The sequence below is a fragment of the Nonomuraea sp. NPDC004186 genome, assembly GCF_053603495.1.
On record NZ_JBSGFQ010000099.1, the window covers coordinates 1 to 46,366 of the forward strand.

Genomic DNA, 46,366 nt, shown 5'->3' on the forward strand with positions numbered 1-46,366 from the left:
GGAGAGCTCGGACGAGGAGTGGGACCAGCGCTACGACGGCCTGTCCGAGCATGGCATCGCGCGGATGTTCGCGATGGCGGCCCGCCTCACCGGCGTGAGGTTCACCGCCGACCTGCTGAACGGACCACTCCTGGTGGGCGCGATCGCCGATCCGCCGCAGGAAGACCTTCAGCGCGAGACACCCTGATACGGCGAACGGCGCACCTTCCGGGGTACTGGTCTCTCGCCTATTCAACTATTGCGAGCTGTCGGCTCCATGGAGCTCGATGGTGACCGTCCGTGTTGCCCGGCGGCCTAGCGGTTCCATGCGCCGCCACCTTCGTTGAGGAGGTGAGTGGTGGTCTTGTGTGGTGACCAAGAACCTTCACCGGGGCCGACCGAGGGCTGATGTTCGCCTTCGTCGGAGCCCATCTCGGGCGGCAGTTCGAGTTCGTCCAGACCGAATGGATGAACGACGGCGTCTTCTTCGGCGCGGGCCAGGCCAGGGATCCCATCGCCGGCTCAGCCGACGGCTCCGGCGATTTCACCATTCCCCGGCGTCCCGTACGGCGGCGCCTGTGCTTCCTGCCCCGATTCGTCGTCACGCGTGGCGGCGAATACTGCTTCATGCCGAGCCTGAGCGCACTGCGCTGGCTCGGCGACCTCACGGGCTGAGTGTGATGGCGCCACTCCGGCTCGACGACCGGAGGTGTTCATGAACACCCTGCACCTGCTGTTCAACGCCGTCACCGTCCTCTTCATCGCGGCCACCATGTTCGCCGCCGGCCTCGGCACGACATTGCCGGACTTGCGCGCCGTCCTCACCAACGGTCTACTGCTCGCGCTGGTGCTCCTGGTCAACCTGGTCGCCCTGCCGCTGCTCGGCTGGGGCGTCGCCGCGCTCTTCGGCCTGCCCGCGCCGGCCTTCGTCGCGCTGCTGCTGATCGCGTCCTCACCCGGCGGGCCATTCGGCGCCAAGCTCGGCATGGTGCAGCACGGTGACGTGGCCGCAGGAGCGGCGATGCAGGTCCTGCTGGCCGCCATCGGCAGCATCACCTTCAGCCCGACGGCGAACGTTCTCCTCAGTGCGGCGAACGTGGGTGGGGGGTCTCGCTGGACGTTGCGACCCTGATGCTGACCGTGGCGGTCCTGCAGCTCGTTCCGTTCGCCGTCGGCTTGATCGTGCGCCATCACGCGCCGCCCACAGCACGAGCGTGGCATCCTGTGGCCGCGACCGTGTCGAACGTGACATTCCTCGCCGTGCTGGCGGGCATGCTGGTGGGCAACTGGCGCGAGGTCGTCGCGCTGATCGCCTCACTCAGCCTGCTGGCGGGTTTCCTCTTCGCCACCGCCGCCTTCGTGCTCGGCACAGTCCTGGCCACTGGGCCATGGCCACGCCGCACCACCATGGGCGGCGTCGCGGCCGTGCGCAACGCCGGCCCGACGCTCGCCGCCGTCGGCATCGCCTTCGGCAACGAGCCGGCCGTTCTGGGCGCGCTCGCAGCCGTCCTGCTGAGCGGCCTGGCCGCGGCCCTGCCGATTGCAGCGGTGCTGAGCCGTCGCCGGGGCGGCTCCACGACATGAAGGCCCGCAGCCCAAGTACGGTTCGAAGGGGCAGCGGGTTGGCGTGAAGCGCGGCGCCCGGGACCGGGCTGAGCCGCAGAGAGTGAACCGTACGGGCTCCCGCAGGCGCGGAGTCGCCACCCCGTTGGTGCTTTGCGTGCTCGGCCCCGAGAGGCTGGCCTCTGTGGCGGGGTGCGGTGGCCAGACGTCATCTTCGAGAAGGCACGGATCGGCGTGCATTGGCACGTGGGCTGCGGCGTGGCGAGGTTACGCCGGCTGCCGGGGGAGGGGTGGTCACCGGCCAGCCCGATCTTCACCTTGGGGAGCGGAGCGCCGGTGCAGCCGAGCTATCTCACGCACCGTTTCCACAAGGTGGTGGCGGCCAGCGGGTTGGCGCCGGTGCGGTTGCACGACTTGCGGCACGGAGCTGCGACGTTGGCGCTGGCGTCGGGGACGGAGTTGAAGGTGGTGCAGGGCACGCTGGGGCATGCCGGCATCGTGTTGACCGCCGACACCTACGTCTCGGTGTTGCCGCAGCTGTATCACGACAGCGCCAAGGCGACCGCGCGGCTGGTGCTGAGTGCGGTGCGGGCGACCAACTGGGAGATCGGCAAGACCCGGGAGATGATGTGACTCACATGTGGCTCACTGTGACTCACGATCAGACGACGTGACTACAGATCCGCGTAAAGCCGCAGGTCGGCGTGGTAGGGCGGGTGGGACTTGAACCCACGACCCACGGATTATGAGCCGCGCACCAGGCGGCGACCCTGCGCAGCGCTCGGGCGACCACAGCTCTCTTGGACACGTCACGGATCTAGGGACGCGATCGCCCTGCCACCCCATCCTCCAGGACGAACCGCCTGCGGGAGCGGACGCCAGAGAACCTCATCCATCAGGATGAGACTCTCCTCTTTCGCCACTGCGCCCACCCGGTGACGGCGAGGTGGGGTCACGGGAGGTCGACGCGGGTGACGGAGAGGGTGCCATCCGCGCCGAGATCGTTGAACAGGACTGCTGAGCCGTCCGGGGCGAAGACCGGGTGGGGGTGGGCGGGGTGGCGGGTCGCACGGGTGCGGGCGAGCGGCGTCGTATGGGCCTCCACCAGGTCCACCAGCAGCACGTCGGCGATACCGTCTGCGCCGTCCCAGCCCTTGCCGGGCCGGTCCGCAGGTCCGGTCGTGTCGACCACCGCGAGCGTGCCGTCCCGGCTGACGTCGCAATGCCAGTAGCGGTCGCCGCGCGACAGCAGGCGTCCTGAGGGGTCGTCCGGCGACGTCCAGTACAGGCCGCGCGGCTCGGCCGGGCTGACCCCGTATGCCACGACCACCGCACCCACCGCGTGATGCGCCCACCGCTCGTGCCCGAAGTGCAGCCCCTCCGGCTGCTCGAGCACGCACCGGCCCTCGGGCATCTCGACGGCGTGCCGCGCCCACACGCGATCGGGCACGGTCTCGGTGGGTCCTTCGTGGGAGAAGCCGATCCACTCCTCGTCGGCAGGGCAGTAGTGGGCGTGGTTCGCCCACCAGTCGCGGGTGTGCAGCTCGCGAACGCCTCCCGTGTCGACGTCCATCTCGAGCAGCGTGTACGCCCCCGGCGACTCCTCGGAGAACAGCACCCGCTCGCCGGACGCGCTGATGCTGACCAGCCCCTGCAGGGTACGGCCCGCCGGGGCGCGATACACGGTCTCGGGCTTGGCGGCGTGATCGGCGAGGTCCACGAGGTGCAGCGCGTCGTCCCACATCGCGGCCAGCCGTTCCGTCGCACGCGCGACGTCGAACCAGACAGTCCCCTCCTTCGCGCTCCCGTCCGGCAGCCCGCACACCTCTCGCACGTCCGCTTCGCCGGGGTTCCGCCACGCCACGCTGGCGACCCCGGTCGCCAGCCGGTCGGGATTCCAGCGGGTGACAACCAGCCTCTCTCCGCCGGCATGGAAGCCGTTGGCGTGGGGGTACGTCAGGTGCGCGCCCGTCGATACGTTCATCCCTGAATCCTTCCTTCGTGGGTGTTCACTAAGCTGCGTGGATGGATCGTCAGCCGGTCATGACAGCGCGGCGGGCTGCCGGCTGGGCCAGATATCTGACGCCGGCGCCGGAGTCCTTCCGTCTCGGCCTCGTGTGCCTCGGTGTCGGCGCCATCGAGGGAAAGATCGTGTCGCAGCCCGACCGTGCCCTGGAGTCGTACGCCGCCGTGCTGGTGACCGGGGGGCGCGGCTGGTTGCGGTGGGACGGCCACCACCACGACATTGTCGCGCCGGCCATGTTCTGGCTCCCGCCGGGCGTACGGCATGCCTACGCCCCGGACCCGCAAGGATGGAGCGAGTGGTGGGCGCTCTTCGACGGTGACGCGACCCAGGTGTACGAGCGATTCGGTTACATCGATCTGGACCAGCCAGTGCAGCGCCTGTACGACACAGGTGCGCTCGAGACCGCCTTTCGCACGCTGGCCAGGACGAGCCGGCCGGACGATCCGCGCAGCGACGTGGAGGCGGCCGGCGCGATGCACCAGCTGATCAGCGTCGCCTACAAGTCGATCTCCGCGGCGGGGCCGGCCCAGAGCCCGATGCTGCGTTCCCTGCAGAGCGATGCGTACCGGCCGGTGTCCGTGGAGGCTCAAGCCGGCCGCCTCGGCATGTCGGTGACCGCGTTCAGGAACGCCGTATGGCGCGCCGCCGGCTGCAGCCCCAAGGAGTACGTGCTCCGGCTGCGGCTCAACCGCGCGAAGGAACTGCTGGTGAGCACGGACCTGCCGGTCGCCGCGGTCGGCAGGCGCGTCGGGTACGACGACGCCGGTTACTTCAGCCGCCTCTTCACGCGCAGGACCGGGACCGCGCCGAGCCGGTTCCGCGAGAGCCAGCGTCAGATGGGTGGAGCCCCGCAACCCTAGCCGCCGGAAAGTCCATCCGACATGTCGATCCGTGCATGGCGGATCCGATCGGCGGTTGGCAAGGTCGTCTCCATGCTCACCTCCAACGGCTACACCCTCGACGAGTCCCGGCTGGGCGAGCTCGAGGCCGTACCCGGCGCCGAACGTCACGATCGCGATGCCCTGCTGACGCGGATCCGCCGCGACGGCTACCTCTTCCTCAGGCAGGCTCTCGATCCGGCCGCCGTGCTCGGGTTCCGCCGGTACTACTTCGAGCGGATCAGCGCGGCCGGCGCCGGTCTCACGGCACCGGGAACGGCGGCCGGGGACGGGATCGCGGCCGGGCGGGTGGATCCCGCAGCGCTCCGCCGGGTCCTGTTCACCGACATCGTTCCGGGCTCCACCTACCATGCTTTCTGCACGCAGCCCGCGATCAGGGACTGGTTCGCCTGGTTCCTCGGCGGGACGACCCACCTGCACCGTCGTAAGATCATCCGGCACACGGCGCCCGGCGAGTCCGGGATCGGCACCGCCACCCAGGCGCACTACGACCTCGTCTACATCCGCGAGGGAACGGACCGCGTGCTGTCCGCGTGGATCCCGCTCGGCGACTGCCCGGTCTCCCGCGGCGGCCTGACGTACCTGGAAGGCAGCCACCGGCGGGTCATGCGCGCGGAAGCCGAGGGCACCCTCAAGCGTCCCGCGGCATCGATCACCGCCGACCTCCCGGCGCTGGCGGCGGAGTACGGCGCTCGCTGGCTGGTGTCCGACTACCGGGCCGGCGACATGGTCATCCACACGGCTCACATCGTTCACGCCGCACTCGACAACGTCGATCCGGACGGGGTCATGCGGCTGTCCACCGACATCCGCTACCAACGCGCCGACCAGCCCATCGACCTTCGCTGGCAGGATGACTGGCACGATCGCGACGGGCTGTGAGCCCGCGGGGACGCCGCCCGGCGGCTCGCTCGGCTCCGGCCGTACTCGCACGGTTTCAGCCCTTGATCCCGTCGGCCAGCCCCGCACCGCGGATGAAGTAGCGCTGGAAGAGCAGGAAGATGACGATCGGCAGCACCACGGAGATCAGCAGTCCCGCCATGAACAGGTTGATCTGCACGTTGTCGCGGATCGCCGGAAGCATCACCGACAACGGCTGTTTGGCGCGGTCGGGGAGGACCAGCTTCGGCCACAGGTACTCGCGCCAGGCCGCGATGACGGACAGCAGCGACACGACGCCGATGATCGGCCCGGACAGCGGCAGCACCAGCGACGTGAACATCCGGAAGTTGCCGACGCCGTCGATCTTGGCCGCCTCGAACAGCTCGGCCGGCAGTTGCGCGAAGAACCGGCCGGTGATGATCACGTTGAAGGCGCTGGCGCCGGCGGGCAGCCAGATCGCCCAGTAGCTGTTGATCAGCGACCCGCCGACGATCGGAACGTCCAGCACGGTCAGGTAGAGCGGCACGAGCGAGATCACGGCGGGGATGAACATCGTCGCCAATAGCGCGCCGTTGATGATCTTGGCGTACCTCGGTCGCAGGATCGCCAGCGCGTAGCCTCCGGTCGTCGCCACCAGCACCGACACGGCCCAGTTGCCGAGGGCGATCAGGACCGTGTTGATCAGCGCCGGACCGACCCGGAGCCTGGACCAGGCGGTCTCGATGTTCTGCCACTGCGGCGGCCCGGACCACAGAGCGAGTGGGTTGGAGGCGATGTCGTGCGGTTGCGAGATCGCCGCCTTGGCCAGCCACAGGATGGGCCCGAGGCCGGCCAGGGCGAGCAGGATCAGGATCAGCGCCTGGCCGCTGCCGAGGGTCCAGCGCACCACCGGTCGCCGTCGATCCGCCGTGGAGATGAGGCCGCGGTCCTCGGACCGGGCGCTCACGTCGTGCTCCAGCGCCGCGTGAGCCGGAAGTACAGCAGCGACAGCAGGCCGAGGAAGATGGCGAGCAGCACCGACAGCGCGGTCGCCCCGCCGTAGTCGCCGTTGATGAAGGCGTAGTTGTAGAGCAGCATCAGGATCGTGGTGGTCGCGTTCGCCGGGCCGCCGCCGGTGAACAGGAACGGTTCGGTGAACACCTGGAAGGTGCCGATGATCTGCAGCAGCAGGGTGATGAGCAGGATCGTCCGCATCTGCGGCAGCGTCACGTGCACGATCCGCCGCCAGATCGAGGCTCCGTCGATCTCGGCCGCCTCGTAGAGATCCGTGCGGACGCCGGACAGCGCGGCCAGGTAGATGATCATCGTCGAGCCGGCGTTGGCCCAGGTCGCCTCAAGGACGATGCTCGGCATCGCGGACTGCGCGTCCTGCAGCCACTGGAACGGGCCGAGGCCGATGCCCCGGGCAAGGGTGTTGAACAGGCCGGAGTCACTCGCGTCGTAGAAGACCCGCCACAGCAGGATCGCCACCACCGGCGGCAGCACCACCGGCAGATACGCCAGCACCGAGAACAATGCCCGGCCACGGCGCAGCTCGCGGACGAAGACCGCGAGCGCCAGCGGCGCCGGATACCCGAACACCAAGGCCAGCAACGCGAACCACGCGGTGTTGCGCGCCGCGGTGACGAGCAGCGGATCGGCCAGGACCTTGCGGAAGTTGTCCAGCCCGACCCACTCCGCCGCGGTGACGAGGTTCGTCTGCTGGAACGCCAGGACCAGCCCGCGCGCGATCGGCCACCACGAGAACAGCCCGAAGACCACCAGCGTCGGGATCAGGAACACCAGCGTGCTGATCCCGCCGCGCCGGACCCACCGGGCCACGCGCCGCAGGACGCGCGTGGCCCGGCCGTCCTCGGGCGAGAGCGGGAGACTCACCGCCTTCGACGCCATCACGAGTTCGCCAGCAGCCCGTCGACCGCCTTCGACGCGTCCGCGAGCAGCTTGCCGACGTCGGCGTCCTTCTGGGTCAGTACGGTCTGGACGACCGAGTCGAGGTTCGCGTACACCTTCTGCCCGGCGACCGGCGGTTCGATCATGAGCTTCAGCGACGCGGCCTTGGACGTGTACGGCGTGAAGTTCGCCTGGACCGTGTTCACATACGGCTTGATCCACTCGTCGTACTGCTTCTTCGACGCCTCGTCGAACAACCACAGCATCGGAAGTCCGACGGAGTACTGCTTGTCCGCGTTCGCGGCCTTGGCGTCGGTGACCGCATGGTCCTGGTCGGTGAACTTCTCCAGCCAGAAGAACTCGGCCCACTTGACCGCGGCCTCGATCTGCTGCTTCGACGCCTTCGGGTTGAACATCTGCACGGCGCCGCCGGTCAGCGTGCCGCCGTCCGGCGAGCCGAGCGGCAGCGGCGCGACGCCGAAATCCTCACCCTTGGCGCCCATCGTGGTGACCGCGTCGCGGTAGTCGCCCGGGGTACCGATGTACATCCCGACCTTGCCGCCGGCGAACTCCTGCTGCAGCTGCTTCTGGTTGAACAGGAAGTTGCTGCCCATCGCGTTGTCGGTCCAGCGCATCTGCTGGAGCGTGGTGAGCGCGCCGTTCATCGGGGTGTCGGCGAAGGCGGCCGAGGCCTTGCCGCCGTTCACCTTCTCGATGGATCCGCCGTACGTGTAGGTCATGGCCGTGAGGACCCAGCCGCCGGTGTTGTTGGTGGTCATCATCGCGTAGCCGGCCTTGCCGGTCTTGTCCGCGATCGCTTTGGCATCCTGCCGGACCTCCTCCCACGTGGCCGGCGGCTTGTCCGGGTCGAGCCCGGCCTGCTGGAAAAGCGCGCGGTTGTAGTTGAGGCTCATCGTGTACGCCTGCACCGGCAGGCCGAAGATGTGGCCGCTGGAGTCCTGGACGGTCTTCAGCACCTCTGGGTTGATCTTCCTTCCCGCCGACGACGCCTTCACCACGTCGGTGATGTCGGCGAGTTGCTTGCGCTCGATCAGCCCCTGAACGTCGGTGTACGGGATCGCGACCACGGTCGGCAGCGTCCCGGCGGCCAGGTCGGCCTGGAACGTCTGGACGTCGTACCCGTATTCCGAGCCCTCGATCTTGATCTTCGGGTTCGCCTTCTCGAACTGCGCGACCCGGTCGGTCCAGGTCTTCAGCGCCGCCGCCTGGTCCGGCGTGGGCTTCTGCCCGACCGTGATCGTCACGGTGCCGTCGTCGCTGACTGCCGTTCCGGATCCTGACGAGCAGGCTGTGGCCGTCAGGATCGCCAGCGCGGTGACGGCCCCCGCCCTCCATCGTGTGGTCAGCACTCTTCGCTCCTTCTTTCAGCGGGTGAACGTTCCTGGCAGGAACAAGGTGGTGGTCTTCCCCGTGACGATCCCGCTCGCCCACTGCAGGGCGCCGGCACGCCCGGCGCCGTCGTCCTCGTTCAGGGCGAGGGCGATCGCGACCGGTCCGGCCGGCTGGGACTGGAACCCGAGCGCCGCCCAGGGCACCTTGACCTGGTACGACGTGACACCGTCAGCGCGCGCGATCGCGGCGGTGGCGCCGGGCGTGGTCCCGGCAGGGCTGCCGTCCGAGGTGCCGAAGGTGTATACGGCCGGCCCGGCCGGCAGAAGGGCGGCACCGATCTCGGTGGCGGACGGACTCTCACCCGGCAGCCCGTCGCTGATCGCGAACTGCAGGCTGTCGCCCCGCCACAGGGTGGCAGCGGTCCCGGTCTGGGAGAACACGTCGTCGGTGACGGCCGCGTTGATGGTCAGGCCGGTCGCGTCGTACTGGAGGCTCGCCGCACCCGAGAGGTCGGCGGGCCCGCCCCAGGGGCGGGTGAAGGCGATCCAGCCCGCGTCGGTGGTGAGGTTGATCGAGCTGCTCGGGGTCGTCGCCGAGGGCACGATCGGGTTGAAGGCGGTGGTGCCCTTCGCGGAGACCTTGTTGCCGTCGGAGGTGGTGAGGTCGACCGTGTAGGCGTAGGCCTTCCAGGGCTGGAGGCCACTGACCGGGACGCTGATCGTCGCCTTCTGTCCCGGTGCGATCGACTGGCCGGCGCCGGCTGTGCCCTTCTGCCCCGCGATGGTCCAGGTCAGGTCCTGGATCGTCGCTGCCGCGGTCGCTCTGGTGTTGGTGAGCTCGACACCGAGGCCGGCCTGCAGCGGTGAGACCTGGGCGATCTGGGGGATGATGCGGATCTTGGTCGCCGGTTCGACGCTGGTCCACGCGACCAGGCGGGCGGTCGGCCTCCCGTTGCGGGCGACGGTCGCCACCAGGTGGCGCGACCCGAGGGTGTCGCTCGCGGGGACCGGGATGGTGACCGTGGCGTCCTTGCCCGGGGTGACCAGAACCTGCTTGGTCCGGCCCGCGATCGTCACCGCGCGCGGCCCGAGGTTGCGGGCCGTGCCTTTGAGCGTCACCGTGACCGCGGTCGGCTCTATCGAGTTGGACGGATCCGCGGCCGCGACCTTCAACTCCGGCTTCGACTGCTGGGAGACCGCGGTGGCGGGTCCCTTGACGAAGAGCGGATCCTGGTCGACGGTCAGATTCACGACGCCGCCCACCGGGGTCAGGGTGGTCTTGTGGCCGTACATGTCGGTCACTTCGAGCGGGCTGCTGGTGGTGAGGTTGACGGATGAGGTGCCGGTGCCGGTCGACCAGAGCACGCGGGTGGTCGAGGCGCCCGAGCCGAAGCGGTAGGAGTACAGCGGGGACGGCAGGGTGTCGCGGCCGCTGTAGGCGAGGCCGGTGAGGGCGCGGATCGTGGTTGCCTTCGCGACCAGGCCCGGCTTCGGGGCCATGCCGGCGATCGGCCCGGCCGGGGCCTGCAGGAGGCCGAAGGTGCTCTCCTTGTCGTCCAGGTTGGTGCCGTCGTTCAGAGCGTCGTACCAGTAGAACTGGCTGACGCCGTTCGCAATCATGATCACGTCGTTGCGGATCGATTTGCGCGCCTGATCGAGCATCGAGCCGCCGAAGCTCGGCGCGGTCGGGTAGCCCTCCTCGCTGATCCAGATCGGCTTGCCGGCGCCGCCGTGCGCGTCGGCCGCGGTGCGCAGGCTCTGGATCTGGGTGTCCAGGTCTCCTTCCGGGCCGGGGAACGTGTAGATGTGCGCGTTGATCGAGTCCACGTAGGCCAGCCCACCGAGGGACAGCAGCTGGTCGCGGAAGGTGGTGTCGCCTTTGTTCGGGCCGACGTCGGCGATGACGTTCGCGTTCGGGTTGTCCTTGTGGGTCTGCTCGTACGCGGCCTTGATCAGCTGGAGGAAGCACGCGCCGGTGATGCCGCAGGCGCTGTCGTTGAAGCCGGCCATGTAGTACTCGTTGTAGGTCTCGATGTCGTTGGTGGTGCCGGCGAAGTGCTTGAGCCACCAGCTCTGGTAGCGGCCGTACGCCGCCAGGCCGTCGGGCGTGCTCGGGGTCCGGCCGCCGTCGTACAGCGGGTTGCGGTATCCGGTGACCAGCAGCGGGATGATGCGGTTCGCTTTCGCGTCCGCGATCATCGCGTCGAACCGCGGGTCGACCGCGTAGTTGCCGGGCGAGCCCGACTCGACGCGCGGCCACTCGAGGCTGTCGCGGATGTGCGAGAAGCCGGCCAGGGCGAGGGTGCGGATCAGGGCGCCGCTGAGGTCGTAGTAGTGGGACATGTGCGTGTTCACGCCCCACTTGCCCGCTGGGGATTGGATCCCTGCCGGGAGCGGCGGGATGACGGCGAGCGTCGTACCGACGACGGTCTGGCCGGCGGTGAGGCGGAGGTTGTAGAAGCCGGGCTTCAGGCCGCTGGTGCTGATCGAGCCCGCCCCGGCTGCGATCGCAGCGTTACCCGAGGCCACGGGAAGGTACTGGTCATCGGTGATGCTCCAGGCGACCGAGGACGCGGTCGAGGTGAGCGTGACGCTGCCCGCGCCCTGAGTGAAGACCAGGCTCTGGTTGGTCACCGTGATGCCGGTGGTGTCGGCGAACGAGACACTGACCGAGGAGACGCAGACCGAGCTGATGACACCGCCGGTCGCGTTCGCCATCAGGCGGATGTCGGCGCCGTTCGCGCGGTTCTGGAAGTTGACGTTGGACATCCGTAACTGCGTGGTCGCCCAGGCTCCGGAGCCGGGGAAGGAGAACCACGGCAGCGGGGTGAAGGGCGCGCTGACGCTGTCGTACTGCGCGGTGAGCTGCTGGCCCGGGCTGTCGAAGTAATTCACCGTGAGCACCGCGTCGGTGGCGCCGGCCGGGATCCGGGCCGCGTCGATGTTCAGGTAGATGTACTGGTTCTTCAGGTCGTCGCTGGTCTGCCAGCACGGCACCCCGAGCCGGCTCGACGCCGCGTGCTCGGGTGTCTTGTCCCGGTCTCCCGGCCAGGCGGTGATCCCGTCCGCGGCCACCGGGTTCGTGAAGACGATCTCGGGGTCAGCCGCGGCTGATGCCGGTGCCACCAGCTGGGTGACGGTCAGCACCACGGTCGCGACGAAGGTGAGAAGCCTGCGACGTCCGCTGCTGACTCTGCAATGGTGCATGGCGAACCTCCGGATCGACAGCGCGTTGGGTCGTCATACTGCCCGGCTAGCGCTTTCCCGACAAGAGCATCAGATTGGTTTTTTTGCTGCTATAGCTGGGCAAAGCTCGGAATGTAGCGTCGGACAGCGCTGTCCCGCTCCAGGTGGTTATCATGACAATCGTGTCGAAGGAACCGAATGGGACTCCCCGGTTGGCCGATGTCGCGCGCGCGGCGGGTGTGTCGCCGTCCACGGCCTCCCGCGTGCTCAACGGCAGTGTCCGGCAGGTCGCCGACGAGTACCGGGAGCGGGTGCTGGCCGCGGCGGAGCAGGTTGGATACACCACCAACCTCGCCGCGCAGGCGATGGTGCGCGGTCGCTATCCCGCGGTCGCGTTGGTGGTCGGCGACATTCGCGACCAGTTTTTCGCCCGGATCGCCTTCGGGGCGATGGGGGAGGCGTCCAGGCGCGGGTACATCCTGAACCTGCTCTCGACCGACGGCGACGAGTCACGGGAGCGCGATCTGGTGCAGGATCTGCGCCGGCAGCGCCCCCAGGCGCTGGTGCTGGCCAGGAAGCGGGACACGACCGCGAAGGCCGGTTCCAGGCTGATGGAGCAACTGCTCGGCTTCCAGCGCGAGAGCGGCCGGGTCGTGATCGTCGGCGAGGCCTCCGAGCCGGTCCTGGCGATCAGGCCGCCGGACTTCGACGGTGGCAAGGCGCTCGCCGGCGCCCTGCTCGGCCTCGGCTACCGGCGTTTCGTCGTCTTCCTCGCCGACGAGGCGGTCCCCTCGGAGCGCGATCGGCTCGACGGTTTCCGGGTCGGGCTGTCCGCCGGCGGCGTAGCGCTGCCGGACAGCCACGTCTACCGAGCCGTGCACAGCGTTGCGGGCGGGATGGAGGCCGCGACCGCGTATCTGGCGGATGGACCCGATGCCGAGATCATCGTCAGCACGGAGGACGTGGTCGCCTGGGGCGCGATTCATCGCTTGCGGGAGAGCGGCCTGGTGGTGCCCGACGACATCGCGGTCGCCGGGTACGGCCATCGCATGTTCAGCCCGCTCGGCGACGAGGCCGACTGGCTCACCACAATCCGGTCTCCCCTGGAGGAGATGGGCGCCGCCGCGGTGAGCGCTGCGCTTGATCCGCTGGCAAGCGACATCCCGACGCCGTCGCCGAAGATCCATCTCGGCGGCAGTACGCCGGATCGCACCATGTTCAGCGCTGGGGGGTCCGGCTGCCGTCGATGATGTCCAGAGCAGCGACCGGCCCCTGAGACGCCGCGATACCGCTCGGTCGGCGGATCGTCGGCTGCTCGCCCTCCACTGGTTGGGCGCCGCCGGCGTTGAGGAGCGTGTGAGGTGCGGAAATTCAGCCGCCGAGGTTGACCTGGGGATTCGTGGCTCGAGCATGATGAGGGCTCGGGCATCCTGCTGACGGTGTCGTGGTCCTCCCTCAACCTCATGCTCGGGCGTGTCTTTCAGCTCCTGCTGGGCCGCAGTGATCGGGCCAAGACGGCCGAGATCATGGTGCTCCGCCATCAGGTCGCCGTATTGCGCCGTCAGGTGAAACCGGCCCGATCTCCAACCGGAGGATCGGGTCGTGCTCGCGGCCTTGGCGCGGCCGCTTCCTCGCTCGTCGTGGGATGTCTTCTTCGTCCCCCCGCGACGTTGCCGCGCTGGCACCGCACGCTGGTGAAGGAAGCGCCAATGGACCCACCGCTCCAAGCGCCCGGGTCGTCCCTCTACCCGCGCGGAGGTGCGGGAGGCGGTGTTGCGCCTGGCCTGTGAGAATCCCCCGTGGGGCTATCAGCGCATCAGCGGAGAGCTGGCCGGCGTCGGCCTTCGGGTACCGCCCAGTACCGTGCGCGACATCCTCAAAAGAGCCGGGCTCGATCGGAACCTGGGTCGCTCAACAGGCCCGCAACATGGTCATGAACCTGGGAGAGCAGGCCGAGGGCATCCGATTCCTCATTCGCGACCGCGACGCCACGTTCACCGCGGTCTTCGACGAGGTGCTCACTTCACTCGCCGCCCGCGTCATCAAAACACCGGTCCGCGCACCGCAGGCCAACGCGATAGCCGAGCGCTGGGTCGGCACTATTCGAAGGGAATGCACCGACCGGCTGCTGATCTACAATGCAGGCCATCTCCGCCGAGCCCTGAAGCCATACGAACGGCATTACAACCGGCACCGTCCCCATCGCTCACGAGATCGTCGGCCGCCTCAACCGTCACATGCCCCGGCTACACTCACCGATCTCGATCAGGTCCGCCTGCAACGCCGACCGGTACTCGACGGCCTGATCAACCAGTACCGGCGGGCCGCCTAGACGGGCGCCACCGATCATAGCCACCCGGGCCCCATCACATAGGCTGACGACAATCGATATGAGCCGCGGGCGATCATGTGAACGCTAATCGCGGATCCGGGTCAGAGCAGTCGCTGAGTCACGGATCACCAGTTCGGGTTCGGGGTCGGTGATGACACCGCCTGCGCTTGGCCGCCCCGCGATCAGGTCGTAAAGCGCCTCGACGCCGGCCCGGCCGAGTTGGTACATGGGCATCCGGACTGCGGTGACGGCCGGGCGCAGGTGTTGCATCAGGTCGACGTCGTGGATGCCGACCACTGACAGCTGGTCGGGGATGGTGATGCCGAGGTCGCGTGCGGCGGCCAGGACCCCGACCGCGCTCATGATGTTGTTGACGACGATGGCGGTCGGCGCGGTTGGCGCCTGCATGGCCTGCCGGAGCCCATCGGCGCCGGCCTGCTCACCGAACCCGGTGGCCAGGTGTGGGGCCGGTGTCAGCCCGGCGGCGGCCATCGCCTGCTGGTAGCCCAGGTAGCGCTGCTGGGAGATGTATCCAGAACCCCCGACGAAGACGATGTGGCGGTGGTGGAGGTTGACCAGGAATCGGGTAGCGATCTCGCCTGCGCGGCGATCGTCTATGTCGATCCAGGGATGGTCCAGTGCATGTTCCAGGATGAGGATCGGCTTGGGGTGGGAGCTGAGTTCGGCCATCACGTCGTCGTCCAGCAGCCCTTCGCCGCGGATCAGAATGCCATCGACCGTGCCCTGACTGAGCAGCCGGGTCAGGAACTGGCTGCCGGAGCGCATCGTCTCGGCATCGCCCAGCAGGACCGTTGCGCCGTGCTCCGCCGCCGCCTCGTAGACCCCATACCGCAGCGGTCCGTAGACCGGGTTGTCGATCTTGTTGAGGATCATCGCGATCATGTCGGTTTGGTTGAGCCGCAGCGAGCGCGCCGTTTGGTTCGGCTGGTAACCCAATTCCTGCATCGCCCGGAGCACCCGGGTGCGGGTGGATTCCCTCATCCGGGTGTGGCTCGTGCCGTTGACCACCGCCGACACCACGGCGAGTGATACCCCAGCCGCCCGTGCGACGTCACGTTGCGTTGCCATGGTGGAAGCCTACTAGGTTCTTGACGTAACGTCTCACCATCCCTATTTTGATTTAACGTTACGTCAACAAGGAGTACATATGACATCGACACGTCGCACCGTCCTCCTGCGGTCCTCCTGGGCGACGGTGAACATCGGCGACGTGGCTCACTCCCCTGGCGTGGTGCGGGCGTTTCAGCGGCTCGCCCCCGAGGTCGAGGTCATCCTCTGGCCGGTGCGGCTGGAGGAGCGCGAACGATCCATGCTGCGGCACGCGTTTCCCGACCTGCGCGTCGTCGATGGCACTCTCGGCGGGGACGGGCCGAGCACCCCGGAGTTGGCCGCCGCCATCGACGGCGCGGACGTCCTGATGCACGGATCGGGCGCCGACGCCTTCCAGGGCACCGAGATCGATTGGTGGCGCGAGCACGTGGGCCGCCCGTACGGGTACTTCGGGATCACCGTGGATCCGCTGTGCCCACCGACCATGGCGACGCTGCCGGAGCTGGCACAGATGGTCGATCTGCTCCCACCGTCCTATCTCGAGGACGACGTCAAAGACCGTTTCGACAGCGCCGACTTCGTGTACTGCCGCGAAACGCTGACCCTGGCCACCCTGCGCAGCCAGAAGATAACCGGGCCCGACCTCGCCTTCGGGCCGGATGGCACGTTCGCGTTCGACCACACTGACGCCGTCGCCGCCGCTCGCCTGCTGGAGAATTTCGGCCTGCAGCCCGGTCGGTTCGCCTGCTTCGTTCCGCGGCTGCGCTACGCCCCCTATGCGAAGATCTACGGCACGGAACCGACCCGCGAGCAGATGCGGCGCGACGCGGTCAACCGGGCCACCGTGACGCACGACCTGGCGGTGCTGGCGGCGGCGATCGAGACCTGGGTACGCGTCAGCGGCCTGCCGGCCGTCGTGGTGCCCGAGATGAGCTATGCCGTCGAGCTCGCTCACGAGCAGCTTCCCAGCCTGCTCAGTCCACAGACGCTCGATCAGGTCCGGCTCCTGGACCGGTACTGGCCGCTGGAGGAGGCGACCGGGGTCTACGCCGTCTCGTCGCTGGTGGTCAGCATGGAGTGTCATTCGCCGATCCTGGCCGCACGACATGCGACCCCGACCGTCTACCTTCGGCAGCCGACCGAGACCACGAAATCTCAGATGTTCGCCGACCTCGGCGCCCCAGACCTGGTGATCGAGCTCGACCATCGTGCCGCGGCGACGGTCGTCGCGGCGGTCACCGACATCGCCACCGACCCGGCGCCCGCGGTCGCCCGGAGCAGGAGGGTCGCGGCCAATGCCGACGACCGGCTGCGGGCGGCGGTGCGAGCCTGCGTCACGGGCCGGCCCATCGGCCTGCCTGCACCGGTGGAGACCGGCGATGCGTAGCCTGCGCGACCGCTGGCGGCGCGACCGGGTCCTGCTGCTGCTGGCGCTTCCCGGGGTCACGGCGCTGCTGCTGTTCCACTATCTGCCGCTCGGCGGGAACATCATCGCGTTCCAGGACTTCCAGCCGTTCCTCGGAATCTGGCACAGCCCGTACGTCGGGCTGGACAACTTCGAGCCGGTGCTCACCGGCGACCCGGTGTTCCTCAACGCACTCGTCAACACGCTGATCATCACGCTGATCCAGGTGGTCTTCGTGTTCCCGCTGCCGATCTGCCTCGCGTTGATCCTGAACGCGACCATCAGCGAACGGCTCAAACGCCTCGCCCAGTCGATCCTCTACATGCCGCACTTCCTGTCCTGGGTCATCGTGGTCGCCCTGTTCCAGCAGATGTTCGGCAACGGCGGGATGCTCAACGCCTGGCTGCGCTCGGCCGACCTGTCCACGTTCCACATCGTCGGCGTACCCGAGTTGTTCAAACTCATGATCACATCACAGGTGATCTGGAAGGACACCGGCTGGTCGACGATCATCTTCCTCGCCGCACTGTCCAGAGTGGATCCGGCGCAGATGGAGGCCGCGGTGGTGGACGGCGCCTCGGCAGTTCGCCGCCTGTGGCACGTGACCCTGCCCGCCATCCGCCCGGTGATCGTCCTGCTGCTGATTCTGCGGCTCGGTGACTCGCTGTCCGTCGGGTTCGAGCAGATCATCCTGCAGCAGGCACAGGTCGGTGCCGGCGCCGGCGAAGTACTCGACACCTACGTCTACAACCACGGGATCGTCGGCGGCGACTGGGGCACCGCGGCCGCGGTGGGGCTGATCAAAGGCATTGTCGGTGTCGCGCTCGTGCTCGGCGCCAACCGGTTGGCCCACGCCCTGGGCGAGCAGGGGGTGTACGCCAAGTGACGAGCCGATCTGTGCCGACTGCGGTGTCCGTGGCGCGCCCCGCCGCGGGCACGGCGCCGCGGCGGCCACGCTCGGGCCGCAGCCGGCGTCCGGTCTGGATGGGCGAGCCCAGCAAGCTGGGGGTCGGTGCGCGGGGACTCGTGCTCGGCCTTGGCTGCCTGGCGGTCTTGGTGCCGTTCTGGGCGGTGCTCATGACCAGCATCGCCTCCCCGGAGGAGGTCAACAGGGCGGGCGGCTTCGTGCTGTGGACGAACGAACCGACGCTGGACTCCTACCGGGCCGTCCTGTCCGGAGGAATCGTCACCCGTGCGCTGCTGGTGAGCGCCGGCATCACCGTGGTCGGCACGGCACTCAGCCTCGTCGCCACGATCGCTCTGGCGTACGCGCTGTCGCGGCCAGGTTCGTTGCTGCAAAAGCCGATCCTGCTGATGACGGTGTTCACCCTGCTGTTCAACCCGGGCATCATCCCGATGTACCTGACGGTCAAACAGCTCGGCCTGCTGGACAGCTACCTGGCATTGATCCTGCCGGTGCTGGTGAACGCGTTCAACGTCATCGTCATGCGCGCCTTCTTCCAGGAAATCCCCGGCGAGCTGCGGGAAAGCGCCTATATAGACGGTGCCGGGGAGATGCGCATCCTGCTGCGGATCGTCCTGCCACTGTCGAAGGCGGTCGTCTCCGTGATCGGGCTGTTCTACGCGGTGGCGTACTGGAACGCCTTCTTCTCCGCGATGTTGTACCTCCAGTCGTCGGAGAAGTGGCCGCTGCAACTGGTGCTGCGCACCTACGTCGTCAACAACACCCCGATCGGGTCCGACCAGCTCAGCTCGAACCTGGAGAACCTGCCACCACAAATCTCCGTCCAGATGGCGATTCTCGTCATCTCCGTCCTGCCCATCCTGTTCATCTACCCCTTCATCCAAAAGCACTTCGCCAAGGGACTCATGGTCGGCGCCGTCAAGGGCTGACCGGTCGTCCACGCAATGCGGAAAGGAGACGTCATGGCACCCACCTTCAGCCGCCGCGACGTCCTGGCACTCGGCGCGGCAGCGGGGCTGGCCCCGCTGCTCGGGGCCTGCGGTGACGGCAGCCCGAGTTCGCCGAACAGCTCGACCGGGTCGGTCAAGCTGCCCACCCACAAGCCCGTCACCGCGGCCACGCCCGACCTGGCCGCCGAGCCGGCCGGGGTGTCGCCGGGATACTTCACCTACCCGACCTCCTCCAGCGCCGCATCACAACCGGTGAAGGGCGAAGCCGTCACGGCACTGACGTACACCTACGACCCGATCGCCCCCGCGCTCGGCTCGAACCCCTACTGGCAGAACCTCAACAGGCGACTCGGCACCGAACTGAAGATCACGTACGTCCCCTCGACCGACTACAAGAGCAAGGTCGCCACGACCATCGCCGGTGGCGATCTGCCCGACATGGTGGCTATCCAGGGCGTTGTCCAGCAGATGCCCGCCATGCTGAAGGCGACATTCACCGACCTCACCGAGTACCTGTCCGGGGACGCGGTCCTCGCCTACCCGAACCTCGCCGCCCTGCCCACCGATGCCTGGCGCAGCACCGTCTACGACCTGCGGATCTGGGGCATCCCCGTGCCGCGGGCACGGATCGGCACCGTGCTGTACACCCGGGCCGACCTGCTGGCCAAGGCAGGACTCAGCCTCCAGCCCGATTCGTGGGCCGAGTTCAAGGAGATGGCGGCCGCGCTGACCGATGAGCGGGCCGGTCGGTGGGCGTTCGGACAGATCCCGTTCAACACGATCCTTGAGATGAACGGGATCACCGGCAACTGGCCCGGCGGCACCGGCGCCTGGCAGGCCGAAGGTGGCGTCTTCACCCACTCCGGGACGACACCGCAGTTCACGCAGGCCCTCGAGGACACCGTCGAGCTGGTGAAGTCGGGGGTGATACATCCCGACCACGCGGGCGCGCCCAACACGAAGCGCAACGCGTGGATGCTGGCCGGCACGACCGCGTTCACCATCGGCGGGTATGCCGGGTGGGGCAAGTTTTACGGCCAGGCGAAAGACGTGCCCGGCTTCCGCCTGACCGGCATGCTCTCGCCCACCCGCGACGGCACAGGGACGCGGGTACGCACGCCCGGTCCGACCCTGTCCAGCTTCACCGCTATAACCAAGACCGACAACGCTGACCGGATCAAGCAGATCCTCAAGGTCCTCGACTGGTTGTGCTCACCCTTCGGCAGCAGCGAGTACCTGGCCCTCCGGTACGGCGTCGAGGGCCAGACGTTCACCCGCAACGGCTCCGACCCGACCCTCACCGAGGGCGGGCGCAGCCAGGTATTCCTGCCGGTGCGGTACCTCGCCGAAGCATCGCCCGTCATCTACGAGCCGGGCAACCGACAGGCCGTACAGGACCAGCACGACCACCAGGTCGCCGGTGTCCCGCTCGCCGTCGCGGACCCGACCCTCGGGCTGTACTCGGAGACCGCCGCCAGCAAGGCTGCCAGCGAGCAGCAGGAACTGGACGCGGTGCTGCTGGAGATCCAGCTGGGGAACAAGCCCGTCTCGGCGTGGCAGCCGGCCATCAAGAAGTTCATGGACCGGGTGGGCAACAAGATCAAGGCCGAGTACGAGGAGCAGGCGGGTGGTTGACGCGCTGGACTCAGCTGACACTCTCACGGGCTTAGGGAGAAGACAGTGGTGAGACGGAGCAAGTTACGTTGGTACACGCGTAGTCGGGCCCGTGCGGCGGTCGTGCTGGCTCTGGTGGCGGCGGTTCTGTCGCCGGGCAGTGCCGCCGTCGCCGACATGTCGGATCTCGGTAGGCTGCTCGACCTGACGCGCCCGGGGCTCGGCGCGGTGGCGGCTGAGCTGGCCGCCGGTGACGAAGCGGGCGCCGCGAGCGAGCTCAAGGCGTATTACGCGGGCCGCGCCGACGTCCATTACCCGGCTCCGGCCGAGGGCCTGGGCGGTGGCGACTCGGGCCCCGACGAGCTCGCGGCGGGGATCTTCCGGTTCGGCGCCGAGACCCGCAACTTCTACAACAGCGCCGAGCAGCGGATCGACATCGACTGGCAGGACCTTTGGGGTGGGACGCAGACCACCCCGGGCAGCGCGCAGACTTTGATGAGCGACTTCACGTTCATGCCCAAACTGACATTCGCTTACGTGTCCGAGAGTGACCCGGCGAAGCGTGCGGCGTACGCGGCGGCGTGGATGGACATCTCGCTGGACTTCTTCGCCGACAATCAGAGCTGGCCGCAGGGCCGCAACCTGTCGGCGGCCAAGCGGCTCGCCCAGCTGGTCAGCGCGTTCTCCGTGTTCCGGACCGATCCTGGCATCGACCCGAGTGATCTCGTGGCGTACCTGTCCGGCGTGCACGCCACGGCGGACTTCCTCGTCGGCGTGATGCAGATACATGTCGGAAACAACTGGTACATGTCGATGGCCCGCTCCGTCCACGCGGCAGCCGTGTTCCTGCCCGAGTTCTCGTCATCGTCTGGCTGGGAGTGGTTCGCGGTGCGCTCGGCCGAGCGGTTCCTGCGCGCGTACTTGAAGGGCGACGGTGTGTACCGCGAGCCGGCGTTCAACTATCAGGCATACGTGGCGGATATGCTCAACTCCGTCATAGCAGTCGCGGATGCCAACGGGCGAACCGTTCCTGATTCGCTCGTCCAGGGGGCGGACTGGATCGCGGATTCGCTGTTCGCGACCCGTCAGCCGAATCTTGAACCCGCGGCGATCGGCGACACGCCGAACAACTACGCGGGCACGTCGGCCATTCGCAGGAGCGGTGTACGCAACTCCTGGCCCGATTTCACCTGGGTCGCCTCCGGCCGAACGGAGGGAACCGCCCCGACGCTGTCGTCCACGGTGTTTCCGATCAGCTTCGCGGTTCAGCGTTCCGGGTGGGACGCCGATGCCCGGTACATGCTGATCAACAACCAGAATTCCAGTTACACTGCCTCGCATCGGCATCCGGACGACCTCAGCCTGGTGATGGCGGCGTACGGGCGTCCGCTGATCGTCGACTCCGGGGTGGGGGACTACAGCGCGACTCAGACGAACGACTGGATGCGCCGTGAAACCGAGGCGCACAACACCATCGAGGTCGACGGAGTCCCGCAGACCGCCGGCGTCCCCCGCACAACGTCGCTGTGGCGCTCGAACGCGGGCCTCGACATCTACCGCGGTGCGGCGATGGGCTACCGGCCGGTCGCGCACGATCGCGCGGTCTACTTCGTCAAGCCCGGCTTCTGGGTGGTCTCCGACGACCTCACCGGCGACACCGCCGCGCACGACTACCGGCAGCTCTGGCACTTCCCCGGTGATCCGGTGACCGTCAATCCCACGACGAAGGTCGCCACGGTCGGGTTCGACACCGTGCCGGGAGCCGCGCCCGTTGCCGGCGTGCGGCTCATCCCGGTGGCGACGGCCGGCGCCGCGGTAACCCCCAGGGTCCACAAGAATGGCGCCGTACGCGTCGGCGAGCAGGTACTCACCAACGTCGACTACCTGTCGTACGACTGGTCCTCCACCGGGCCGACGGGACTGGACACGGTCGTGGTTCCCGGCGAGGCCGGCCCCGCGCCCTCGGTGACGGCGAAGCGCATCGCCATGCCCGGGGTGAGTCACTCCGTGGCGACGGCGATGGAGATCGCCCTGCCAGACGCGACCGGATTCTTCTACCTTTCGCGCGAGGCGACTCCCTCGTCGAGGGCGTTCGGGGCCGCCACCACCAACGCCGAGACCGCCTACCTCGAGCGTGCTTCGGGCGGCGGGCTTACCAGGTACGCGCTGACCAGAGGGTCGTCGCTGATCGACCAAGGCAACACCGTTATCAGCGCATCCGCACCGGTGTCCGATATCAGTGTGGAACTGCGCGGCACGACCGCCCGGATCTCGCTTGGGGACCCGTTCACCGGCACGCTCTCCATCAACGCGCCGAACGCGAACGCGGTGACGGTGAACGACACCCCGATCGCGTTCACCCGCACGGGCAACCTCACCACCGTGTCACTCGAGGAACACTTTGCCCCGGCACCCGTGCTCAACGACGAGTTCGACGATGCCAGCCTGGACCGCACCGTCTATGACTTCAACGGATCCTTTGGCGGCTGGACGCCGGTGCAGGGCACCTGGGCGCTCACCGGCGCACAGGCGGACACGCAGCTGGCACAGACCTCGACTGCGGACATGGTGTCGTTCGCGGCGCTGCAGGACGTACCCGATGACGTGGTCATGGCCGCGGACATCGTTCCCGGGGTACGCGGCCAGACGACCGCCCGTACCGGTCTCGCGTTCCGCTACCACGATTCCCGCAACTACTACCGGGCCGAAGTGCTCAACTCCACGTCGGGAGCGACGCTGCAGCTCGTGAAGATATACGACTCGACGACCACGGTTCTCGCGGAGACCGCACTGCCGATCGGCGCCAACTCCCCGCACAAGCTGGTCGTATCCGCGATCGGGAGGCATCTGAGCGCCAAAGTCGGCGACACGTCGATCTCCGCGGACGACGGACAGCTGCCCACGGGTGGTGCCGCCGCCTTTACGCATCGGCGGGCCGCGACCTTCGACAACATCGTGATCAGGGAAGGGCTCGATCAGGCCAGTTGGCGAGGAATAACAGGGTCTGTGTCCGTCGCCTCGGGCAAGTTGCACCTCACGCCGCCTGCCGGTGGCCGGGCGCACGTACTGGCCGACTCGACACTGCCGACGCGCTTCTCCGAGGCGTGCGACTATGTCGTGGAGACCACGGTCACGATCGACGGATCCGTCGGTAACGCAGGAATCTCGCTGCGAGACACCACGGACGCGTACGGGTATCGGATCCACGTCGGCAAGACGAGCAACGGAACCCAGTACGCGAGCATCATCCGCGAGGCTCACGCGTCGGGTCCCGTCACAGTGGCCACGGCATCCATCAGCAACCCGTTGACAGGTCCCGTGCGACTGGGTGCGGCGATTCAGGGCGACCGCATCACCGTGACGTTGAACGGCGTTCAGGTCCTGAAGGGTCGCGACACCGTTGTGCGCAGCGGCGGCGTCGGGCTTTACGCATCCACGGAGAGCTCGTTCGAGAACGTCACTGTCGCTCGGTCCTGCGGGGGGCGGGAGCGCCTGCGGCCAAGTGCCCCCGGCGCCAGCAACCGCTGGGACCACCACGACTAAGTGGTCTCGCTCGTAAATCCTTCGGGGGTTACGCGGCTGAGGCGAGTACGGCAGGCTCCCGTACGTCAAGAGGTCGTCGACCACACGGTTTCCGGTCGGCGCATCGTGTGGCGGTGGTTGAACGACCGGACCATCCAGCCTCGAAACAAGCGCCGAACATCGGCTCTGGACAACATCACGCAGCCCTCCTGGAACCGTGAATTGACACTCGGATCACTGGGGAAAAGTCGTTCGTCATGGATGTCGTGGACAGCAGCTCAGGTGCTACAGGTAATGACCGCTTATGAAACATCGGCAGCGTCAGCCCGGCAGATGCGTTCACCGTCCGGCGGCCAGCCAGGCGCTCGCAGGCCAGGACGAGCGGGCCACCTCCTCCTTCACACCGGAGGCGCGGCCAAAGCAGTGGCGGCGGTGCAGATCGATCGCCGCGAAACGGGTAGGGCACAGACCAGCGGCTGCGGCCGATCTGTCGAGAGGAAGGCGGGGGCAGGGTGACGGATCAGGCCGAGCAGATGCTGGGCGGGCTGGCTCTGGCCGGTCACACGGTCCCCTTCGAAGACATGCCCCGGAAGGTGGCCGAGTGCGGCGCACGGGCCGGCTTCTTTCATCCCTGGATTTATGTGGCCGACCTGCAAGAGCAGCTCCTGGTGCCGCTGCCCGGCCAGCACGACGGCTCCGGTCAGGAACTGCTGCCCCTGGGCATCGACACCACCGTCGCCGGGCGCGCCTTTCGCAGCGTGGAACTCGTGCCCGCCGCGGCCCCTCAGGACCCGGCCTCCGGCGGGACGCCGGCCGCCGCCGGGCCGCAGCGAGGGCCGCAGCGGGTCTGGGTGCCGCTGCTGGACGGCACCGAGCGCATCGGCGTGCTGGCCATCACCGTCCCCGGCCTGAACGAGGCCACCCAGCTACGGGTACGGCAGCTGGCCGCCCTGCTGGCCGTGATCCTGGTCAGCAAGCGCCAGGCCAGCGACACCTACGCCCGACTGGTGCGCACCCGGCCGATGGAGCTGTCGGCCGAGGTGCTGTGGTCGCTGCTGCCCCAGCGGGCCTTCGCCAACGAACGGGTGGTCATCAGCGCGGCCCTGGAGCCCGCCTACGTGGTCGGCGGGGACGCCTTCGACTACGCCGTCGCGGGCGACACCCTGCACCTGGCCATCTTCGACGCGATGGGCCATGACACCGCGGCCGGGCTGACCGCCACCCTGGCCCTGGCCGCCTACCGCAACCACCGGCGCCGCGACGCCGATCTTGTGGAGGCGGGCGAGGCCATCGACGCGGTGATCGCCGAGCAGTTCGGCCAGATGCGCTACGCCACCGCCATCTTGGCCACGCTCGACATGCGGACCGGCCGACTCACCTGGGCCAACCGCGGCCATCACCCGCCGCTGATCATCCGCCGCGGCCGGGTGGTGGCCGTCCTGGACGCCCCGCCCGACCCGCCCATGGGCTTCAACCTCGGCGCACACCAGCCCCCGGCCGGCTACCAGCTCGAACCCGGCGACCGGCTGCTGCTCTACAGCGACGGCATCATCGAAGCCCAAAGCCCCGACGGCCAACTATTCGGCCTGGACCGCTTCACCGACTTCATCATCCGCCGCGAAGCCGACGGCCTAAGCGCGCCGGAAACCCTGCGCCGGCTCATCCAGACCATCCTGGACCACCAGCACGGCCGCCTCCAAGACGACGCCACCGTGCTCCTGGTCGAATGGCGCGCCCAGCAACACTTCGCCGGCCCGGACCCGGCCAACCCGGCGAGCGCCCTGGCACCCCGACCGCGGTGACGGCGGTGGTGAGTCCGCGGTTATCTCAGCGCTACACCTCCCGGCCCCCGGCCCGCGGCCCACACCCATGATGAATGCGCAGTTCGAACTGCGCAGCCCGGTCAGCGCCGATCTCGGATGGATCCGCGACCTGATCCGCATCTTCGCCAGGAACACCGGCCTGACTGGTGAGCGGCTGGAGGACCTGGTGATGGCGGTCAACGAGGCGATCACGAACGTCTTCGACCACGGCGGCCGGGGTCACCGCGCGCAGCCACCGGCACGGCCTGACCGTCGAGATCCTCGACACCGATGGCCGGCTCACCGCCGGCCACCTCGCCCGCGCCCACATCGATGCCACCGTCAGCAGCGGGTACGGCCTGTGGGTGATCCAGCAGCTGTGCGACGACGTCGGCGTGCAGCAGACTAGCCGGGGATCGATGCTGAGCCTGCACATGCACTACGGCCCGACACCCGTCATATCCCGCTTTAGGATGCGGTCGGGGGTGTTGACCGTGGCTTCTGCTTCCGACGCCCGGCATCGGAAGCTGCGGATTGAGCGCACCTGGCCTTGGGCGCCCAGGCGTTCGTCCTCGCCTGCCAGCGCCTTACCTGCCTACCGGCCCTCGCCGCGAGGATCAGACGGGGACACTCCCCAGGCCCGTGGAACCTGGCGCACAACAATCGACCCGCGGCACCGACACACCGACGATCACGGTGAAGTACAGGGCCGACGTCGCGAAGAACATGCCGTCGCCGATGGAGTTGCTCAAACTCGGCGAGCCCGAGCGTGCGCTCGGAGGCTCATCAGCCCACTTGTGGGGAACGGGTACGACCGCGCTTGAGCTCGAAGAACCCGTCGGTCGCCGTAGTAAGGAGGATTCCGTCCCACAGCCGTCCCGCCGCCTCGCCGCGGGGCGCCGGGGTTACCACCGGCCCGAAGAACGCGTTCACCGACCCGTCTGGGGTGGGGACGTGGATCACCGGTGTGCCGAGGTTCTCCCCGACAGGGTCCAGGCCCGCGCGGTGACTGGCGAGGAGCGCCTCGTCGTACTCTGCGGAGTCGGCGGCATCCGCCAGCCGTTCGGGCAGTCCCACCGCGACCAGCGCCTTCGTGAAGAGCTCCCGGCCGATAGGCATCTTGACGTGATGGATCAAGTTGCCGAGTGCCGTGTAGAGATCACTGAGCACGCCGTTTCCAAAGGTCTGCTCAGCTGCGATCGCAACCCGCACAGGAGCGCGGGTGTCACCCAGCCACTCCCGATACCAGTCCTCCAGATCATCGCGACGCTCGTTCAGAATGGCCAAGCTCATCACATGGAACCGGGCCTGAACGTCGCGAACCTGCTCCACTTCGAGCAGCCAGCGAGAGGCGTTCCACGCCCAAGGGCATTTCGGGTCGAACCACATGTCTATCTGCACAGCGGCATTCAATCTCAGCGCATTGACCCTACAGAAGAGCCGATTCCTGGCAATCTGATTGGGCCAACCGCCACGCCCGCTGGTGCGCGACCACAGAGCTTGCCAGGCCCAGTCAGCCCGTGTCCCCGAGATACTCATCCACGCGGTGGCGGAACCCGGGCAGTTGCTGGCCTCGGCCGCGGTGTCCCGCTCGACTGGTCTGAATCACGACAAGAGCGTGGCCGAAACAGCGACATAAACCGTGGCACGTCACAGGTTCGCGCCGCGCAGGTCCTGGCCCGGGGCCGATCGTAGGCACGAAGGGAAAGCTGGCGGTCAGCGTGCAGACGGGCGCCAGGCGTGCCGGCGGCGAGGAGGACCCGAGCCCACCAGGGCGAGACGGTCACCCGCAGCCAGGGGCGGCGCGGCTGGGCTGCCCGCGCCAGGCAACCGAGCAGGGTAAGCAACAGTTCTTGAGCTGAGGGCGCTGGATCCTCCTCAGTCTGCACGCTCACTGCCTGCGAACTGCGTCCTTCTCCTGTTTGCCGGATCGATCATCACCCTGTGCGGTGCCAAAACGTGGATACTGCTCCTGAGCTGGGCGTTCGTAGAGCGATCAGGCTGCTCTGCGGTACTCGTTGATCAGTCCTGTGACGGTCCTTCGGCGGTGAATCCGGGAGGACATGTCGATCACCTGGCTGGGGTCGTGCAATGGAGGACGGAGGGAACGGCCCTGATGCGGGCGATGATGGTTGAAATGGCGTTCGTACTCGGTTAGGCCTTACGCAGGTGCCGCTGGCCATGGATGAGCAGGTGGTTGAGGCACTCGCGGCGTAGCGTTCCCACGAACCGTTCAGCGAACGCGTTGGCCCGTGGCGATCGGACGGGCATCTTGATGACCCTTACACCAGCGGCGGTGAACACCTGAAGGTGCCGGCGCGCTCGCCCAGGTCTATCAGCAGGTTCCGGGCTTGCTGGGTGGTCCATGCGCCGGTCGGGTTGGAGGTGTGGCCCAGCAGGTGCACGCGGCGTGTCTCGATCTCCATGGCGAAGAAGAGGTACAGGCGTTTGAGGAACACGGTGTCGATGTGCAGGAAGTCGCAGGCCAAGATGCCGGAGGCTTGCGAGGTGAGGAACTGTCGCCAGGTCGGTGAGGTCTGGCGTGGTGCTGGGTCGAGGGCGGCCGCGGTGAGGATGCGGCGGATGGTGCCTTCTCCGATCTGATGGCCGAGGCCGAGCAGTTCGCCCTGGATCCGCCGGTGCCCCCATCGTGGGTTCTCTCTGGCCGGCCGGATCACCAGCTCACGCAGTTCATCCGGGATCGGCGGACGCCCGGTCGCGTTCGGGTAGGTCCAGCGTCGGCTGAGCAGTCGGCGGTGCCAGTCCGGCAAGGTGCTCGGCGTCACGATCCGGTGGAGGCGAAGCCGAGTGGGCAGCAGTCGTGCCAGTGCGGCAAGCAGAGCGCGGTCGGCCCAGTCTGGTCGTGGACGGGAGACCTGACGACGCAGGACGGCGACCTCATGACGCAGCACCAAGATCTCCACGTCCTTGGATGTGTCGCCCCGCGCGAGTAGCGTCAACCAGCTGAACAACCGGACCATCATCAGATACAGCAGGCGTAGAAACACCAGTGCCGAGGATAGAAGGCCAGGCCAGATGTCATGGACGAGTTTTGGCACCGCACACGCACCGCCCGGGAAGGCGTTGCAGGTCACCAACTACGCGAGCAACCTCCGGCGGCTGGGCTTCACCGACGAGGACCTCTCCGGCATCGGGAGCGGCCGCGTCATCGTCGCACTGCTTGCCTACGGCGACCCGGCCGACCTCGCGCGCGGCCTGACCGCGCACCTCGATGCCGGCGCGGACCACGTCGGCGTCCACGTCGGACTCGGCGTCCAGGCGCCGCAGCCAGTGCTGCTGATCGGCACCGCGCAGAAAAGAGTCGGCCCGCTCGGCGAACTCCACGTAGTAGTGCGCGTGGGCGCGCCGTACCCACTCGTACTCGGTTTCCCGCAGCCGCTCCAGGAGGTACGCCGAGACCGACTCGAGCAGCCGGTACCGGGTGCCGTCGGCCTCGTGGGCGACCAGCACGAGGGAACGGTCGACCAGACGGGTCAGCAAGTCCAGGACCTCGGCGGGCTTCACACCGGCACCGGCGCAGACGGCCTCGGCGGCCTCCAGGGTGCAGCCATCGGAGTGGACGGCGAGCCGGCGCAGCATCGCCTGCTCGGCCGCGGTGAGCAGTTCCCAGCTCCAGTCGATCATCGCGCGCAAGGTCTGCTGCCGCGCCGGGGCACCCCGATGGCCGCCGGTGAGCAGCCGGAACCGGTCGTCCAGACGCCTGGCCAGCTCACGCACGCCAAGGACCCGTACCCGTGTCGATGCCAGCTCCAGGGCCAGCGGAATCCCGTCGAGCCGGCGGCAGACAGAGGCGACCGCATGGGCGTTGTCGTCGGACAAGGCGAAGCCGGGCGAGGCCGCGACAGCACGCTCGAGGAACAACCGCACCGCGCTCGACGTGCGCAGCACCGCCTGGTCGGCCGAGTCCGCAGGCATATCAAGTGGGGGCACCAGCCACACCTGCTCGCCCGAGATGCTCAGCGGTTCCTGGCTGGTGGCGAGAATCCGTACTCCCGGGGCGGCCCGCAGCAGGGCCCGGGCCAGGCCCGCGGCGGCCTCGATGACATGCTCGCAGTTGTCCAGGACCAACAGCAGGCGCTGGCTGCGAAGCGCGTCGGACAGGCGGTCGAGCAGTGTGCGCGGCCGCCTGCCCGACAGCGGGCCAGGACCGGCGTCGTCCCGGACTCCCAGCGTCGCAGCCACCACCTCGGCCAGTTCATCGCCCGTGGTGGCCGCAGCGGACTCCGTCGAGAAGGCCTGCGCGGCCAGCTCCACCAGCCAGACACCGTCCGCGTAGGAACCGGTCAGGCCGGAGGCCACCTCCACCGCCAGGCGCGTCTTGCCGACCCCGCCGGGCCCCGTCAACGTCACCAGGCGGCCCGCCGCGATCAGGGCGCGGACCTCCTTCAAAGAGTCCGACCGTCCGATCAGGCCGGTGGCCGGGGTGGGCAGGTTGGTGTGACGGCGCGGGGTGGACGTGGGCGCCGTGACGGTCTGCAGGGCTGGGGCCTGCTGAAGGATCTTCCGTTGCAGGGCGGCCAGTTCAGGGCCCGGCTCGAGGCCCAGTTCCTCCTCCAGACGGCGGCGTAGATCCTGATAGCTGTCCAGGGCTTCGCTCGCCCGGCCCGCGCCGTACAGGGACCGCATATGGGCCGCGCGCAGCCGCTCCCGGAGCGGGTGGCGGCCGGTCAGGTCGCCGAGCTCCCCGGCAAGAAGACCGTGCTCGCCCAGCTCGAGGCGGGCCTCGGCCTGTTCCTCGAGGGCCAGCAGGCGCTGCTCCTCCAAGCGCGTGATGGCGGCGCGCGCGAAATCCTCGTCGATGAAGTCGGCGAAGGCGGGGCCGCGCCACAACGCCAGCGCCTCGGTGAGCAGGTCGGCACGCTCGCGGGGGTCGGCGGCGATACGGGCCTGTGTGGTGAGTGCGGTGAACCGGCCTGCGTCCACGGCCTCGTCCGCCACGTCGAGGACGTAGCCGAGGGCCCGGTGCACCACCAGGCCCTGCTCCCCGGACCCGGCAAGCACCCGCCGCAGCCGCGACACCAGGGTCTGCAGGGCACCCGTGGGATTCGCCGGCGCCGCGTCGCCCCACAGTTCGTCCACGAGCCGGTCGGCGGAGACCACCTGCCCCCGGGCCGTCAGCAACGCCGCGAGCAGCGCGCGCACCTTCGACTCCGGCACCACCACGAGTTCACCGTCCGCTGACCAGACGGCAAGCGGACCCAACACCCCGAAACGCATGGACTCACCGTACGGCCACGTGGTCATCACCCGGCGTGTCAGCGCACCGCAAGAAGACCGACAGAAAACCGCGAGTCCAGGCCCGCACTCTCTGTGCGTGGCGGTCGGAACCGGCGCGCCACACGCACCTCGCACACCGTATGACCAGGGAGTCAATGATGAGCAAGTTCGCAGGCAAGAAGGCCGTCGTCACGGGCGGTACCCACGGAATGGGCCTGGCCATCGTCAAGGCGCTCCTGGACGGCGGGGCCGAGGTCGTCCTCACGGGCCGCAACGAGACGACGATCGAGCAGGCGCGCACGGAGCTGAAGCCCGACGCCGCGCACGTCGTACGCTCCGACGCGGCGAGCATGGCCGACATCCGCGCCCTCGGCGCCACCGTGCAGGACAGGCTCGGCCGGATCGACTATCTCTTCGTCAACCACGGCATCGCCGAGGTTCAGACGCTCGAGGAGGTCACCGAGGACTCCTGGGACCGGCACTTCGCCGTTAACGCCAAGGGCGCCTTCTTCACCGTGCAGAGCCTGTCACCGCTGATCAACGACGGCGGGGCGATCGTCTTCACCACCGTCGCCAACGACCTGATCTTCCCCGGCCTGAGCGCCTACTCCGGCTCCAAGGAAGCGGTGCGCGCGATCTCCCACGTCCTGGCGGCCGAGCTCCTGCCTCGCAAGATTCGCGTCAACTCCGTCGCCCCCGGCTACATCAAGACCCCGACCATGGGCGTCGCCGGGCTGACCGAGGAAGAACGCCGCGAGTTCGAGCGGCAAGGCAGCGAGACCACTCCGCTGAAGCGCAATGGCACCGTCGAGGAGGTCGCCGCAGCCGCGCTCTTCCTGGCCGCCGACGCGACCTTCACCACCAACGCCGAGTTCCCGGTCGATGGCGGGTTCGCCCAGGGCCTCACCAGCGCGCACTGAGGCTAGCCCCCGCTTCCGGCCGCCGCCCGGCCCATGTGCGGGGCGGCGGCCTGTGATCAGAAGAACCGAAAGGTCAGACCCATGACTTCGAGTAGTGCCGTGGGCCGTACACGAGCCGGCCGGCGGGAGTGGACCGGGCTCGCGATGCTGGCCCTGCCCAGCGTCCTGCTGTCGCTGGACGTGACCCTCCTGCATCTGGCAGTGCCGCACCTGGGAGCGGCGCTTGCACCCAGCAGCACCCAGATGCTGTGGATCATCGATATCTACGCCTTCATGATCGCCGGGTTCCTGGTCACCGCGGGTACCCTGGGCGACCGTATCGGCCGGCGCAAGCTGCTGCTCAGCGGTGGGCTGGCCTTCGGCGCCGCCTCGCTGCTCGCCGCCTACGCCGGAAGCCCCGCGATGCTGATCGCCGCCCGGGCTCTGCTCGGCATCGCGGGCGCGACCCTCATGCCCTCCACACTTGCCCTGATCAGCAACATGTTCCAGGACCCCAAACAGCGGGGCACCGCCATCGGGATCTGGGCTGCCAGCTTCTCCGTGGGCATCGCGCTCGGCCCGGTCGTCGGCGGAGCCATGCTGGAGGCGTTCTGGTGGAGTTCGGTCTTCCTCCTCGCCGTCCCCGTGATGGCTCTGCTGCTGATCACCGGACCGCTGCTGCTGCCCGAGTACAAGGACGAGAACGCAGGCCGGATCGATCTGATCAGCGTCGTCCTGTCTCTGGCCGCCATGCTGCCCGCCATCTACGGCGTCAAGGAGATCGCCAAGCACGGTGTGCAGAGCGCGCCCCTGATCGCCCTGGTGGTCGGCCTGGCCTTCGGCATCATCTTCACCCGCCGTCAACTACGGCTCGAGAACCCGATGCTGGACCTGAGCCTGTTCCGCAGCCGGGCCTTCAGCGTCGCCCTCGGCGTGATGCTCTTCGCCGCCGTCGCCATGGGCGGCATCTACCTCTTCGTCACCCAGTACCTGCAGATGGTCGCCGGACTCACGCCGCTGAAGGCGGGCCTTTGGCTGCTGCCCGCCGCGGGGCTCTTGATCGCCTCGTCGATGTTCGCCCCGATCGTGGCCCGCCGGATCCGCCCTGGCAACGTCACCGCCGTCGGACTGATCCCTGGGCAGCCTCGGCACCACCGTCTATCGCAACGGCGTCGCCGGCGAACTCCCCGCCGATACCCCGGCCTGGGTGGCTGCCGCCAGCCGAGACACCCTCGCCCGGGCCCTGGACGCCACCCGTGACCTGCCCGGATCGATGGCCGACCAGATCATCACACCCGCCCGCGAGGCCTTCGCATCCGGCCTCAACGTCGTAGCCCTCATCGGAGCGATTCTGGTCACCGCACTTACGATCCTCGCCCTCACCATGCTCCGCCACGTACCTCCCGCCAACGCGGCCACGGCGCAGCCTGCGGAGACCACCGAGGCGATCCCCCTCAAGGTCGACGGTGCAAGCCGAGATGAACAGCCGGTCTGAGTGGGATCGGCAGGAATCCATGTGTCTCGTCCCCGGCCCTGGCGCCTTTCGAACGGCGCCACACCGGGACCAGTTCGTTCTCCTCACAGAGGGGCGCACGCAGACCTTCCCATCACCCTGCAGGCACCGGGTTCTCCACCGGTTAGCCAGCGTTCCACCAGCTCAAACAGCTCACGGAGATCAGTGAAGATTTCGAACCTGTGCACAGAAAGGCACTCAAATGACTCCTCGACCCTGCACCACCCAACGGCACGCGACTCCGCGCTTCGACCTCAACGCAACAGGTACAACTGCACGTGACCACGCAATAGGCGCCGGCGCACTTACAGGTCATACCGCCCATGCCGCTGCAAATGGCACGGCTGGCGTGCTCGTCTCGAACGCCGGATACGCCTGCGGCACGGCCGAGCGTGAGCTCGCGGCCGATGCCGGGTCCGCCCAAGGCATCGCCGGAGACCGCTGATGTGGGACGACGCCGCCGACAGCCCTGACCCCTCGGTCGCCGAGCACGTCCTCCGCTACCTGGCCACGGACGGCCGTGACGGCTATCTGGAAGGAGGGGTGACCAACCTCGTCCTCACCGTCAAGGGCAGGAAGTCGGGCCGGTGGCTGCGCACGGGGCTGTTCTTCGGTGAGGACGACGGCCGCTACGTGCTGGTGGCGTCCGGCTCGGCCATCACCCACACGCACCCCGCGTGGTACCTCAACGTGGTGGCCAACCCGGAGGTCGGAGTGCAGATCCTCGGCGAGCGGTTCACCGCCCGAGCGCGTACCGCCGAAGGGCCGGAGCGGGAGCGGCTCTGGCGCATGATGACCGAGCTCGCGCCGGTCTACCGGACCTACGAGGCCAAAAGCCGCAGGCAGATCCCCGTGGTCGTCCTGGAGCACATCTGACCGAGCCGGGCCGACGGCGCCCGCCCCGCACCAGCTCATCCGCGGCGGGGAGCCACGGTAGTCGCATGCACCGTGTCCCGCTCGAAAACACGGTTTCGGGCTCTGAGCTGGGGTTCTGCTGCGCGATCAGTGCGGCGGCTGTCACCATCGCGGGGTGTCGTTGTCGCTGATCTACAGGGTGGTTCGGTGCTTGTGCAGCCTTGTGGCGGTGCTGGTCCGCTCTGATTTGTCCAAGGAAGCTGAGCTACTGGTGCTGCGTCACGAGAGCCAGGTGCTTCGACGTCAGCTCGGTGTCCGGCCGCAGCGGGGTCACGCCGCCAGGGCTCTGGCTTGCGGCGTTGTCGCGGCTGGTCCAGCGCCGCCGGTGGGCGGAGGTGTTCCCGGTCACCCCGGCGACAATCTTGCGCTGGCATCGCAACCTCGTGGCGCGGAAGTGGACCTTCACCGGGAGGCGGAGCCCGGGGCGGCCCTGCACCCGCCGGCCGGTCAAGGCACTGATTGTTCGGATGGCGCGGGAGCACCCGATCTGGGGGCACAGGAGAATCCAGGGCGAGTTGGCCCGGCTGGGGTTCCCGATCGCGGCGTCCACGGTGTGGGAGATCCTGGGCGCGGCCGGTATCGATCCGGCGCCCCGCCGGGCTGGGCCGGGCTGGCGGCAGTTCCTGACCGCTCAGGCCCATGCGATCATCGTGTGTGGCTTCCTGGTGGTCGAGACACTGCTGCTCAAACGGCTGTATGTGCTGGTCTTCATCGAGCACGGTACCCGGCGGCTGCATCTGGGTGGGGTGAGCGCGCACCCGACCGGGGCGTGGAGGGTGCAGCAGGCCCGCAACCTGGTGATGGGCCTGGGGGAGTGCATCGCCGGGCTACGGTTCTTGATCCACGATCGGGACCCGCTCTTCACCGTCGCTTTTCGGGAGGTCTTCACAGCCGAAGGGCTATGGACCATCACCACCCTGCGCCGTGAACTCCTGGACCGGATTCTGATCCTCAATGAACGCCACCTGGCCCTCGTGCTCCAGGAGTATCTGATCCACTACAACGGGCACCGGCCGCACCAGTCCCGGCACCAACGGCCCCCGGACACCGTAACGCAGGCCGCCCGCGACGTGACCGACCTCAACGACCTGCGATCCATCCGCCGGAAACCCGTCGTCGCAGGCATGATCAGCGAATACCGCCACGCCGCGTAACCGCAGCTCAGGACACGTAACTCAATATTCGAGCGGCACACCATGTTATGGCTGCTGGTGTGGGTGCTGGATCTCTATGAGTTCCTGCGGGTGATATGCGCGCCTTGGCGTGGGGTGTCAGGCGGGGACGAGCAGGGTGGTCAGGAGGTCGTCCAGGGCGATGAGGCCCTCGACGTGGCCCGCCTCGGTCCGGATCAGGGCTATCTGGCTGTGCGCCTCACGTAGCCTGGCCACCGCCTTGGCGACCGAGACGCCGGGCGGTAGCACCGGAAGGCGGTAGGCGAGCTGCTTGGCCGTCGATGCAGCGTTGCGCCTGTGGGCCAGGTACGCGTCGCGTACGTGGACCACGCCTACCGGGTCGGTGATCGGGCCGACGATCAGGCGGGAGAGCTTGGTGCGCACGGCCACGTCGATCACCTGCTGGGGGGTCGCTGCGGCGGGCACGGTGACGACCTTCTCCACCGGGATGATCAGCGGGGCGATGTCGGTGCTCGGGGCACGCAGGGCCTGGCTGAGCACGGCGTGGTCGTCGGCCTCGATGAGCCCGAGCCGACGAGACTCCTCCACCAGGTGCTGGAGCTGTGCGGGGGTGCGCGGATTGGCGCCCTCCTCACGCGGGTGGACTCTGAACAACCGTAGCAGGCCGTTGGTGATGGCGTTCAGCGCGCTGATCAGCGGGCGGACCAGCAGGGTGAAGCCGCGGAACGGCAGCGCCAGGATGGTGGCCGAGCGTTCGGGATGGGCGATGGCCCAGGACTTGGGCGCCATCTCGCCGAGCACCATGTGGAGGAAGGTCACGAGGGCCAGCGCGATGACGAAGGCGACCGTGTGGGCGGCGGCTTCGGGCAGGCCGACGGCGTTGAACAGCGGGGTGAGCGTACCGGCGATGAGCGGCTCGGAGACCACACCGAGGCCGAGCGAGCACAGCGTGATGCCGAGCTGGGCGCCCGCGAGCATCAGCGACAGCTCCTTGATGCCCGCCAGGGCGGCCGCCGCGGCCTTGCTGCCCTGGGCGGCGGCCTTCTCCAGGCGGTGGCGCTTGGCGGCGACCAGGGCGAACTCGGCGGCGACGAAGAAGCCGTTGCCCAGCAGCAGGAGCAGGGTCAGCACGAGGCCGGTGGACAGGCTCACGACTGCTCCTCTTCGCGGTAGGGGGTCAGGCGGACGCGTTCGGGGACGTGCCGGTTGAGGGTCAGGACCTCGACGCGGGCGTGGGTGGGCGCGTCGGGGTCGAGGGTGGCGGGCAGTTCGACGGTGATGACGTCGCCGGGCGCGGCGAAGCGGCCGAGCCGGTGCAGGATGAGCCCGGCGAGGGTGTCGTACTCGTCCTCGTCGGGCAGTTGCAGGTCGGTGGCGAGGGCGATCTCGTCGATGCGCAGGTCGGCGTCCAGCTCCCATCCGCCGTCGCGGCGTACCGCTGTGGGGGTGGCGCGGTCGTTCTCGTCGGCGATCTCGCCGACGAGCTCCTCGGCCACGTCCTCCCAGGTGAGCAGCCCGGCCAGGCCGCCGTGCTCGTCGACGACGCACGCCACCTCCTCGCCGCGCTCGTGCAGCTGCTGGACGAGGTCGGGAAGCGAAAGGGAGAAGGGGACGATGAGCACGTCGTGGGCGAGGTCGGCGAGGCGGGTCTCGTGGGCCTTGTCGGCCGGGACGGCGGCCACGTCGTGCAGGCTGACCAGGCCGATCACGTCGTCGAGGGTGGTGCCGAGCACGGGGTAGTGGGTGTGGCCGTGTGCGGCGATGAGCTGGTCCAGGTCGGTGACGGTGGCGGTGCCGCTGATGGCGATCACCTCGACGCGGGGGACCATGACCTCTTCTGCGGTGTGGTCGGAGAAGGCCAGTGCCCGCTCCAGCACGTCGGCGTGGCTGCCGGGCAGGTGGCCGTGGGCTTCGGACTCGCCGATGATGTGGCCGAGCTCCTCCAGGGTGGCGCCATGGTGGAGCTCCTCGACCGGCTCGATGCCGACCGCGCGCAGCAGCTTGTTGGCCGCGGCGTCGAACAGCTTGATGATCGGGCCCGCGACGGTCAGGTAGACCAGGGTGGAGGCGGCCAGGGCGCGGGCGAGCGGCTCGGGCCTGGCCAGGGCGAGGTTCTTGGGGGCGAGCTCGCCCAGCACCATCTGGATGACGGTGGCCAGCGCGAAGCCGATCGCCAGTGCCACTGCTCCGACCATGCCCGACGGCATGCCGAGCGCGGTCAGCCCTGGCGCGATCAGTTCGGCCAGCGCCGGGCGGGCGATGAAACCGACAACCAGTGCGGTGACGGTGATGCCGAGCTGCGCCCCGGACAGCATGAACGACAGCCGCTCCATCACCTTGACGGCCTTGGCCGCCTTCTTGTCGCCCAATGTGGCCTGCGCGGACAGGGCGAGGCGGTCGGCGCTGACGTAGGCGAACTCCTGAGCGACGAAGTAGCCGGTGGCCGCGGTGAGCAGGAAAATGGCCAGCAGGCCCAGAGCTACACTCACCGGGTCGATCCCCCTTTGGGTGTGCAGCGAGACTTGCCCGGGTTCGCTGTCATCGTTCCTTCCCATCGTGCCGTGCCCCGGTCGGCACCGGATGGCGCGGGGGGCCCGCGCCCGTGCGCGCTGCCATGGACGCTAGCCGATGCGTACCTACCGTAGCCAACCGGGGCGTACCGGTTGGCTGTCGGAAACTCGAGCCCAATGGCCCGCACTACGATGCTCGAACCTGGCGATCATCGGCCGGGGGCTGGAGTTCGTCTGAGCAGGAACGCGTTAGTGCCGCCCCTGGAGCACAGTGTGACGCAGCGGGCGGTCATCAATGCGATCATCATCGGCTGCGAGACGGGCACGTACCTGATCGACCGGATCGCGTTGGCGGTCTTCACGGTCGAGATCGTCGCGTGCTTGCATGCCTACCGCAGGCGTTCATCAGCACCCGTGGAACTGGTTCGACACCGCCATCGTGGTGATCACGCTCCTCTCGGTCTCTGGATCTATGTCAGCGCCGCGGGCGCCGCTGGTGGTCTTAGTTAGCGGTGCCCAGCATGCGGCGTGTGGTGGGTGCGCTGCTGACCGCCCTGCCGGGGATGACCCACATCATGGGCCTGCTGGTGCTGATGATCTACCTCCGGCGTCGCCGCGTAGCTGTTCGGGAAGCTCGTGCGTGAACTCCGGCCGTGCGATCACGGCTGGATCGTGCGCGTTGGGCGCCATGGCGCTGGTCCTGGGGAGCAGACGGGTGTCGTGGTTCGCCGCCACTCAACCATCTCAAGCGCGCCTTCGGACTGCGCCGCACCCGGTTTTGCCACCACGCAGGCGCCCGAACCGGCGCAGGGCCCGGAATCTTCGCCTACAGCCTCCAGCGGATGACGGTCATCAGCGGGCGAGCGCCGGGGACCTGAGGCCAGGTGCGGCACCTCCACACCCGCGCTTCACTGACATCCACGGCTATTTGATCAAGGGTCACCGCCTTTTTCAGGGCAAGTAGCTAGGTTCCCTTCTTCGCGGGCACGCACGATGAGTTCAGCGTGTCCAGCCGGCCGGATTGCTGGGTGAGCGGACGTGGCGAGCGCGTGGCGGTCGCCGTACTCACAGGGGAAGGAGAGGCGGCCTCGGCGCGGACGACCTTGCCCGAGCCGCGGGAGCGCGCGATGGCCGCCCTCACCGACTTACGGATGCGCACATAATCCGGGTAGGCCGGGTTGTAGGCGGGCGGAACGAAGTTCAGCTTGGACACCCGGGCGGTCTTGACCTGCTGAGCCAGCGGGACCAGGTCCTGCAGCAGGTCACGCGGGATGTCGGTGCGGAAGGTCTGCTTGGCCGCCCTGGCCAGGGCGTTGAACTTCAGCAGCACGTTGCTCGGGTTGAGTTGGGTGAGCATGGCGCTCATCACGCACTGCTGGCGGCGCATCCTGGTGTGGTTGTCGGCGCCCGCGCAGGTGCTGCCCGGATGGTCGCGGGCCCGGCCGTACCAGAGAGCCTGGGCGCCGTCGAGGGTGCGGGTGCCGGCCTTGACCACGCCGCCGTCGGAGCGGCCCACGCCGTAGCAGATGTCCTGCTCGACATGGATGGTGACGCCGCCGAGGGCGTCGATCAGGCGCGCCACGCCCCACATGTTGACGAGCATGTAGTAATCGACCTTGAGGCCGAGGATCTGGCCGAGCGCGCCCTTGACCGCCTCCGGGGCACGGCTGGGGGAGTGGCCGGCGACCTCGGGGTGCGTGTCGGCGTAGGCCCAGATGCCGTTGATCAGGTCGGCGGAGCCGCGACCCTGGCCCGGCGGCAGCCAGAAGTTCTTCGGCGGCGGGAACCGCTTGGCCAGCGCGGAACCCGGTGGGAACGGCACGTTCTCCATCTCTCGCGGCAACGCGAAGACCACCGAGTCGCCCGTGCGGACATTGATGCTGACCACGTTGATGCTGTCGGTACGGATGCTCACCCCCTTGCGTGAGCCCGCGCCGTCGCCGCCCAGCAGCGCGATGTTGAGCCGATCGCGCCCCTGCCATGGATCCTTGTGATCGATCGGCCGGGTCGGCGAGGACTTGAAGACCTCGCCGAGCGCGTCGTCAGAGGTGTGGGCGGTCGTGGCGATCAGTCCGAAGGGCAGCGCCACGGCCACCGCCAGCACGCCTGCGACGGCGCCCGTGCCGAGTTGACCCCGGCTGCCCAGCCTGCCGGGGCGCAGCACTACATAGGAGCTGATCACGACCCCGGCCCAGGCCAGCCCGCCCACCACGCACAAGCCTATGACCACGCCCAGCCAGGTTGGATCGAGCAACAGACCAGCCAGTGCCTGGGCGTTGACCAGCGCGACCACGGCACCGATCAGCAGCACACCGAAGATGCCCACCATGATCAGACCGGTACGCTTGCGCCCGGCGCGCAAGTGCGCGGCACCCGGCACAACGATTGACGCGAGCGTCCAGCCGATCACGGATGGGGCAGTCCACCTGCGCATCCGCCCTCCCCTAAGCAACATTTGCCACATTGCGCAAGGAATTTAGCAAATCGGGGCGGGGAGGACCCGACATAGATCGAAGTGGCTTCTTGCCTGGCGATGTGGAGAGAGCTCGCAGGGGATATACGCCGTGCTCCGGCCCGGAACAACGGGACGGAGCCGAACATCCGAGTAGCCGCCCTGCTCGTCCCTGCGGAGACAGTGGGAGCTTGTTGTGTGCACGCGCTGCTGCGGCTCGATCACTGGTTACAGACGTTGCCCGACCCTTCCGCGCCGGCCACCGATCTGAGCCAGGTTGCGCGCCTGGCGGCGGCCTTCCGCCTCTGGGACAGCGTCCCGGAGAATTCTCGGCCCCACACCGTGGGACCGCCTCGATCCGGCACACCCAGCGACCTGGGCCCACCTCCAGATTGACCACGCCACCGGTCCTGAACGAGGGCAACTACATCGACGATCACGCCTTGGCCCACATCACTGCGTACCTGCCGGTGCTGGGCGCCGCCGCCGACGAGACGGTGAGGGTGACCATCAGCGGACAGCAGTACGAGCTGGCCGGGCAAGGCGAGCCGCAGGTCATGCGGATGCTGCTGCCGCAGATCCTGACCGGCCGCCGCGCCAGCGAGATCCTGCGTTGCGAGTTCGCCTGCTTGTCGCCGGCCACGGATCGTGCGGTGCAGGCAGCCGAGAGAGAGCAGGTCGCGCTTCCACTACGCGCAGAGCAAGATCGGGCGGGCGCCCGACACGATCCTCGTCGACGCCGAGGTTGTCGCCCTCATCGAGGAGCAGCAGGACTGGGTCCGTCGGCACCTCCGTGCCGAAACCCGTTACCTCTTCCCTCAGCGCAAGGCCAACGCGGGCGGCACCAAAGCCTTCCCCGGGGCTTCCTACAACCAAGCCCTTGCCGCTTTCAGTGACCTCGCCCAGATCACCGACAGCACCGGACGGCGCGTGCATCTCAGCCACACGCACCGCTTCCGGCACACCCGGCCGACCCGCCTGGCCGAACTCGGTCTACCCATCCACGTCCTGCAACGCTATGCCGGCCACGCCAGCCTCACCATGTCGATGCACTACATCGCTCACCGGGACGCCGAACAGGCCTTCGAGGCCACCCGCAAGTTCAAGGCCGATGGCACGCTGATCGCCTTCACCCGCGAAGACCACGATGGCCTGCACCTGTTCAACCGAGCCGACCGCTTCCTGACCACCACCTTTTGCCTCCTGCCGCCGCTGCAGCAGTGCGACAAGGGCACGCCTGCCTCACCTGCGGCGTCTTCGTCACCGACGACAGCCATATCGACTCCCTGCAGAGGCAGCTGGCCGAGACCAACGAGCTCATCGAACGTACAACGGCCGCGTTCGAGGTCCGCCACGGCGTGCCGATGCCGGCCGACAACGTCTGGCTTGGCCAGCGCAGCGCCGAACGCGACGCCCTGGTCAAGCTCCTGGCCGCGATGGCCGCCGCGCCGGGGCGCGCGGTCCAAGGTGCCAGTGCCCCCACCGGCGGGCCCGTCCCGATCACCATCGACACCACCCGGCACCGCAGGAGCACGCCATGACCGCGACACCATCCGCGGCCGCCGAGCCGCGGCGGCAACGCCGCATCGACGCGCTCGGCGCGGCGGCCCGGCGCAAGTCCGAGACCAAGGTGAAGGCCGCCGAGGAGGCCATCAAACGGCTTATCAGGGACGGCGCCGCGGTGACATTTCAGGCCGTGCAGCGGGAAGCCGGGGTGTCGCATTCCTTTCTGTACGGCCATCCCGTCCTGCGTCGGCGGATCGAGCAGCTGCGCGTGCGGCAGGCTCCGGCAGGCCCAAACGGATCGCACAGCGTCCGAGAAGGCGGACAGTGACCAGGTTGTGCTCGTTCTGACGGCGGAGATCGCGCGGCTGAAGCGTGCTCACCGGGGGCAGATCGCCGCGCTGCGCGAGGCTCTGGAATGCGCCCATGGCGAGAACCTGGAGCTGCGTCGGCAGCTTGCGTACCGGAGTGCAGGCAGCAGCTGAAGTGGTTACGGACGCCCGCGTTCGCGTGGGGTTCGAGGGGTGCAGCGCGCGGGCGTGCGCAAGGTGGAAGGTTTCGCCTGGTTTCCGGGCGCCTTTGCTGCGCGGTGTCGTGCACGCCGCCGGGGTCTTGCACCACCACCCGCTGGTCGAACTGTCTGACACTTTGGCGCCCATGCTGGGCGATGATTGCTGGACAACGCGGTCAGGGAGCGCGGCCTCGACCTGTTCGTCGCCTGCTCCTGCACCAGCGGGGTTCCCAAACCTTCTACGCGGAAACCGGTGGACGAGGGTCACCGGCCGCAATCGCCCTGCGCAGATGGCTGGGCAGCGATATCTTCAACATCGTCAAAACGGAAAGTAGTTTCATCTTGCTCTCCGTAGTCGATGGGCGGAGGTTCGGTGTACGACAGCATGTTCACAGAGCGGGGCGTGGCGATCGTCGGGGTTGGCTGCCGCCTGCCCGGCGGTGACCTTACAGGGGCGTCAATAATCTCAGCGGCGGGCGCCAGGCCGGCGCGACCGGCTCGATCCGGCTTCGGCCGTCCGACCTGACGCCGCGGCACCGCCCCGGAGGACCGGTCTATTTCACGATCAGCACCGACTCGGCGCGGGGAACGAGCTCGCCGATGATCGGGTGGCCCGGGATCTCTCCGGCGACGAGCAGCCCGCCCGAGGTCTGCGCATCGGCCAGCAGCAGGCGTTCGTCTTCTGGAACGTCACCGAAGTCGCAGTGGGGCGCCACCCAGTCCAGGTTCCTGCGGGAGCCGCCGCTGACGTATCCGTCACGGACGGCCTCACGGGCGCCTGCGACGTACGGTATCGCGCCGCTGTCGATGACGGCGGTGACCCCGCTCGCGCGGGCGAGCTTGTACAGGTGGCCCAGCAGGCCGAAGCCGGTGACGTCGGTGGCGCAGCGCGCCCCCGACGCCACGGCCGCGCGGGCGGCGTCACGGTTGAGCGTCGTCATCACGGCGACCGCCTCGGCGAACACCTCACCGGTGGCCTTGTGCCGGGTGTTCAGCACTCCGACGCCGAGCGGCTTCGTGAGGGTGAGCGGGACACCCGGCGCGCCGGCGTCCACGCGCAGCAGGCGGTCGGGGTGGGCGCGGCCGGTGACGGCGAGACCGTACTTGGGGTGCGGGTCGTCGATGCTGTGACCTCCCGCGAGATGGCAGTCGGCGGCCTGGGTGACGGAGAAGCCGCCGCGCAGCACCTCGCGAGCCAGTTCGAGGGGCAGGACCCCGCGAGGCCAGCCGAGCAGGTTGAGCGCCATGACCGGCTCGCCGCCGACGGCGTACACGTCGGACAGCGCGTTGGTGGCGGCGATCCGGCCGAAGTCGTAGGCGTCGTCGACGACAGGAGGGAAGAAGTCGGTTGTCGCCACCATGGCGTACGCGTCACCCGGCACCTGGACCACGGCCGCGTCGTCCCCGTGGTCGATGCCCACGAGTAAGTCCCCCGCCGGGGATCCGCCGGAGCCGGTGCGGGCGAACCCGGCCACCAGTGTCTCCAGCTCATTGGGGGGTATCTTGCAGCTACAACCACCGCCGGTGCCGTACTGCGTCAGTCTGAACTCTGTCATGAAACTATGATCACCTCTGGAGGCGTTTAGGTGCCTGGTGGCCCTCCTGGTCTTCAAAACCAGTGGCGTTGAGGATCTCAGCGCGGCGGGTTCGATTCCCGTCCGCCTCCGCTCATCGAGCAGCGGGGGAAGCCGTCAGTGGATCTACGCAGTCGCGTGCCGCGAACCGACAGCATGCTGTCCGACCCGCGGCTCGTCGCCGCCCAGGAGGCACTCGGTCGCGACCTGGTCAAGGCCGCGGTGCGGACGGCGCAGCAGCGTGTTCGCGAGAGCGTCCTCAAGCCGGACGAGGCGGTTGACGCGGTGCTGACGCTGCTGCCGGCGACGGCCAGTGGCATCGGCTCCGTCATCAACGCCACCGGCGTGATCGTGCACACCAACCTGGGCCGGGCGCCGTTGTCCCGTGCCGCGGTGGCGGCGATCGGGGCCGCCGCCGACTACGCCGACGTGGAGTTCGACCTGGCCGAGGGCGGGCGGGCGCGACGGGGCCGTACGGCGCTGGCGGCGCTGGCGGCGGCGGTCCCGGAGGCGGCGGCGGTCCATGTGGTCAACAACAACGCGGCGGCGCTCGTGCTGACCGCGACCGCCCTGGCCCAGGGCAAGGAGATCGTCATCAGCCGCGGCGAGCTGGTGGAGATCGGCGACGGCTTCCGCATCCCCGAGCTCCTCCAGTCGACCGGCGCCAGGTTACGCGAGGTCGGCGCCACCAACCGGACGTCCCTGCGGGACTATCTGGACGCCTGCGGTCCGGAGACCGGCTTCATCCTCAAGGTGCACCCGTCCAACTTCCGCATCGAGGGCTTCACCTCGGAGGTGTCCGTCGCGGAGCTGGCCACGGCAGGCCCGCCGGTGGTCGCCGACATCGGCTCGGGGCTCCTGCGAGCAGAGCCGCTGCTGCCCGGCGAGCCGGACGCCGCCGGCACCCTGCGCGCGGGAGCCGCGCTGGTCACCGCCAGCGGCGACAAGCTGCTGGGCGGCCCGCAGGCGGGTCTGCTGCTGGGCGACGCGGCACTGGTGGACCGGTTGCGCCGTCACCCCCTCGCCCGGGCGCTGCGGGTGGACAAGCTCACCCTCGCCGCGCTGGAGGCCACGTTGCGCGGCCCGCGCCCGCCGGTGCAGGTCGCGCTGCACGTACCCGCCGAAGAGCTCGCCGAGCGCGCGCGGCGGCTGGCCGCGCGCCTGGGCGACCGCGCGGAAGCGGTCGAGACCGTCGCCAGGGTCGGCGGTGGTGGCGCTCCGGGAGTGGAACTGCCCAGCGCGGGCATCGCCGTGGACGGGAAACTCGCCGTGCGGCTGCGCACCGGCCACCCCCCTGTGGTGGGCCGGGTCACCGGCGGGCGGCTGATCCTCGACCTGCGCACGGTCGACCCCGGCCAGGATGAGATCATCGCCGCGGCCGTGGAGCGCGCGTGCATGTGATCGCCACCGCCGGCCACATCGACCATGGGAAGTCGACGCTGGTCAGGGCGCTGACAGGGATGGAGCCCGACCGCTGGGCGGAGGAACGGCGCCGCGGCATGACGATCGACCTCGGGTTCGCCTGGAGGACGCTGCCCGGGGGTGAGCGGATCGCGTTCGTCGATGTACCGGGGCATGAGCGGTTCGTCACCAACATGCTGGCCGGGGTGGGGCCGGTCCCGGCGGTGATGTTCGTCGTCGCCGCCGACGGCGGCTGGCAGGCTCAGTCCGCCGAGCACCTGGCCGCGCTCGACGCCCTGGGCGTGCGGCACGGCCTCGTCGTCGTCACCCGCTGCGACCTGGCCGACCCCACGCGCGCGGTACGGCAGGCACGGGAGCACCTCGACGGCACGGGGCTGGCGGGGGCCGAGATCGTGACAGTGAGCGGGCTGACCGGCGCGGGCCTTCCCGAACTGGAGAGAGCCCTGGCCGAGCTCGTCGCCGGGCTTCCCGGCCCGGACGTCGAGGGAGCGGTCCGGCTGTGGATCGACCGGGTGTTCACGGTCAAGGGCGCGGGGACCGTCGTCACCGGGACGCTCGCTCAGGGGACTCTCCGCACCGGCGACGAACTGGACGTCGACGGCCACCGGGTCAGAGTCCGCGGGCTGCAGACGCTCAACCAGGAAACGGACGTGGTCCACGCGACCGCGCGGGTCGCCGTGAACCTTCGCGGCGTCGACCGTGCGGACCTGTCCCGCGGCATGGCGCTGGTAACGCCTGACGCCTGGCTGCGGACTCAGGTCGCCGACGTCCGGCTGGCGCCGGACGCGGGCCGGCGCGGTGCGGCCACCCTGCATGTCGGATCGGCGGCCGTGCCCGTCCACGTCCGGGCGCTGGGAGCCGGCACGGCCCGGCTCACGTTCGACCGGGCCCTGCCGCTCAGGACGGGCGATCGCGCCTTGCTCCGCGAACCGGGACTGCGCGAGATCATCGCCGGCGTGTACGTGCTGGACGTGCGCCCGGCTCCGCTGCGGCGCCGGGGGGCCGCCGCCGCGCGGGCCGCCGAGCTCGGCGAGGCCGGCCTGCCCGACTTCGTCGCCCTGTTGCGCTGGCATGGCGTGCTGTCGGGGGCCGAGCTGGCCGCGATGGGCTGCCCGCCGATCGGCGAGCCCGTGACCGGTGACTGGTTCGCCGACCCCGAGCACTGGTCGGCCCTGCGGCGCCGCCTCGCCGACCACGTCGCGGGGCGGGGCCCCCGCCAGGCGCGGCGCCACCAGGAGGGCGGCGCCCCCCAGCGCGGGCGGCCCGACCCCCCGCCGGCGGACGCCCCGGGGGCGGAC

Annotated in this window: 43 protein-coding genes, 1 tRNA gene and 3 pseudogenes; 31 read left to right on the forward strand and 16 right to left on the reverse strand. The window is 68.9% G+C overall.

The window, feature by feature from the left end:
* The 5 genes and pseudogenes from ACWEPL_RS49495 to ACWEPL_RS49515 all read left to right on the forward strand — a co-directional run.
* A pseudogene (locus tag ACWEPL_RS49495) lies at positions 1-187 on the forward strand (hypothetical protein); the annotation flags it as partial.
* A 200-nt stretch (positions 188-387) separates the two neighbouring features.
* Positions 388-654: a hypothetical protein gene (locus ACWEPL_RS49500; RefSeq protein WP_452440395.1), complete on the forward strand. Its 267-nt coding sequence runs from the start codon at positions 388-390 to the stop codon at positions 652-654.
* A 40-nt stretch (positions 655-694) separates the two neighbouring features.
* On the forward strand, positions 695-1,111 hold the full coding sequence (locus ACWEPL_RS49505) for a hypothetical protein (RefSeq protein ID WP_452440397.1): 417 nt from the start codon (positions 695-697) through the stop codon (positions 1,109-1,111).
* Positions 1,111-1,563 (forward strand): hypothetical protein, encoded by a 453-nt coding sequence (locus ACWEPL_RS49510; protein WP_452440398.1) that lies wholly within the window; start codon positions 1,111-1,113, stop codon positions 1,561-1,563. Before ACWEPL_RS49505 ends, ACWEPL_RS49510 begins: the two co-directional genes overlap by 1 nt.
* 237 nt (positions 1,564-1,800) lie before the next feature.
* Positions 1,801-2,175, forward strand: coding sequence for a tyrosine-type recombinase/integrase (locus tag ACWEPL_RS49515; protein ID WP_452440435.1), 375 nt, complete (start codon positions 1,801-1,803; stop codon positions 2,173-2,175).
* Positions 2,176-2,494: 319 nt separating this feature from the next.
* Here ACWEPL_RS49515 and ACWEPL_RS49520 read toward each other — a convergent pair whose 3' ends face one another.
* Complete coding sequence (locus tag ACWEPL_RS49520; RefSeq protein WP_452440399.1) at positions 2,495-3,526, reverse strand: oligogalacturonate lyase family protein; 1,032 nt, start codon at positions 3,524-3,526, stop codon at positions 2,495-2,497.
* 41 nt (positions 3,527-3,567) lie between these two features.
* Here ACWEPL_RS49520 and ACWEPL_RS49525 point away from each other — a divergent pair, with 41 nt between their 5' ends.
* Both ACWEPL_RS49525 and ACWEPL_RS49530 read left to right on the forward strand, forming a co-directional pair.
* Positions 3,568-4,428, forward strand: a complete 861-nt coding sequence (locus ACWEPL_RS49525; RefSeq protein WP_452440401.1) for an AraC family transcriptional regulator — start codon at positions 3,568-3,570, stop codon at positions 4,426-4,428.
* A gap of 72 nt (positions 4,429-4,500) precedes the next feature.
* Positions 4,501-5,349 carry a phytanoyl-CoA dioxygenase family protein gene (locus ACWEPL_RS49530; RefSeq protein WP_452440403.1) on the forward strand — a complete coding sequence of 283 codons (849 nt, stop codon included), beginning with the start codon at positions 4,501-4,503 and terminating at the stop codon, positions 5,347-5,349.
* A gap of 55 nt (positions 5,350-5,404) precedes the next feature.
* Here the strand turns inward: ACWEPL_RS49530 and ACWEPL_RS49535 are convergent, their stop codons facing one another.
* Genes ACWEPL_RS49535 through ACWEPL_RS49550 form a run of 4 tightly spaced genes read right to left on the reverse strand, consistent with a single transcriptional unit; the run spans position 5,405 to position 11,798 of the window.
* Positions 5,405-6,295, reverse strand: a complete 891-nt coding sequence (locus ACWEPL_RS49535) for a carbohydrate ABC transporter permease (protein WP_452440405.1) — start codon at positions 6,293-6,295, stop codon at positions 5,405-5,407.
* Positions 6,292-7,224 carry a carbohydrate ABC transporter permease gene (locus ACWEPL_RS49540; protein WP_452440406.1) on the reverse strand — a complete coding sequence of 311 codons (933 nt, stop codon included), beginning with the start codon at positions 7,222-7,224 and terminating at the stop codon, positions 6,292-6,294. The genes ACWEPL_RS49535 and ACWEPL_RS49540 overlap by 4 nt, the downstream gene beginning before the upstream one ends.
* 14 nt (positions 7,225-7,238) lie before the next feature.
* The gene (locus ACWEPL_RS49545; RefSeq protein WP_452440407.1) at positions 7,239-8,609 is read right to left on the reverse strand and encodes an extracellular solute-binding protein; all 1,371 of its coding nucleotides are present in this window, start codon (positions 8,607-8,609) and stop codon (positions 7,239-7,241) included.
* 15 nt (positions 8,610-8,624) lie between these two features.
* Positions 8,625-11,798, reverse strand: a complete 3,174-nt coding sequence (locus ACWEPL_RS49550; protein ID WP_452440408.1) for a hypothetical protein — start codon at positions 11,796-11,798, stop codon at positions 8,625-8,627.
* Positions 11,799-11,950: 152 nt separating this feature from the next.
* Here ACWEPL_RS49550 and ACWEPL_RS49555 point away from each other — a divergent pair, with 152 nt between their 5' ends.
* From ACWEPL_RS49555 to ACWEPL_RS49565, 3 genes and pseudogenes are all read left to right on the forward strand, one after another.
* The gene (locus tag ACWEPL_RS49555) at positions 11,951-13,027 is read left to right on the forward strand and encodes a LacI family DNA-binding transcriptional regulator (protein WP_363973006.1); all 1,077 of its coding nucleotides are present in this window, start codon (positions 11,951-11,953) and stop codon (positions 13,025-13,027) included.
* Positions 13,028-13,511: 484 nt separating this feature from the next.
* A pseudogene (locus ACWEPL_RS49560) lies at positions 13,512-13,643 on the forward strand (helix-turn-helix domain-containing protein); the annotation flags it as partial.
* 61 nt (positions 13,644-13,704) lie between these two features.
* Entirely contained in the window at positions 13,705-14,109 is a 405-nt protein-coding gene (locus tag ACWEPL_RS49565; protein WP_452440411.1) for an integrase core domain-containing protein, read from the forward strand.
* Positions 14,110-14,193: 84 nt separating this feature from the next.
* Here the strand turns inward: ACWEPL_RS49565 and ACWEPL_RS49570 are convergent, their stop codons facing one another.
* A complete protein-coding gene (locus ACWEPL_RS49570; protein ID WP_363973012.1) occupies positions 14,194-15,198 on the reverse strand; it encodes a LacI family DNA-binding transcriptional regulator in 1,005 nt (334 codons plus the stop codon).
* 79 nt (positions 15,199-15,277) lie between these two features.
* Between ACWEPL_RS49570 and ACWEPL_RS49575 the strand changes: the two genes are divergently transcribed.
* The 7 genes from ACWEPL_RS49575 (at position 15,278) to ACWEPL_RS49605 (ending at position 25,807) form a co-directional block, all read left to right on the forward strand.
* Positions 15,278-16,567: a polysaccharide pyruvyl transferase family protein gene (locus ACWEPL_RS49575; RefSeq protein ID WP_452440412.1), complete on the forward strand. Its 1,290-nt coding sequence runs from the start codon at positions 15,278-15,280 to the stop codon at positions 16,565-16,567.
* On the forward strand, positions 16,560-17,471 hold the full coding sequence (locus tag ACWEPL_RS49580) for an ABC transporter permease (RefSeq protein ID WP_350740490.1): 912 nt from the start codon (positions 16,560-16,562) through the stop codon (positions 17,469-17,471). Before ACWEPL_RS49575 ends, ACWEPL_RS49580 begins: the two co-directional genes overlap by 8 nt.
* Positions 17,472-17,482: 11 nt before the next feature.
* Positions 17,483-18,439, forward strand: a complete 957-nt coding sequence (locus ACWEPL_RS49585; RefSeq protein ID WP_452440414.1) for a carbohydrate ABC transporter permease — start codon at positions 17,483-17,485, stop codon at positions 18,437-18,439.
* Between the two features lie 33 nt (positions 18,440-18,472).
* Positions 18,473-20,095 (forward strand): extracellular solute-binding protein, encoded by a 1,623-nt coding sequence (locus ACWEPL_RS49590; protein ID WP_452440415.1) that lies wholly within the window; start codon positions 18,473-18,475, stop codon positions 20,093-20,095.
* A gap of 102 nt (positions 20,096-20,197) precedes the next feature.
* Positions 20,198-23,617: an alginate lyase family protein gene (locus tag ACWEPL_RS49595; protein WP_452440416.1), complete on the forward strand. Its 3,420-nt coding sequence runs from the start codon at positions 20,198-20,200 to the stop codon at positions 23,615-23,617.
* 491 nt (positions 23,618-24,108) lie between these two features.
* Complete coding sequence (locus tag ACWEPL_RS49600) at positions 24,109-25,398, forward strand: PP2C family protein-serine/threonine phosphatase (RefSeq protein ID WP_363973027.1); 1,290 nt, start codon at positions 24,109-24,111, stop codon at positions 25,396-25,398.
* A 70-nt stretch (positions 25,399-25,468) separates the two neighbouring features.
* Positions 25,469-25,807, forward strand: coding sequence for an ATP-binding protein (locus ACWEPL_RS49605; protein ID WP_452440437.1), 339 nt, complete (start codon positions 25,469-25,471; stop codon positions 25,805-25,807).
* Between the two features lie 377 nt (positions 25,808-26,184).
* On the opposite strand, the gene ACWEPL_RS49610 is transcribed toward ACWEPL_RS49605, so the two are convergent.
* The 3 genes from ACWEPL_RS49610 to ACWEPL_RS49620 form a co-directional block, all read right to left on the reverse strand.
* Entirely contained in the window at positions 26,185-26,787 is a 603-nt protein-coding gene (locus ACWEPL_RS49610) for a DsbA family protein (RefSeq protein WP_452440438.1), read from the reverse strand.
* A gap of 893 nt (positions 26,788-27,680) precedes the next feature.
* Positions 27,681-28,406, reverse strand: a complete 726-nt coding sequence (locus ACWEPL_RS49615) for a hypothetical protein (protein WP_452440417.1) — start codon at positions 28,404-28,406, stop codon at positions 27,681-27,683.
* Between the two features lie 31 nt (positions 28,407-28,437).
* Entirely contained in the window at positions 28,438-30,636 is a 2,199-nt protein-coding gene (locus ACWEPL_RS49620; RefSeq protein ID WP_452440418.1) for a BTAD domain-containing putative transcriptional regulator, read from the reverse strand.
* Positions 30,637-30,794: 158 nt separating this feature from the next.
* Between ACWEPL_RS49620 and ACWEPL_RS49625 the strand changes: the two genes are divergently transcribed.
* The 4 genes from ACWEPL_RS49625 to ACWEPL_RS49640 all read left to right on the forward strand — a co-directional run bounded on the left by ACWEPL_RS49625 (position 30,795) and on the right by ACWEPL_RS49640 (position 33,924).
* Positions 30,795-31,556: an SDR family oxidoreductase gene (locus ACWEPL_RS49625; protein WP_452440419.1), complete on the forward strand. Its 762-nt coding sequence runs from the start codon at positions 30,795-30,797 to the stop codon at positions 31,554-31,556.
* 81 nt (positions 31,557-31,637) lie between these two features.
* Entirely contained in the window at positions 31,638-32,795 is a 1,158-nt protein-coding gene (locus tag ACWEPL_RS49630; protein ID WP_452440420.1) for an MFS transporter, read from the forward strand.
* 13 nt (positions 32,796-32,808) lie between these two features.
* Positions 32,809-33,030, forward strand: coding sequence for a hypothetical protein (locus ACWEPL_RS49635; RefSeq protein ID WP_452440421.1), 222 nt, complete (start codon positions 32,809-32,811; stop codon positions 33,028-33,030).
* A gap of 462 nt (positions 33,031-33,492) precedes the next feature.
* Complete coding sequence (locus tag ACWEPL_RS49640) at positions 33,493-33,924, forward strand: nitroreductase family deazaflavin-dependent oxidoreductase (RefSeq protein WP_363973054.1); 432 nt, start codon at positions 33,493-33,495, stop codon at positions 33,922-33,924.
* Between the two features lie 244 nt (positions 33,925-34,168).
* Here the strand turns inward: ACWEPL_RS49640 and ACWEPL_RS49645 are convergent, their stop codons facing one another.
* On the reverse strand, positions 34,169-34,414 hold the full coding sequence (locus tag ACWEPL_RS49645) for a hypothetical protein (RefSeq protein WP_452440422.1): 246 nt from the start codon (positions 34,412-34,414) through the stop codon (positions 34,169-34,171).
* Between the two features lie 16 nt (positions 34,415-34,430).
* Between ACWEPL_RS49645 and ACWEPL_RS49650 the strand changes: the two genes are divergently transcribed.
* Positions 34,431-35,117 (forward strand): hypothetical protein, encoded by a 687-nt coding sequence (locus ACWEPL_RS49650; protein WP_452440423.1) that lies wholly within the window; start codon positions 34,431-34,433, stop codon positions 35,115-35,117.
* A 117-nt stretch (positions 35,118-35,234) separates the two neighbouring features.
* On the opposite strand, the gene ACWEPL_RS49655 is transcribed toward ACWEPL_RS49650, so the two are convergent.
* Together ACWEPL_RS49655 and ACWEPL_RS49660 are read right to left on the reverse strand one after the other, a co-directional pair.
* Positions 35,235-36,248, reverse strand: coding sequence for a hemolysin family protein (locus ACWEPL_RS49655; RefSeq protein WP_452440425.1), 1,014 nt, complete (start codon positions 36,246-36,248; stop codon positions 35,235-35,237).
* Positions 36,245-37,585 carry a hemolysin family protein gene (locus ACWEPL_RS49660; protein ID WP_452440427.1) on the reverse strand — a complete coding sequence of 447 codons (1,341 nt, stop codon included), beginning with the start codon at positions 37,583-37,585 and terminating at the stop codon, positions 36,245-36,247. The genes ACWEPL_RS49655 and ACWEPL_RS49660 overlap by 4 nt, the downstream gene beginning before the upstream one ends.
* A gap of 294 nt (positions 37,586-37,879) precedes the next feature.
* Between ACWEPL_RS49660 and ACWEPL_RS49665 the strand changes: the two genes are divergently transcribed.
* Both ACWEPL_RS49665 and ACWEPL_RS49670 read left to right on the forward strand, forming a co-directional pair.
* Positions 37,880-38,116 carry a hypothetical protein gene (locus ACWEPL_RS49665; protein ID WP_363973071.1) on the forward strand — a complete coding sequence of 79 codons (237 nt, stop codon included), beginning with the start codon at positions 37,880-37,882 and terminating at the stop codon, positions 38,114-38,116.
* Between the two features lie 11 nt (positions 38,117-38,127).
* Positions 38,128-38,250: a hypothetical protein gene (locus tag ACWEPL_RS49670; protein WP_363973074.1), complete on the forward strand. Its 123-nt coding sequence runs from the start codon at positions 38,128-38,130 to the stop codon at positions 38,248-38,250.
* A 320-nt stretch (positions 38,251-38,570) separates the two neighbouring features.
* Here ACWEPL_RS49670 and ACWEPL_RS49675 read toward each other — a convergent pair whose 3' ends face one another.
* Positions 38,571-39,935, reverse strand: a complete 1,365-nt coding sequence (locus ACWEPL_RS49675) for an LCP family protein (protein ID WP_363973077.1) — start codon at positions 39,933-39,935, stop codon at positions 38,571-38,573.
* A 559-nt stretch (positions 39,936-40,494) separates the two neighbouring features.
* Positions 40,495-40,701: a hypothetical protein gene (locus tag ACWEPL_RS49680; protein WP_452440429.1), complete on the reverse strand. Its 207-nt coding sequence runs from the start codon at positions 40,699-40,701 to the stop codon at positions 40,495-40,497.
* Between the two features lie 5 nt (positions 40,702-40,706).
* On the opposite strand from ACWEPL_RS49680, the pseudogene ACWEPL_RS49685 reads away from it, so the two are divergent.
* Positions 40,707-41,072: pseudogene (locus ACWEPL_RS49685) on the forward strand (hypothetical protein); the annotation flags it as partial.
* Here ACWEPL_RS49685 and ACWEPL_RS49690 read toward each other — a convergent pair.
* Complete coding sequence (locus ACWEPL_RS49690) at positions 41,052-41,216, reverse strand: hypothetical protein (protein ID WP_452440430.1); 165 nt, start codon at positions 41,214-41,216, stop codon at positions 41,052-41,054. The pseudogene ACWEPL_RS49685 and the gene ACWEPL_RS49690 sit on opposite strands and share 21 nt — an antisense overlap.
* A gap of 62 nt (positions 41,217-41,278) precedes the next feature.
* On the opposite strand from ACWEPL_RS49690, the gene ACWEPL_RS49695 reads away from it, so the two are divergent.
* The 3 genes from ACWEPL_RS49695 to ACWEPL_RS49705 are packed head-to-tail and all read left to right on the forward strand — an operon-like array spanning position 41,279 to position 42,046.
* Positions 41,279-41,599, forward strand: coding sequence for a hypothetical protein (locus ACWEPL_RS49695; RefSeq protein ID WP_363973086.1), 321 nt, complete (start codon positions 41,279-41,281; stop codon positions 41,597-41,599).
* Positions 41,596-41,892: a DUF6262 family protein gene (locus ACWEPL_RS49700; protein WP_452440431.1), complete on the forward strand. Its 297-nt coding sequence runs from the start codon at positions 41,596-41,598 to the stop codon at positions 41,890-41,892. Before ACWEPL_RS49695 ends, ACWEPL_RS49700 begins: the two co-directional genes overlap by 4 nt.
* A gap of 7 nt (positions 41,893-41,899) precedes the next feature.
* Positions 41,900-42,046 (forward strand): hypothetical protein, encoded by a 147-nt coding sequence (locus tag ACWEPL_RS49705; RefSeq protein WP_363974083.1) that lies wholly within the window; start codon positions 41,900-41,902, stop codon positions 42,044-42,046.
* 580 nt (positions 42,047-42,626) lie between these two features.
* Here ACWEPL_RS49705 and selD read toward each other — a convergent pair.
* Entirely contained in the window at positions 42,627-43,628 is a 1,002-nt protein-coding gene (selD, locus tag ACWEPL_RS49710) for a selenide, water dikinase SelD (RefSeq protein ID WP_452440433.1), read from the reverse strand.
* Between the two features lie 18 nt (positions 43,629-43,646).
* On the opposite strand from selD, the gene ACWEPL_RS49715 reads away from it, so the two are divergent.
* From ACWEPL_RS49715 to selB, 3 genes are all read left to right on the forward strand, one after another.
* A tRNA-Sec gene (locus ACWEPL_RS49715) sits at positions 43,647-43,740 on the forward strand.
* Between the two features lie 44 nt (positions 43,741-43,784).
* The gene (selA, locus tag ACWEPL_RS49720; RefSeq protein WP_350738626.1) at positions 43,785-45,047 is read left to right on the forward strand and encodes an L-seryl-tRNA(Sec) selenium transferase; all 1,263 of its coding nucleotides are present in this window, start codon (positions 43,785-43,787) and stop codon (positions 45,045-45,047) included.
* The coding region (gene selB / locus ACWEPL_RS49725) for a selenocysteine-specific translation elongation factor (RefSeq protein ID WP_452440434.1) at positions 45,038-46,366 on the forward strand (1,329 nt) is incomplete at its 3' end. The genes selA and selB, both read left to right, overlap by 10 nt.

What these genes read in the sequence shown, in the direction of transcription:
- ACWEPL_RS49500 (WP_452440395.1), top strand. Translation starts at nt 388, where the DNA reads ATGTTCGCCTTCGTCGGAGCCCATCTCGGGCGGCAGTTCGAGTTCGTC.
- ACWEPL_RS49505 (WP_452440397.1), top strand. Translation starts at nt 695, where the DNA reads ATGAACACCCTGCACCTGCTGTTCAACGCCGTCACCGTCCTCTTCATC.
- ACWEPL_RS49510 (WP_452440398.1), top strand. Translation starts at nt 1,111, where the DNA reads ATGCTGACCGTGGCGGTCCTGCAGCTCGTTCCGTTCGCCGTCGGCTTG.
- ACWEPL_RS49520 (WP_452440399.1), bottom strand. Translation starts at nt 3,526, where the DNA reads ATGAACGTATCGACGGGCGCGCACCTGACGTACCCCCACGCCAACGGC.
- ACWEPL_RS49525 (WP_452440401.1), top strand. Translation starts at nt 3,568, where the DNA reads ATGGATCGTCAGCCGGTCATGACAGCGCGGCGGGCTGCCGGCTGGGCC.
- ACWEPL_RS49530 (WP_452440403.1), top strand. Translation starts at nt 4,501, where the DNA reads ATGCTCACCTCCAACGGCTACACCCTCGACGAGTCCCGGCTGGGCGAG.
- ACWEPL_RS49550 (WP_452440408.1), bottom strand. Translation starts at nt 11,798, where the DNA reads ATGCACCATTGCAGAGTCAGCAGCGGACGTCGCAGGCTTCTCACCTTC.
- ACWEPL_RS49555 (WP_363973006.1), top strand. Translation starts at nt 11,951, where the DNA reads ATGACAATCGTGTCGAAGGAACCGAATGGGACTCCCCGGTTGGCCGAT.
- ACWEPL_RS49565 (WP_452440411.1), top strand. Translation starts at nt 13,705, where the DNA reads ATGGTCATGAACCTGGGAGAGCAGGCCGAGGGCATCCGATTCCTCATT.
- ACWEPL_RS49570 (WP_363973012.1), bottom strand. Translation starts at nt 15,198, where the DNA reads ATGGCAACGCAACGTGACGTCGCACGGGCGGCTGGGGTATCACTCGCC.
- ACWEPL_RS49575 (WP_452440412.1), top strand. Translation starts at nt 15,278, where the DNA reads ATGACATCGACACGTCGCACCGTCCTCCTGCGGTCCTCCTGGGCGACG.
- ACWEPL_RS49580 (WP_350740490.1), top strand. Translation starts at nt 16,560, where the DNA reads ATGCGTAGCCTGCGCGACCGCTGGCGGCGCGACCGGGTCCTGCTGCTG.
- ACWEPL_RS49590 (WP_452440415.1), top strand. Translation starts at nt 18,473, where the DNA reads ATGGCACCCACCTTCAGCCGCCGCGACGTCCTGGCACTCGGCGCGGCA.
- ACWEPL_RS49605 (WP_452440437.1), top strand. Translation starts at nt 25,469, where the DNA reads ATGAATGCGCAGTTCGAACTGCGCAGCCCGGTCAGCGCCGATCTCGGA.
- ACWEPL_RS49610 (WP_452440438.1), bottom strand. Translation starts at nt 26,787, where the DNA reads ATGTGGTTCGACCCGAAATGCCCTTGGGCGTGGAACGCCTCTCGCTGG.
- ACWEPL_RS49620 (WP_452440418.1), bottom strand. Translation starts at nt 30,636, where the DNA reads ATGCGTTTCGGGGTGTTGGGTCCGCTTGCCGTCTGGTCAGCGGACGGT.
- ACWEPL_RS49625 (WP_452440419.1), top strand. Translation starts at nt 30,795, where the DNA reads ATGAGCAAGTTCGCAGGCAAGAAGGCCGTCGTCACGGGCGGTACCCAC.
- ACWEPL_RS49630 (WP_452440420.1), top strand. Translation starts at nt 31,638, where the DNA reads ATGACTTCGAGTAGTGCCGTGGGCCGTACACGAGCCGGCCGGCGGGAG.
- ACWEPL_RS49635 (WP_452440421.1), top strand. Translation starts at nt 32,809, where the DNA reads ATGGCCGACCAGATCATCACACCCGCCCGCGAGGCCTTCGCATCCGGC.
- ACWEPL_RS49640 (WP_363973054.1), top strand. Translation starts at nt 33,493, where the DNA reads ATGTGGGACGACGCCGCCGACAGCCCTGACCCCTCGGTCGCCGAGCAC.
- ACWEPL_RS49650 (WP_452440423.1), top strand. Translation starts at nt 34,431, where the DNA reads ATGGCGCGGGAGCACCCGATCTGGGGGCACAGGAGAATCCAGGGCGAG.
- ACWEPL_RS49670 (WP_363973074.1), top strand. Translation starts at nt 38,128, where the DNA reads ATGCGGCGTGTGGTGGGTGCGCTGCTGACCGCCCTGCCGGGGATGACC.
- ACWEPL_RS49675 (WP_363973077.1), bottom strand. Translation starts at nt 39,935, where the DNA reads ATGGTGGGCATCTTCGGTGTGCTGCTGATCGGTGCCGTGGTCGCGCTG.
- ACWEPL_RS49700 (WP_452440431.1), top strand. Translation starts at nt 41,596, where the DNA reads ATGACCGCGACACCATCCGCGGCCGCCGAGCCGCGGCGGCAACGCCGC.
- selD (WP_452440433.1), bottom strand. Translation starts at nt 43,628, where the DNA reads ATGACAGAGTTCAGACTGACGCAGTACGGCACCGGCGGTGGTTGTAGC.